Annotated in this window: 51 protein-coding genes; 35 read left to right on the top strand and 16 right to left on the bottom strand. The window is 60.6% G+C overall.

Going from position 1 to position 50,243, the window contains the following annotated elements:
* The 5 genes from AX760_RS28215 to AX760_RS16815 all read left to right on the top strand — a co-directional run.
* The coding region (locus AX760_RS28215; RefSeq protein ID WP_175552080.1) for a transketolase-like TK C-terminal-containing protein at positions 1-142 on the top strand (142 nt) is incomplete at its 5' end.
* A gap of 74 nt (positions 143-216) precedes the next feature.
* A complete protein-coding gene (gene gap, locus AX760_RS16830; protein WP_071834086.1) occupies positions 217-1,227 on the top strand; it encodes a type I glyceraldehyde-3-phosphate dehydrogenase in 1,011 nt (336 codons plus the stop codon).
* Between the two features lie 172 nt (positions 1,228-1,399).
* Positions 1,400-2,599, top strand: coding sequence for a phosphoglycerate kinase (locus AX760_RS16825; protein ID WP_071834085.1), 1,200 nt, complete (start codon positions 1,400-1,402; stop codon positions 2,597-2,599).
* Positions 2,600-2,839: 240 nt separating this feature from the next.
* The gene (locus AX760_RS16820; RefSeq protein WP_071834084.1) at positions 2,840-3,865 is read left to right on the top strand and encodes a class I fructose-bisphosphate aldolase; all 1,026 of its coding nucleotides are present in this window, start codon (positions 2,840-2,842) and stop codon (positions 3,863-3,865) included.
* Positions 3,866-4,006: 141 nt separating this feature from the next.
* Positions 4,007-4,954 (top strand): PhzF family phenazine biosynthesis protein, encoded by a 948-nt coding sequence (locus tag AX760_RS16815; RefSeq protein WP_071834083.1) that lies wholly within the window; start codon positions 4,007-4,009, stop codon positions 4,952-4,954.
* A gap of 2 nt (positions 4,955-4,956) precedes the next feature.
* Here the strand turns inward: AX760_RS16815 and AX760_RS26515 are convergent, their stop codons facing one another.
* Positions 4,957-5,112 (bottom strand): hypothetical protein, encoded by a 156-nt coding sequence (locus AX760_RS26515; RefSeq protein WP_087149282.1) that lies wholly within the window; start codon positions 5,110-5,112, stop codon positions 4,957-4,959.
* Positions 5,113-5,302: 190 nt separating this feature from the next.
* Here AX760_RS26515 and AX760_RS16810 point away from each other — a divergent pair, with 190 nt between their 5' ends.
* From AX760_RS16810 to rcdA, 3 genes are all read left to right on the top strand, one after another.
* The gene (locus AX760_RS16810; protein WP_071834082.1) at positions 5,303-6,586 is read left to right on the top strand and encodes an MFS transporter; all 1,284 of its coding nucleotides are present in this window, start codon (positions 5,303-5,305) and stop codon (positions 6,584-6,586) included.
* Positions 6,583-6,771 (top strand): DUF1192 domain-containing protein, encoded by a 189-nt coding sequence (locus tag AX760_RS16805; RefSeq protein WP_071834081.1) that lies wholly within the window; start codon positions 6,583-6,585, stop codon positions 6,769-6,771. The genes AX760_RS16810 and AX760_RS16805 overlap by 4 nt, the downstream gene beginning before the upstream one ends.
* 349 nt (positions 6,772-7,120) lie before the next feature.
* Positions 7,121-7,639 carry a protease adaptor protein RcdA gene (gene rcdA / locus AX760_RS16800; protein WP_071834080.1) on the top strand — a complete coding sequence of 173 codons (519 nt, stop codon included), beginning with the start codon at positions 7,121-7,123 and terminating at the stop codon, positions 7,637-7,639.
* A gap of 200 nt (positions 7,640-7,839) precedes the next feature.
* Here the strand turns inward: rcdA and rpmE are convergent, their stop codons facing one another.
* On the bottom strand, positions 7,840-8,061 hold the full coding sequence (gene rpmE / locus AX760_RS16795; RefSeq protein WP_071834079.1) for a 50S ribosomal protein L31: 222 nt from the start codon (positions 8,059-8,061) through the stop codon (positions 7,840-7,842).
* A gap of 279 nt (positions 8,062-8,340) precedes the next feature.
* On the opposite strand from rpmE, the gene AX760_RS16790 reads away from it, so the two are divergent.
* Positions 8,341-10,083 (top strand): ABC transporter transmembrane domain-containing protein, encoded by a 1,743-nt coding sequence (locus tag AX760_RS16790; protein ID WP_245295042.1) that lies wholly within the window; start codon positions 8,341-8,343, stop codon positions 10,081-10,083.
* Between the two features lie 169 nt (positions 10,084-10,252).
* Complete coding sequence (locus tag AX760_RS16785) at positions 10,253-11,245, top strand: Bug family tripartite tricarboxylate transporter substrate binding protein (protein WP_071834077.1); 993 nt, start codon at positions 10,253-10,255, stop codon at positions 11,243-11,245.
* Positions 11,246-11,258: 13 nt separating this feature from the next.
* Here the strand turns inward: AX760_RS16785 and AX760_RS16780 are convergent, their stop codons facing one another.
* From AX760_RS16780 to AX760_RS16750, 7 genes are all read right to left on the bottom strand, one after another.
* Positions 11,259-12,896 carry an FAD-binding dehydrogenase gene (locus AX760_RS16780; RefSeq protein ID WP_071834076.1) on the bottom strand — a complete coding sequence of 546 codons (1,638 nt, stop codon included), beginning with the start codon at positions 12,894-12,896 and terminating at the stop codon, positions 11,259-11,261.
* A gap of 105 nt (positions 12,897-13,001) precedes the next feature.
* Positions 13,002-14,033 (bottom strand): peptidoglycan -binding protein, encoded by a 1,032-nt coding sequence (locus AX760_RS16775; RefSeq protein ID WP_071834075.1) that lies wholly within the window; start codon positions 14,031-14,033, stop codon positions 13,002-13,004.
* A 3-nt stretch (positions 14,034-14,036) separates the two neighbouring features.
* Positions 14,037-15,143 (bottom strand): MotA/TolQ/ExbB proton channel family protein, encoded by a 1,107-nt coding sequence (locus AX760_RS16770; protein ID WP_071834074.1) that lies wholly within the window; start codon positions 15,141-15,143, stop codon positions 14,037-14,039.
* Positions 15,144-15,319: 176 nt separating this feature from the next.
* Positions 15,320-16,120, bottom strand: a complete 801-nt coding sequence (locus AX760_RS16765) for an inositol monophosphatase family protein (protein WP_071834073.1) — start codon at positions 16,118-16,120, stop codon at positions 15,320-15,322.
* 68 nt (positions 16,121-16,188) lie between these two features.
* Positions 16,189-16,752: an elongation factor P gene (gene efp / locus AX760_RS16760; protein ID WP_071834072.1), complete on the bottom strand. Its 564-nt coding sequence runs from the start codon at positions 16,750-16,752 to the stop codon at positions 16,189-16,191.
* Positions 16,753-16,872: 120 nt separating this feature from the next.
* The gene (locus tag AX760_RS16755) at positions 16,873-17,952 is read right to left on the bottom strand and encodes a tetratricopeptide repeat protein (RefSeq protein WP_087149286.1); all 1,080 of its coding nucleotides are present in this window, start codon (positions 17,950-17,952) and stop codon (positions 16,873-16,875) included.
* A gap of 87 nt (positions 17,953-18,039) precedes the next feature.
* Complete coding sequence (locus tag AX760_RS16750; protein WP_071834070.1) at positions 18,040-18,693, bottom strand: thiamine phosphate synthase; 654 nt, start codon at positions 18,691-18,693, stop codon at positions 18,040-18,042.
* A 119-nt stretch (positions 18,694-18,812) separates the two neighbouring features.
* On the opposite strand from AX760_RS16750, the gene AX760_RS16745 reads away from it, so the two are divergent.
* Together AX760_RS16745 and AX760_RS16740 are read left to right on the top strand one after the other, a co-directional pair.
* Positions 18,813-19,592, top strand: a complete 780-nt coding sequence (locus AX760_RS16745) for a sulfite exporter TauE/SafE family protein (RefSeq protein WP_071834069.1) — start codon at positions 18,813-18,815, stop codon at positions 19,590-19,592.
* 98 nt (positions 19,593-19,690) lie between these two features.
* Positions 19,691-19,951 (top strand): ArsR/SmtB family transcription factor, encoded by a 261-nt coding sequence (locus tag AX760_RS16740; RefSeq protein ID WP_071834068.1) that lies wholly within the window; start codon positions 19,691-19,693, stop codon positions 19,949-19,951.
* 188 nt (positions 19,952-20,139) lie between these two features.
* Here AX760_RS16740 and AX760_RS16735 read toward each other — a convergent pair whose 3' ends face one another.
* Positions 20,140-20,313: a YdcH family protein gene (locus AX760_RS16735; protein ID WP_071834067.1), complete on the bottom strand. Its 174-nt coding sequence runs from the start codon at positions 20,311-20,313 to the stop codon at positions 20,140-20,142.
* A 213-nt stretch (positions 20,314-20,526) separates the two neighbouring features.
* On the opposite strand from AX760_RS16735, the gene AX760_RS16730 reads away from it, so the two are divergent.
* The 6 genes from AX760_RS16730 (at position 20,527) to AX760_RS16705 (ending at position 24,510) form a co-directional block, all read left to right on the top strand.
* Complete coding sequence (locus tag AX760_RS16730; RefSeq protein ID WP_071834066.1) at positions 20,527-20,730, top strand: YdcH family protein; 204 nt, start codon at positions 20,527-20,529, stop codon at positions 20,728-20,730.
* Positions 20,731-20,779: 49 nt separating this feature from the next.
* Positions 20,780-21,244 carry a 5-(carboxyamino)imidazole ribonucleotide mutase gene (purE, locus tag AX760_RS16725; RefSeq protein ID WP_071834096.1) on the top strand — a complete coding sequence of 155 codons (465 nt, stop codon included), beginning with the start codon at positions 20,780-20,782 and terminating at the stop codon, positions 21,242-21,244.
* Positions 21,241-22,293, top strand: a complete 1,053-nt coding sequence (locus AX760_RS16720) for a 5-(carboxyamino)imidazole ribonucleotide synthase (protein WP_071834065.1) — start codon at positions 21,241-21,243, stop codon at positions 22,291-22,293. Before purE ends, AX760_RS16720 begins: the two co-directional genes overlap by 4 nt.
* Before the next feature lie 192 nt (positions 22,294-22,485).
* The gene (gene ykgO, locus AX760_RS16715; RefSeq protein WP_071834064.1) at positions 22,486-22,611 is read left to right on the top strand and encodes a type B 50S ribosomal protein L36; all 126 of its coding nucleotides are present in this window, start codon (positions 22,486-22,488) and stop codon (positions 22,609-22,611) included.
* A gap of 240 nt (positions 22,612-22,851) precedes the next feature.
* Positions 22,852-23,382 carry a hypothetical protein gene (locus AX760_RS16710; protein ID WP_425348867.1) on the top strand — a complete coding sequence of 177 codons (531 nt, stop codon included), beginning with the start codon at positions 22,852-22,854 and terminating at the stop codon, positions 23,380-23,382.
* A 123-nt stretch (positions 23,383-23,505) separates the two neighbouring features.
* Positions 23,506-24,510: an alpha/beta fold hydrolase gene (locus tag AX760_RS16705; RefSeq protein WP_071834095.1), complete on the top strand. Its 1,005-nt coding sequence runs from the start codon at positions 23,506-23,508 to the stop codon at positions 24,508-24,510.
* A 63-nt stretch (positions 24,511-24,573) separates the two neighbouring features.
* Here AX760_RS16705 and pyk read toward each other — a convergent pair whose 3' ends face one another.
* A complete protein-coding gene (gene pyk / locus AX760_RS16700; RefSeq protein ID WP_071834062.1) occupies positions 24,574-26,013 on the bottom strand; it encodes a pyruvate kinase in 1,440 nt (479 codons plus the stop codon).
* Positions 26,013-26,396: a DUF1036 domain-containing protein gene (locus AX760_RS16695; RefSeq protein ID WP_087149285.1), complete on the bottom strand. Its 384-nt coding sequence runs from the start codon at positions 26,394-26,396 to the stop codon at positions 26,013-26,015. The genes pyk and AX760_RS16695 overlap by 1 nt, the downstream gene beginning before the upstream one ends.
* A 283-nt stretch (positions 26,397-26,679) precedes the next feature.
* Between AX760_RS16695 and AX760_RS16690 the strand changes: the two genes are divergently transcribed.
* The 3 genes from AX760_RS16690 (at position 26,680) to AX760_RS16680 (ending at position 28,171) form a co-directional block, all read left to right on the top strand.
* The gene (locus AX760_RS16690; RefSeq protein WP_071834061.1) at positions 26,680-27,510 is read left to right on the top strand and encodes an N-formylglutamate amidohydrolase; all 831 of its coding nucleotides are present in this window, start codon (positions 26,680-26,682) and stop codon (positions 27,508-27,510) included.
* Positions 27,507-27,812 carry a DUF1244 domain-containing protein gene (locus AX760_RS16685; RefSeq protein ID WP_071834060.1) on the top strand — a complete coding sequence of 102 codons (306 nt, stop codon included), beginning with the start codon at positions 27,507-27,509 and terminating at the stop codon, positions 27,810-27,812. The genes AX760_RS16690 and AX760_RS16685 overlap by 4 nt, the downstream gene beginning before the upstream one ends.
* A 95-nt stretch (positions 27,813-27,907) precedes the next feature.
* Positions 27,908-28,171: a DUF2312 domain-containing protein gene (locus AX760_RS16680; RefSeq protein ID WP_018327905.1), complete on the top strand. Its 264-nt coding sequence runs from the start codon at positions 27,908-27,910 to the stop codon at positions 28,169-28,171.
* An 89-nt stretch (positions 28,172-28,260) separates the two neighbouring features.
* On the opposite strand, the gene AX760_RS16675 is transcribed toward AX760_RS16680, so the two are convergent.
* On the bottom strand, positions 28,261-30,123 hold the full coding sequence (locus AX760_RS16675; RefSeq protein WP_087149280.1) for a peptidoglycan L,D-endopeptidase MepK: 1,863 nt from the start codon (positions 30,121-30,123) through the stop codon (positions 28,261-28,263).
* A gap of 180 nt (positions 30,124-30,303) precedes the next feature.
* Positions 30,304-31,851, bottom strand: a complete 1,548-nt coding sequence (locus AX760_RS16670; RefSeq protein ID WP_071834089.1) for a sigma-54-dependent transcriptional regulator — start codon at positions 31,849-31,851, stop codon at positions 30,304-30,306.
* A 320-nt stretch (positions 31,852-32,171) separates the two neighbouring features.
* On the opposite strand from AX760_RS16670, the gene AX760_RS16665 reads away from it, so the two are divergent.
* The 12 genes from AX760_RS16665 (at position 32,172) to AX760_RS16610 (ending at position 45,940) form a co-directional block, all read left to right on the top strand.
* A complete protein-coding gene (locus tag AX760_RS16665) occupies positions 32,172-34,046 on the top strand; it encodes a M3 family oligoendopeptidase (RefSeq protein ID WP_071834087.1) in 1,875 nt (624 codons plus the stop codon).
* Between the two features lie 224 nt (positions 34,047-34,270).
* Positions 34,271-35,431: an aminodeoxychorismate synthase component I gene (locus AX760_RS16660; RefSeq protein WP_071834059.1), complete on the top strand. Its 1,161-nt coding sequence runs from the start codon at positions 34,271-34,273 to the stop codon at positions 35,429-35,431.
* The gene (locus AX760_RS16655) at positions 35,428-36,066 is read left to right on the top strand and encodes an aminotransferase class IV family protein (protein WP_071834058.1); all 639 of its coding nucleotides are present in this window, start codon (positions 35,428-35,430) and stop codon (positions 36,064-36,066) included. The genes AX760_RS16660 and AX760_RS16655 overlap by 4 nt, the downstream gene beginning before the upstream one ends.
* Before the next feature lie 2 nt (positions 36,067-36,068).
* The gene (locus tag AX760_RS16650) at positions 36,069-36,353 is read left to right on the top strand and encodes a YciI family protein (protein ID WP_071834057.1); all 285 of its coding nucleotides are present in this window, start codon (positions 36,069-36,071) and stop codon (positions 36,351-36,353) included.
* A gap of 11 nt (positions 36,354-36,364) precedes the next feature.
* A complete protein-coding gene (locus AX760_RS16645) occupies positions 36,365-37,270 on the top strand; it encodes a heme-dependent oxidative N-demethylase family protein (RefSeq protein ID WP_071834056.1) in 906 nt (301 codons plus the stop codon).
* 139 nt (positions 37,271-37,409) lie between these two features.
* A complete protein-coding gene (locus AX760_RS16640; RefSeq protein ID WP_071834055.1) occupies positions 37,410-38,861 on the top strand; it encodes a homospermidine synthase in 1,452 nt (483 codons plus the stop codon).
* Positions 38,862-39,034: 173 nt separating this feature from the next.
* Entirely contained in the window at positions 39,035-39,403 is a 369-nt protein-coding gene (gene omp10 / locus AX760_RS16635; protein WP_071834054.1) for an outer membrane lipoprotein Omp10, read from the top strand.
* A gap of 240 nt (positions 39,404-39,643) precedes the next feature.
* Positions 39,644-41,623 (top strand): 5'-nucleotidase C-terminal domain-containing protein, encoded by a 1,980-nt coding sequence (locus AX760_RS16630; protein WP_071834053.1) that lies wholly within the window; start codon positions 39,644-39,646, stop codon positions 41,621-41,623.
* 132 nt (positions 41,624-41,755) lie between these two features.
* Entirely contained in the window at positions 41,756-42,790 is a 1,035-nt protein-coding gene (hemH, locus tag AX760_RS16625; RefSeq protein ID WP_071834052.1) for a ferrochelatase, read from the top strand.
* A gap of 95 nt (positions 42,791-42,885) precedes the next feature.
* Positions 42,886-43,890 (top strand): SPFH domain-containing protein, encoded by a 1,005-nt coding sequence (locus AX760_RS16620; RefSeq protein ID WP_071834051.1) that lies wholly within the window; start codon positions 42,886-42,888, stop codon positions 43,888-43,890.
* Positions 43,891-43,893: 3 nt separating this feature from the next.
* On the top strand, positions 43,894-44,352 hold the full coding sequence (locus tag AX760_RS16615) for an NfeD family protein (RefSeq protein ID WP_071834050.1): 459 nt from the start codon (positions 43,894-43,896) through the stop codon (positions 44,350-44,352).
* 106 nt (positions 44,353-44,458) lie between these two features.
* Positions 44,459-45,940, top strand: a complete 1,482-nt coding sequence (locus AX760_RS16610; protein WP_071834049.1) for an outer membrane beta-barrel protein — start codon at positions 44,459-44,461, stop codon at positions 45,938-45,940.
* Positions 45,941-46,006: 66 nt separating this feature from the next.
* Here AX760_RS16610 and galU read toward each other — a convergent pair whose 3' ends face one another.
* The gene (gene galU, locus AX760_RS16605; protein WP_071834048.1) at positions 46,007-46,894 is read right to left on the bottom strand and encodes a UTP--glucose-1-phosphate uridylyltransferase GalU; all 888 of its coding nucleotides are present in this window, start codon (positions 46,892-46,894) and stop codon (positions 46,007-46,009) included.
* A gap of 353 nt (positions 46,895-47,247) precedes the next feature.
* Here galU and AX760_RS16600 point away from each other — a divergent pair, with 353 nt between their 5' ends.
* Positions 47,248-48,423: a lytic murein transglycosylase gene (locus AX760_RS16600; RefSeq protein WP_425348868.1), complete on the top strand. Its 1,176-nt coding sequence runs from the start codon at positions 47,248-47,250 to the stop codon at positions 48,421-48,423.
* A gap of 73 nt (positions 48,424-48,496) precedes the next feature.
* Positions 48,497-49,732: an SGNH/GDSL hydrolase family protein gene (locus tag AX760_RS16595; RefSeq protein ID WP_071834046.1), complete on the top strand. Its 1,236-nt coding sequence runs from the start codon at positions 48,497-48,499 to the stop codon at positions 49,730-49,732.
* 85 nt (positions 49,733-49,817) lie between these two features.
* Here the strand turns inward: AX760_RS16595 and AX760_RS16590 are convergent.
* Positions 49,818-50,243: FAD-dependent oxidoreductase (locus AX760_RS16590; RefSeq protein WP_342587502.1), on the bottom strand; the 426-nt coding region annotated here is incomplete at its 5' end.

Raw genomic sequence — 50,243 nt, 5'->3', positions numbered from 1 at the left:
CTGGGACTATTTCATCGGCAATGACGGCGACTTCGTCGGCATGCACTCCTTCGGTGCATCCGGTCCCGCCAAGGACCTCTACAAGCACTTCGGCATCACCGTGGAGGCGATTGTCGCTGCCGCTGAAGCCAAACTTTCCTGATCCCATCCGCGGGGCCTTCGTTTCACGAAGGCCCCGCTTTCACATCGTGCTATTCTCACAGGGAGAGACCCGAAATGACTGTTAAAGTTGCCATCAACGGCTTCGGCCGCATCGGCCGCAACGTTCTGCGCGCCATCGTCGAATCCGGCCGCACCGACATCGAAGTCGTGGCCATCAACGACCTCGGCCCGGTCGAAACCAATGCACACCTGCTGCGCTACGATTCGATCCACGGCAAGTTCCCGGCCACTGTGCAGGTCGAAGGCGACACCATCATCGTTGACGGCGGCAAGCCGATCAAGGTCACGGCGATCAAGGACCCGGCAAGCCTGCCGCACGGCGCCATGGGCGTCGACATCGCACTCGAATGCACCGGCATCTTCACCTCGCGCGACAAGGCTGCCCTGCATCTTCAGGCTGGCGCCAAGCGCGTGATCGTTTCGGCGCCTGCAGATGGCGCTGACCTGACGGTCGTCTTCGGCGTCAACCACAACGAACTGACCAAGGACCACCTGGTCATCTCGAACGCCTCCTGCACAACCAATTGCCTGGTGCCTGTTGTCAAGACACTGGACGACGTCGTCGGGATCGATCACGGCTTCATGACCACGATCCACTCCTACACGGGCGACCAGCCGACGCTCGACACGATGCACAAGGATCTGTACCGCGCCCGCGCTGCCGCCCTGTCCATGATCCCGACCTCGACTGGTGCCGCCAAGGCTGTCGGCCTGGTGCTGCCGCACCTCAAGGGCAAGCTCGACGGCACGTCGATCCGCGTTCCGACCCCGAACGTTTCGGTTGTCGACTTCAACTTCGTCGCCAAGCGCGCAACGACGGTCGAGGAAATCAACGCTGCCATCAAGGCAGCGTCCGACGGCGCTCTGAAGGGCATCCTCGGCTACACGGACGAGCCGCTGGTGTCCCGCGACTTCAACCATGACAGCCATTCATCGATCTTCGCCAACGACCAGACCAAGGTTCTCGAAGGCACCTTCGTCCGTGTCCTGTCCTGGTACGACAATGAATGGGGCTTCTCCAACCGCATGGCCGACACGGCCGTTGCCATGGCAAAGCTGATTTAAAGCAAGACAGCCTTTCTCCTTCAAGAGAGGTTTCCGAGGGGGAGCGAAAAGCCCCCCCTCGGATCCGTCGGGCCACTCTCCCCCGCAAGGGGAGCAATATCCGGGACTGCCGCACGCTCTCACATCCTGATCGAGCCCTGTTGCATCCCACGAACATCAGCGGAGAGAACTCATGACCTTCAAAACCCTCGATGACCTGACCGCCATAGCCGGAAAGCGGGTTCTGGTCCGCGTTGACCTCAACGTTCCCGTCAAGGACGGCAAGGTAACCGATGCCACACGCATCGAGCGCGTGGTGCCAACCATACGCGAGCTCTCGGAAAAGGGCGCCAAGGTCATCCTGCTCGCCCATTTCGGCCGCCCGAAGGGTGAGCCGGTTGCCGACATGTCGCTGTCGCTGATTGCGCCTGCTGTCGAGGACATTCTCGACCAACGCGTGCATTTCGCAAGCGACTGCATCGGTGAAAAGGCGGCGACCGCGATTGCCGGCATGAATGACGGCGATATTCTGCTTTTGGAAAACACCCGCTTCCACAAGGGCGAGGAAAAGAACGACGCGGATTTCACCAAGGCGCTGGCTGCCAATGGCGATATCTACGTCAACGACGCCTTCTCCGCAGCCCACCGCGCCCATGCCTCGACCGAGGGTCTGGCCCATCATCTGCCGGCCTATGCCGGACGCACCATGCAGGCAGAACTCGAAGCGCTCGAAAAGGGCCTCGGGCAGCCGGTTCGCCCGGTCGTCGCAATCGTCGGCGGCGCCAAGGTCTCGACCAAGATCGACCTGCTGATGAACCTCGTAAAACAGGTCGACGCGCTGGTCATTGGCGGCGGCATGGCCAATACCTTCCTTGCGGCGCGGGGAACCAATGTCGGCAAGTCGCTCTGCGAGCATGACCTTGCCGATACAGCCAAGCAGATCATGATCGAGGCTGCAGCCGCCGGCTGCGCCATCGTGCTGCCGGTCGACGGTGTCGTTGCCCGCGAGTTCAAGGCCGGCGCCGAAAACGAAGTCGTCGACATCGAAGCGATCCCGGCCGATGCCATGGTGCTTGATGTCGGACCGAAGTCGATTGCGGCCGTCAACGAATGGGTCAGCAAGGCAGCGACTTTGGTCTGGAACGGCCCGCTGGGCGCCTTCGAGATCGCGCCGTTCGACAAGGCGACGGTCGCCGTCGCCCGGCATGCTGCCGGCCGCACCAGAAGCGGCGCGCTGGTTTCGGTGGCTGGCGGTGGCGACACCGTTTCTGCCATGAACCATGCCGGCGTCGTCGATGACCTCACCTATGTCTCGACCGCCGGTGGCGCATTCCTGGAATGGATGGAAGGCAAGCCCCTGCCGGGTGTCGACATCCTGCATCAGAACAAATGATCCCTTGCCCCTGACGGGCAGGGATTGCGGTTTTCAACGCAAGCGCATGGCCACCACCATGCGCTTCTTTCGTTTTAATCGATTGGCCGCTTTCGCCCGGCAGCAGAGCAAAAGCCCTCAAATTAAATGAGTTATTTCAATCGATTAAAATAATTTTAATCGTTTTAAACAATTTAATTGATATTTTCGACCGGCTTTCCTTCTGCTATTTCGGACTCCAAAATATAAAAGGAGATCGAAATGAGCGAGAGACTGGAAGATATCGCAGCGGCTATGATGTCGGCAGGCAAGGGCCTTCTGGCTGCGGACGAATCCACCGCAACGATCGGCAAGCGCTTCGACACGATCGCCCTGACGTCCAGCGAAACATCGCGCCGCGACTACCGCGAGATGCTGTTTCGGGCCGACGAGGCCATGAAGACCTGCATCTCCGGTGTCATTCTTTTTGAGGAAACCCTGTTCCAGAAGGCGGCAGACGGCACGCCATTCGTCGACGTGATCCGCGCCGCCGGCGCCATTCCCGGCATCAAGGTCGATGCCGGCGCAAAGCCCATGCCGCTTTTCCCCGGCGAAACCGTCACCGAGGGCCTCGATGGCCTCGCAGGCCGCCTCAAAACCTATTACGAGGCCGGCGCACGTTTCGCCAAATGGCGCGGCGTCATCGCCGTTTCCGATGTCCTGCCCAGCTTCGGCTCGGTCAAGGCCAATGCCCATGCCCTGGCCCGCTATGCAGCCCTCTGCCAGCAAGCCGGCATCGTGCCGATCGTCGAGCCGGAAGTGCTGATGGACGGCAAGCCGGGCGATCATTCAATCCAGCGCTCCGAAGACGTCACCGAAATGACCCTGCGCATTGTCTTCGAGGAACTTGCCGACGCCAATGTCAGCCTCGAGGGCATCATCCTGAAGCCGAGCATGGTCATCGACGGCAAGAAGGCCCGGAAAGCCAGTGTCGCCGAAGTCGCCGAGCGCACGGTCAGGGTCTTGAAGCGCACCGTTCCATCGGCTGTGCCCGGCATCGCCTTCCTGTCCGGCGGTCAGTCGACGGAAGAGGCAACAGCGCATCTGTCGGCCATGAAGGCCGGCTACGACCTGCCCTGGGGCATGACCTATTCCTACGGCCGCGCGCTGCAGACCGAGGCACTCAACGCCTGGGGCGGCAAGCCGGAAAACGTGGCCGCCGGCCAGCGCGCCTTCACGCATCGCGCCAAGATGTGCAGCCTTGCTGCAACTGGCGGCTGGAAAAAAGACCTCGAAAAGGCCGCCTGATTTTTCGCATCCTGGGGAGGAGAAGAGAGCCCGGTCCGCGCAAGCGGCCGGGCTTTTGATTGTCGCGGTGACAACAGGGCCCTTTCGCAAACACCTGGCTCCACGTATCCGTCAATTCACTGCACAACCGGAACAGCGCTCATGCCAGACATCGCCCCATCAGTCACTTATGTCACCGTGGATGTCTTCACGCACGAACGCTTCTCCGGAAACCAGCTCGCCGTCATCCCGGACGCAAGCGGCCTGACGGACGCGCAGATGCAACAGATTGCAGCCGAGTTTCGCTATTCGGAGGTGACGTTCGTCCTGCCACCGGAGAACCCTGAGAACAGTGCCCGGGTCCGGATCTTCACGCCGACCATGGAAGTGCCTTTTGCCGGCCACCCGAATGTCGGAACTGCCTTCGTTCTTGGCAACCGGCCGGACATTTTCGGCAAGACCGTGGCACATAAGCTACGCTTCGAAGAGACGGCTGGTCTCGTCGAGGCCGAACTTGTCCGGAACGCGGACGGCCGCGTGACCGGCGCCGGCATAAGCGCGCCGCAAGGGCTGACAGTCGGGTCGGAGGTCGCCGCAGAGACCATCGCCGCCTGCGCTGACCTCGAAACGGGCGACATCACCGTCGAAACCCATCACCCGATGATCGTATCCGTCGGCCTGCCCTTTGCGATCGCGCAGGTAAAAAATCTCGATATCCTCGCCCGGGCCTGCCCGAACAAAACAGCCTTTGCTGCCGCGGATCAGACATACACGCCTGCGGAAGAGCAATTCGCACTGTTCCTCTACGTCAGCAATCCGCAAAAGCCCTGGCAGTTCCGCGCCCGGATGTTTGCGCCGCTCGACAATGTCATCGAGGATCCGGCAACCGGGAGCGCATCCGGCGCTCTGGCCGCATATCTGGTTTCACTGGAGCCAGAAAGCGATGGGACCTATGACATTGTCGTTGAACAGGGCGTGGAAATGGGGCGCCGCAGCCTGATCTCTGTCAGGGTCGTCAAGGCGGCCGGGCAGATCGAGACGGTCCGCATCTCCGGCGACTGCGTGGCAGTCATGCAGGGCGTCATCGCCTTGTCGTTTGCAGCATCCTAAATTTAGGGCCGGATCAGCACCGTCAGCATCATGATCGCGATGGCGAAAACCGCGATCTTCCAGAAATCGCGGCGCTGTTTCAGCCCGGGAAAGCCGAGCGGCTTCAGTACCTGGATGACCATCGCCAGCAGAAGAATGATCGTTATGGCCTTCGACATCGTTTTTCCCGTTCCTGCAAAACAGTTAGCCAAGGCCTTCGCCCGTCACACCGACGTCACTTTTGCGCGTCAACAGGGCTAGGCTGACGGCCAAGGTTTTGCAATCACCGTCGAATTTAAATTTTGCGGCTGGCAATTGCCGGCCCATGGCCGTAATTTTCGGACACGGTTTGAAACGAGCGAATATCCCATGAAAAACCTTCTGCCTGTCGCAGCACTTTTGCTCGGCACCCTCTTCCTGTTTCTCGGAAACGGTCTGCACAGCCTGTTGCTGCCCGTACGCGGCACGACGGAAGGTTACTCGACGACCTTGCTCGGCCTGCTCGGAACATCCTGGGCATCCGGCTTCGTGCTCGGCTGCGTGCTTGCGCCAAAGGTGGTCCAACGCATTGGCCATGTCCGGGCCTTTTCCGGCTTCACGGCACTTCTGGCGATCATCGCTCTGCTCACCGGCCTTCTGGTGGATCCCGTCTGGTGGGTGGTGCTGCGTGCCGTGACCGGCTTTTCCACGGCCGGCACCTCGATGATCATCGAGAGCTGGCTCAACGAACGTGCCACGAATGAAAGCCGCGGGGCCATCTTCTCGCTCTATATCGCCATCACGCTGATGGGCGTGGTTGGCGGACAGTTGCTGATCCCGTTCGGCGATACCTCGACGGCCCTGTTCTTCATGATCTGCGGCATCGTCTATTGCCTGGCCATGCTGCCGACGTTGTTATCCACAGCTGCCTCCCCGCAGCCGCTGAAGCAGGTGAGCATGGATCTGCGCGGGCTCTACCGAAACTCGCCGATCTCCTTCCTGGGCATTCTTCTGATCGGCATTTCCAACGGTGCCTATGGAACGCTGGGCGCCGTTTTCGGCCGGCAGGCGGGCCTGACCGACAGCAACGTGGCGCTGATGATGAGTACGACGATCTTTGCCGGTGCCGTGATGCAGTTTCCGGCCGGCCGTCTTTCGGACCGCATCGACCGACGTTACGTGCTGGCAGCGCTGTCCTGCATCGCTGCGGTGGCGGGGCTTTCCATCTTCCTTGTCGAACCCAGCAGCGTGCTCATGCTGATGGTGCTCGTCGGCATCTACGGCGCAACGGCAAACGCGCTCTACCCGATCGCCGTATCGCACGCCAATGACTTCGCAACGCCCGAGGACTTCGTCAAGATTTCCGGCGGCCTGCTTCTGCTCTACGGGATCGGTACGATCATCGGCCCGACGATCGGCGGCCCGATCATGACGGCAACCGGCCCCTATGGCCTGTTCATGATCACCGCCTGCGCCCATGTGCTGATCACCATCTATGCGATCTTCCGCAGCCGCATGCGTGCCGCCGTGCCGGCCAGCGAACGCGACGCCTACTCGGTCGTCAATCCCGGTACCATGGCAACCCCGGAAAGCCTGCAGCTTTCGCCGCGGGCTGCACCCTTCGATGAAGAAGGCGAGCAGGAGCCGGACAAGGACGGAAAGGCCGTGGCATGACCTTGTTCGAAGACGACCGTCCGAAGAAAGCTGTGGCTCACGAGATCGGCTGCGACCTGTCGCTGCTGTCCGCCGAAGATCTATCGACGCGAATCGACCTGATGAAAGCAGAAATCACCCGGCTCGAATCGGAACGCCAGAGCAAGCTGGCCAGCCGATCTGCGGCAGAAAGCATTTTCCGGTAAGTCTTTGGTCTTCACTTCCCCGTGAATCGGGACAGTCTTAACCGGCTGTTAAGCCTGATAGGATATTACTATGTCATCCAGATCGCTCTGGTCTCAGACAATTCCCGACTGGCGAATGGTCTGATTTTTCTCCCTGTTTTACCTTGAGAGCCGCCTTGCGGCTCTTTTTTTTATGTTTTTTTCCAGAGCAGCCAAACACTTGTGGAGATTAACCCTTTCTTAAGAATAGGCTTGCGTGAAATGCGCTATGGCATCATTCTTGGACTACAGGCGACAGGCCAGCGAAACTTTTTGTTAACCCGGCCGTTACCTGACTTAGAACTGATGCGTTTAACCAGGGAATTGACACATGTCCGAACGGGGATTGAATACTGTGAGCTTCGCGGGGCACGCTGCGTCTTCTGCGCAGTTCAAGGCGCTCTATTCCGAAGGCATGGGCCTGGTTGAAGAAACCGCAAGCTATCTGGACGGTCCGGGCCGCGCTGCGTCCAAGGTCATGCCGCGCATGGCGTCAGTGCTTTATGCAGCTGAATCGATGCGCCTCACCACGCGCCTGATGCAGATGGCGTCGTGGCTTCTGCTGCAGCGTGCCGTCAACAATGGCGAGATGAGCCGCGACCAGGTTCTCTCCGAGAAAAACAAGGTTCGCCTCGACAGCTTCAATGTCGACCGCACAGCGCCCGGCTGGAACGACCTGCCGGAAGGCTTCCGCGATCTGATCGACCGCTCGCTTCGCCTGCAGAACCGCGTGGCCATCCTCGACCGCGAGATCTATCGCCCGCAGGACCTTTCGGCTTTCGTTCCGGACAACCAGAATGGTGTCAAGGCACAGCTCAGCCTTCTGCAGACGGCATTCGGCGCGAACTGATCACAGTTACAAATTCCGAAATGAGGAACCCGGCCGAAAGCCGGGTTTTTTGTTGCCCGCGTTTTAGCTGTTCCGGAGAGACATAAAAGAAAGCCGGCGCTTCTCCTCCAAGATCATGCCCAACAGATGTATTCCACGAAAACAAACGCAAAAAAGCCCGGACAAGCCGGGCTTTCAAACTCGATGCAAGCCGAGAAAACTTAGAGGCCGAGGCCTTCGAAGCGCTTCTTGAACTTCGAAACGCGACCACCGCGGTCCAGCATATGCTGGTTGCCGCCGGTCCAGGCCGGGTGCGACGTCGGGTCGATTTCAAGGTTCATGGTCTGACCTTCCGAACCCCAGGTCGAGCGGGTTTCGTATTCGGTGCCATCGGTCATGACAACCTTGATCATGTGGTACGCGGGATGGATATCAGCCTTCATAACAATCTTCCTGCAGGTCCAGGGTCCAATTGTCGCAACTCCCCTTGCGGGCCATTGCGGCATCCAGACCAAACACGTAAATGATGCCGCAGACCGCCTGAATGGCTACGGCTTCCCAATTTGATGCCGTGCCTATACAGGAGGACTATCAGGATAACAAGTACCGCGAAGGGTCAGTTGTGCTAGAAAAGCCGGCTTTCCCGCGCGATTGGGGGTTACGTGTCGAACAGGGTCGCTTCGCCGGCTGAGCGCAAATCCGTCCGGCCACTGGCCAAGCTCATGCCTTACATCACACGCTATCGCCATCTCGTCATCGGTGCCGTTATTTCGCTGACGGTTGCTGCCGGAACAACGCTCACACTGCCCATGGCTGTGCGCCGAATGATCGACCACGGTTTCTCCAAATCGGATTCCGGCTTCATCAACACCTATTTCACGATGCTGATGGCGCTGGCCATCATCCTTGCGCTGGCCAGCGCTGCCCGCTATTATTTCGTCATCACGCTGGGCGAACGCATCGTCTCGGACCTGCGGCGCGAAGTCTTCGATCACGTCACCCGCCTGTCGCCCTCTTTCTTCGACGTCAACCAGTCCGGCGAGATCGTCTCGCGGCTGACAGCCGATACGACGCAGATCAAGTCCGCCGTCGGCGCCACCGCCTCGGTTGCGCTCCGCAACATTATCCTGTGTTTCGGCGCCATCGGCATGATGGTCTACACCAGCCCGAAACTGTCGAGCCTGGTCATTGGGGCAATTCCGGTCATCGTCTTCCCACTTGTCGGCTTCGGACGCTCCGTGCGCCGCCGCTCGCGCGAGGCGCAGGACACGCTGGCGACCGCGTCAGCCTATGCCGGAGAGGCTATTTCGGCCGCCCGCACCGTTCAGGCCTTCAATGGCGAGGCCGCCGCACAGGCCCGCTACGGCGCCGCCGTCGAAAGCGCCTATGCAGCCGCCCGCTCCGCCATCAAGGCGCGATCGGTCCTCACAGCCTTTGCCATCACCATGGTCTTCGGCAGCGTCGTTGCCGTGCTCTGGTTTGGCGCACAGGGTGTCCTCGCAGGCACTTTGTCGCCGGGCACGCTGGGCCAGTTCCTGCTCTATTCCGTTTTTGCCGCGGGTGCGCTTGGCGCATTGTCGGAAGTCTGGGGCGAACTCTCGCAGGCCGCCGGCGCGGCTGAACGGTTGAACGAACTTCTGGCCGAACAGCCGGAGATCGTTGCACCCGAACATCCGGTTTCCCTGCCACAACCGGCCACCGGCGCGGTCCGTTTCGAAGACGTGCATTTCGCCTATCCATCGCGGCCGAACTACAAGAGCGTGCGGGGCCTCTCCTTCGCCATCAGACCCGGCGAAACCGTCGCCATCGTCGGCCCCTCGGGTGCCGGCAAAAGCACCGTTTTTGCGTTGCTCCTGCGGTTCTACGACCCGGTCAGCGGCACGATCACCGTCGATGGCGTCGATGCGCGGGAGGCCGACCCCAAGGCGCTGCGCGAACGCATCGCCATCGTCCCGCAGGATGTGACCATCTTTGCCGCCTCGATCCACGAGAACATTGCCTTCGGCTCGCCGGATGCCAGCCGCACGGCCGTGCAGGCAGCAGCGATCGCTGCCCAGGCGGATGAGTTCATTGCCCGCCTCGACAACGGGTATGACACGCAGGTCGGCGAGCGCGGCATCACGCTTTCGGGCGGGCAACGCCAACGCATCGCCATTGCCCGCGCAATCCTCAAGGACGCCCCGATCCTGCTGCTCGACGAGGCCACCTCGGCACTCGACGCAGAAAGCGAAACGCTGGTGCAGAAAGCGCTCGATGGCCTGATGCAGAACCGCACCACGCTGGTCATCGCCCACCGACTGGCAACCGTGCTCAAGGCCGACCGCATCCTCGTCATGGAACATGGTCGCATCGTCGAGGAAGGCACCCATGCCGCGCTCGTGCGTCAGGGCGGTCTCTACGCCAAGCTCGCACGCCTGCAGTTCGATCAGGGGGCAGAGGGCCTGCTGCTCGCGGCGGGCGGCTGAGCCCTCTTCCAGAAACGATTGCGTCCAGCGGCTCCTACGACCTTAGTCGATAGACCCAGACTTGCCGCTGGCGCTGCCCTTGTCTTTGCCAAACAATGATCAATATGGTTTCCTGGATCCGGATCGATGCCGGACCTTTTTGCCTGTTGATTTCTGGGAGGAGATTGGAATGGCCGTTTTCAAGACAACCCGCCGTGCCGGACTGGCACTGGGCGCTTCGCTTCTGGCAGTTGTGGCATTCGGCATGCCGGCTGCGGCACAGAGTTTTCCGGAGCGACCGGTGACGCTGGTTATTCCCTTCGCGGCAGGCGGCTCGACGGATGTGGTCGGGCGCATCATCGCACAGAAGATGTCGGACGAACTGGGCCAGCAGGTGGTGGTCCAGAATGTCGGCGGCGCCGGCGGTAGCCTTGGAGCCGCCAACGTGGCGCGCGCCGAGCCGGACGGCTACACCATCCTGATGGCGACCGTTGCCACCCATGCGCTGAACCCGCTCATCCTCAAGACCAAGCCCTATGACGCCGAAAAGGATTTCGCGCCGATCTCGCTTCTGGTGCTGGTGCCGAACGTGCTGGTCGTCAATCCCGAACTGCCGGTGAAGACGGTGCAGGAACTGGTCGCCTTGCTAAAGGCGAACCCTGAGCAATACAGCTACGCATCGTCGGGAAACGGCACGCCGCTGCATCTTTCGGGCGAATTGTTCAAGAGCATGGCCGGCGTCAGCCTGCAGCATGTGCCCTACAAGGGCTCAGGGCCGGCACTGAACGATGTTATTGGCAATCAGGTGCCGATCATGTTCGACAACCTGCCCTCGTCCTCTGGCCATATCAAGGCGGGTACGCTGCGCGCCCTGGCTATCACCACGGCCGAACGGGCTCCGTCTTTCCCGGATGTGCCGACCATGGCGGAATCCGGCGTTCCCGGTTATGAAACCTACACCTGGAATGCGCTGTTTGCGCCGGCCGGCACACCACCGGAAATCGTCGCGCGCCTCAATACCGCCGCCAACACGGCCATGAAGGATCCGACCGTCATGGAGCGGATGAAGGAATTCAGCGCCACCATCGTTGGGTCCACGCCCGAAGAACTGGCGACGCATGTGAAGGCGGAGCTTGCCAAATGGACGCCGGTCGTCAAGGACGCCAACGTCTCGATGGACTGACGGGAACTGCCCTTTAAACGCTCCGGCCGGCAATGCGGCCGGAGAAGAGACAGCCCCCCAGAAACGTGCCTTCCAGCGCGTTATAGCCGTGCATGCCGCCGCCACCGAAACCTGCAATTTCCCCGGCCGCGAAGAGCCCTGGAACCGGCTCGCCGGACAACTCCAACACACGCCCGGACAGATCCGTCTGCAGCCCCCCGAGCGTCTTGCGCGTCAGGATATGCAGCCGCACGGCGATCAGCGGGCCGGCCTTCGGATCGAGAATCCGGTGCGGCTTTGCCGTGCGCATCAGCCTGTCGCCGAGATAACGCCGTGCGCCACGAATGGCGGTCACCTGCGCATCCTTGGAGAATTCGTTCGCAACCTCCCTGTCGCGCGCCTCGAGTTGCTGGCGCAGATGCCGAACTGAAAGCCTGTCCTCGCCGGTCACAGCATTCATCCCCTGCACAAGGTCTTCGAGACGATTGCGAACGACGAAATCCTCGCCTCTGTCCATGAAGGCCTGCACGGGTGCCGGCGGGTTCTTGCCCAGCCGTTTCAACAGAAGCCGGATGTCCTTGCCGGTGATATCAGGGTTCTGCTCCGAGCCCGAAAGCGCGAATTCTCGTCTGATGATCGCCTTGGTCAGGATGAACCAGCTGTACTCATTGCCCCCCTGTCGGATCGCCTTCAACGTGCCGAGCGTATCGAAGCCGGGCATGGCAGGCGCTGCAAAGCGGTTGCCATCCGCATCGCACCAGAAGGAAGACGGGCCGGGCAGGATGCGGATGCCGTGGTTCGGCCAGATTGGATCGAAATTTCGGATGCCTTCGGTATAGTGCCACATCCGGTCGGCATTGATGATCGAACCGCGGGCACGTCCGGCAATCTCGAGCATGCGGCCATCGACATGGTGCGGGACGCCGCTCACCATGGACTGCGGCGCTGACCCCAACCGGTCCACCGGCCAGTTGCGCCGCACCAGGTCATGATTGGCACCGATCCCGCCGGCTGTAACGATGACCGCGCCGGCGGCAATTTCGAAGTCACCGACGATCTCGCGATTGCTCCTTTGTCCGCGCAGACAGTCGTCCGGCCGCAACTCCGACCCACGGGCACCAACAACCCGTCCATTGATGGTGATGAGTTCGTCGACCTGATGGCGGAAACGGAAGCGGATCAAGCCTCGGCTTTCCGCCTCGCGCGCCCGGCGGATGAACGGTTCGAGCACCGCCGGCCCGGTTCCCCAGGTCACATGGAAGCGCGGCACCGAATTGCCATGGCCATGGGCCATGCCACCGCCACGCTCGGCCCAGCCGACGACCGGAAACCAGCGCATGCCCTGCGCATGCAGCCAGGAGCGTTTTTCACCGGCAGCAAAATTCAGATAGGCCTCGGCCCAGAGGCGCGGCCAGTGGTCTTCCGGCCGGTCGAAGCCTGCAGAGCCCATCCAGTCCTGAAAGGCAAGGTCATGGCTGTCACGGATGCGCATCCGCCGCTGTTCCGGGCTATCGACAAAGAACAGGCCGCCCAGCGACCAGAAGGCCTGCCCGCCAAGGTTCTGTTCACCCTCCTGGTCGAGAATGATGACCTTGCGGCCCCGATCGGCGGCTTCCGTGGCGGCAACCAGACCGGCCAGCCCAGCGCCAACAACAAGCACATCGCAATTCATCCGGGGGCTCCTCCGCCGTCTCTCTGCCTCAAGTTTACGGGCACGTAAACGTAAGCGCAACACCACTGACCCGAGCGTCCCAAAGGATGCCGCTCCGCAAAGCCGCTATCGCTCCGTGAGCTTCAACTCGATCCGGCGGTTCTGGTCGCGGGCTTCCTTGCTGTCCCCCTCGGCAATCGGCTGGAATTCACCAAAGCCGGCAGCCACCAGGCGAGCGGCCGGAACGCCGCGGGAAATCAGGAATTTGACGACGGAGGTCGCACGCGCCGAGGAAAGCTCCCAATTGTCCACGTATCGACCGGTACCGGACAGCGGCACATTGTCTGTATGGCCATCGACACGCAGAACCCAGTTGATTTCCGCCGGAATTTCCTTGGCAAGATCGAGAAGCGCTGACGCTAGCTTGCCCATTTCCTCCTGGCCCGCCGGATTGAGATCATTGCCGCCGGAGGGAAACAGAACCTCCGACTGAAAAACGAAACGGTCCCCGACGATACGGATGTTTTCCCGATCTGACAGGATCTCCCTCAGCCGTCCGAAGAAATCCGAGCGGTACCGGTTCAGTTCCTGCACACGCTGCGCCAGCGCGACATTCAAGCGCCGGCCGAGATCGGCAATCTTGGTCTGGGACGATTCGTCCTTGGCTTCGGACGCCTGCAGCGCGCCTTCGATGGCGGCGATCTGGCTGCGCAGGGCGGCGATCTGCTGGTTCAGGAGATCGATCTGGCTCATTGCCCTGGTGCTGGCTTCGTTGGCCGATTCGAGCTGCCCGGTCAGGTCGCCGATCCGCTTGGTCGCGACTTCCGAACTGCCGCTGCCCTGGTCGAGCAGCGACTGCAACCGCGAACGTTCGCCTTCCGACGTCGACAGCGACGCCTGGAGATTGGCGAGCGAATCCTCGAGGTCCTGATTGCTGCCCTTTTCCAAAGCCAGCAACTGCGTCAGTTCGTTGATCTGGCTGTTCAGCCGGTTGAGCACATCATCCTTGCCACTGATTTCGCGGCTGAGCAGGAATTGCCCCAGCACGAACACGGTGAGCAGGAACATGATGGAAAGAAGCAGCGTCGACAGAGCATCGACGAAGCCCGGCCAGTAGTCGATGGTTCTCTGGGTGCGACCCCTCCGCGCCAGCGCCATCGGCTATTCCCCTCCGACTTCGTCGGCGCGCGTGTGCTTGGTTTGCTGAGGCTTTTCGGCATGCACGGCGATCTTGTCGGCATGGCCGATCCGGGCGGCGAGCTTGTCCAGCGTCTTGCGCATCGAGCGCGCCTCTTCCTGCTGCGCCTCGATCCAGTCACGCAGCATCTGTTGTTCGCCGCGCATGTTCTTGACGAGGCCCTGAATGCCTTCGGCCAAGCTCGCCATGGCCGCAGTCGTGCGCTGGTTCATGCCGCCATCCTGGTTGAGCCGGGACAACTGTTCGGTGAATTCGCGCAGTTCGCCCATCGGCGGCGCGACACCCTGCGTATCGGACGAGGACCCGAGATCGGAACTGACATCGGTTACGGAAGAGAGCCAGTTTTCCAGCTCGGTATAGAAGCGGTTCTGCGCCCGGCCGGCCTGAAGATCGAGAAAACCAAGGATCAGCGATCCGGACAGACCGAACAGCGACGTCGAAAACGCAGTACCCATGCCGCTCAAAGGTGCGGATAGGCCGCTCTTCAGCGCCGAGAGGACATCTTCCGTTCCGCCCGATCCGGCATCGAGAGACTGGATGACGGTATTGATCGAGCCGATCGTGCCGAGCAGGCCCCAGAAGGTGCCGAGCAGGCCGAGAAAGACGAGCAGGCCGATGAGATAACGCGATGTGTCGCGGGATTCGTCGAGGCGCGTGGCGATCGAATCGAGGATCGAGCGCAGCGCCGTGGTGGAGATCGTCATCGAATGACGCTGGCCGATCAGAGCCCGCATCGGCGCCAGCAGCACCGGGTCTCGGCCAACCTTGTCGGCGCTTCCAGCCGCCCGGAACGAATTGAACCAGCGGACTTCCGGCCGCAGGCTGAGCACATGGCTGAACACCAGCAGGGCACCGATCAGGAGCACACCGGCAATCAGGCCGTTCAGTCCGGGATTGGCAAGAAAGGCTGTCTGGGCCTGGCGAAAGAGGATGGCGCCGACAAAGCCAACGATGATCAGAAAGATGATCATTGTCCAGAAGAAGCTCATCGGGCTGGAGAGCTTGTTGGGATTGTAGCCTTCGCCGGTCTCTCCGGCGGCATCCCATCCCGACAGTTTCAGTTTCGCCATAGGACGTTGCTCTCCCGATTACGGCACGAATGCACATGATGAGAGCGCCCGAGCCGATGACCCTTGCGCACTTGGCGGGAGACTAGATTAACTTTGTGCCGAATTGAAGGGAAAACAACGCAGTCCCGACATTCGGGCAAGCTCGCCCGATGCCGGATTTTTGCGCATCGTTTCCGTTACTTGCCAGGGATTGGACGGCGCACGACGTCCTGCAGGGCCTTGCGGATATATTCGTTGCCGGCGACGATGGTTCCGTCTTCCATCGACTTGTTGCCACCGTCGAGATCGGTGACCCAACCGCCGGCTTCGCGAATCAGCAGCATGCCGGCCGCGATGTCCCAAGCGGACAGGCCACGCTCCCAGTAGCCGTCGACACGACCCGCAGCAACATAGCCGAGGTCAAGCGAGGCTGCGCCAAAGCGGCGGACGCCGGCGACTTCGCCCATCACATGACGCAGTTCGACGAGATAGGTGCCGTGATTGCCATGGCCGAGATGCGGCGTGCCGGTAACGACAACGGCATCCGACAGGCTCTTGCGGGCGGCAACGCGCAGGCGACGATCGTTGAGAAAGGCGCCGCCGCCCCGCTCGGCGGTGTAGAGTTCGTCCGTTGCCGGATTGAGAATGACAGAACAGACGATCTCGCCCTGGCGTTCAAGGGCAATCGAGATCGCGAAATGCGGAATGCCATGCAGGAAGTTCGTGGTGCCGTCGAGCGGATCGACGATCCAGCGATGGGCGCCATCCGTGCCGATGATCTCCTTGCTCTCCTCGCCGAGGAAGCCATAGGTCGGGCGGGCCTTTAGGAGCTCCTCGCGGAGCAGCTTTTCGGCCTTGTGGTCGGCCTGGGAAACATAATCGCCGGGGCCCTTCAGCGAGACCTGCAGATTCTGCACTTCGCCGAAATCGCGCGAGAGAGACTTGCCGGCCTTGAAGGCGGCCTGGACCATGACATTGAGAAGAGCAGAACGTGCCATCTTGGCTTCCTTGGACTATGAACCGACGGCCGGGCAACCGGCCGGATCAATTGAATTGCCGCTGCAGATCAGTCCGCGCGGCGCAGATAGGTGATTTCGTTGGTATCGACGAGAATACGCTCGCCAGCAGCAATGAAGGGTGGAACCATGACGCGAACGCCGTTTTCCAGGATGGCCGGCTTGTAGGACGAGGTTGCCGTCTGGCCCTTGACGACGGGATCGGCCTCCGCAATCGTCAAGACGACCTGATCCGGCAGCGAAATGCCGATCGGCCGTTCATCATAGAGCTTGACCGTCACCATCATGCCATCCTGCAGGAAGGTGGCGCGATCGCCGACAAAATCCTTCTGCAGTTCCAGCTGCTCGTAGCTCTCGATGTTCATGAACACAAGCGCATCGCCCTGCTCGAACAGGAACTGGAAATCCTTCAGCTCGAGGCTGACAAGCTCGACTGTTTCCGACGACCGGAAGCGCTCGTTGAGCTTGGTGCCGTCGATCAGGTTCTTCAACTCGACCTGGTTGAAGGCGCCGCCCTTGCCAGGTTTGACCGTCGTCGACTTCACGGCAGCCCAGAGACCGCCATTGTGTTCGATGACGCTGCCAGGGCGTATTTCATTGCCGTTTATCTTCATGGCCTGTTGATTTTCCCGGGAAGCAATCCCTCAAGACGTCGGACACCGCAGAAACGGGCCATTTTGCGGCCTCAAGACCACAAAAAGCCCTAAAGTTCAAGTCTTGCCGTGAAATGACCGTCAGCTGCTGCGGTATTTGTTGGCCGCACCCAGCGCCGCCTTCTGCTGGTCGTCGTCCAGTCCGAGATAGAAATCCTCGAGCGCCAGATCCTTGAGGCCGGCCCGGCGCGACAGGACGTACCATTTCGCTGCCTCCACCGGGTCAGGGCGCGTGCCGATGGCATTGACATAGAGATGTGCGAGCTTGTTCTGCGCAACCGTATTTCCGGCCTCGGCGGCACGGCGCATCCAGCCAAAACCGTCTTCCAGATTGCGCCCGCCGCCAATGCCCTCGATCAGCCAGATCGCCGCATCGAGCTGGGCGGTATCATAGCCGGCATGGGCGGCACGCAGCAGCCACTCCCGCGCCTTGGCGCGCTTGTTCTCGTCGATGCCGTCGACATTCAGGTAGATCTGCGACAGTGCATACTGGGCATCGGCAATCCCCTGCTCCGCCGATTTTTCGTAATAGGGCAATGCTGCCTTGAGGCCGCGTTCGCCGGGCATGTCGGCCACCAGGAGCTGGCCGTAGTTGAACTGGGCAGACGAATTGCCGAGATCGGCCGCCCGCTTCATCATTTCTTCCGAAGCCTTTTTGTCGCGCGGAACCTCGCGCCCTTCCATCAGGATGAGCGCGTATTTGAACATCGCCGTCGGATCGCCGCTCTTGGCCGCCTGGCCGTACCAGAAGGCGGCCTCCTTCGGCTTTCTGGCAACACCAAGCCCCTGCGACAGGATTTCCGCAACAAGCGTCTGCGCGGCGGCTTCGCCAAGCTGCGCGCGGGGAAGCGCCAGATCCATGGCCGTCAGATAATAGCCGCGCTGGAAGGCGCCATAGGCTTCGTCCAGTTTGCCCGAAAACGGCTTTTCCTGCGGCAGCTCGGGAAGTGGTGCCCCCATGCGCTCCAGCACATTGACACCGCCGGAGGGGGAGTTCCCGTCTTTATCTACCGTGACAGGCGGTTTGATCACGCCCTGCGCGCCTTCGGGAAGGACCGCACCGTTGAACGGTGTGATGCGTCCACGCTTTGCATCGCCCTCCGGCACAACAACACCGGCTTTGTCCGCCTCTGCGTCCTGTGCGTGGGCAAAGGGCGGCATGACAAGCAAGGCGCAAAAGAGGCTCGCCTGAAAAAGACGCGACACGGAGCTGTGCAGGAGGGGACGACGGTTCAACATGCAAATGTCTTAATCTTCAAACCGTGGCGCTTTTTCGTCCAGAAGCGCATTGACGTTGGCAACCACACTTGCCGCCTGCGCAGCATCGCCGAATACACCCAGCCGGAGCGCCACGAATTCCGCGCCGGTCTCGGCAACGGAAAGCACCGATTCCGGATCGGTGCCACCCATGACGATGCAGGGGATCTCGATCATCGAGGCCCACCATTCGGCAAGTGCCAGGTTCTTAGGGTGCGCTTCCGGCTTGATGTCGCCGTCCACCTTGCCGAAGAAGACATAGTCCGGCCGTGCCTCGCCGACTTCCAGCGCATGGTGGCGATCGGCCGCATTTCCGCCGCCGACGATCAGTTTCGGCGAGAATTTCTCCATCGCTTCCGTGAGCGCAGCCGCATTGCCCTGGATATGAATGCCGTCGGCCTTGGCCCGGCCGGCAACCCGGGTATCACCGGCAAGAAGGGCAGCCGCACCGGCATTCTGGATCAGCGGAACGAGCGCCTCGGCATGCTTCTGGAACGTCTGATCATCGAGACCATATTGCGGCACGATCACCGATGCGACGTCCCCGCCCCGCAGCGCATCACCCAGAGCCTTGGTCCGCTCGCCGATATCGGCGATATCGGGAACCACGAGGACGAGGCGGCAACGATTATCGGTCTGGCTCATTGTGTTTGTTCCTGCAAATTTCCGGCCTGCGGGTTTCCGGCATGTCCTGCGGCAACCCCTACTCGATTTCAATGGAGAAAAGCGATAGACCCTGCTGACAAAAGGATCAACCGATACCCATGCTCCCAGACATGCACTTTTACGCCATCGCCATACCGGCGGTTCTCCTCGTCGGCTTGAGCAAGGGCGGCATGGGCGAGGCCCTGTCGCTGATGGGCGTACCGCTTCTGTCGCTGGCTGTCTCGCCCGTCCAGGCCGCGGCCCTGCTTCTGCCGATCCTGATCGCAATGGACATCGTGTCCCTCTGGATCTGGCGCAAGCACGGCGACAGCGCCACCCTGAAGATCATGCTGCCTGGTGCGATCGCCGGCATCGCCATTGGCTGGGCGACCGCAGCCTATGTTCCGCGCGATGCGCTACGGCTGATCATCGGCGGCATCACCGTCCTTTTCGTGCTTCGCTATGTCTATAATCTCTGGCGCGCCCGCCACGGGGTCATCATTCCAGCCAAGGGTCATCGGCCGCTACAGGCGACCTTTTTCGGCGCCTTTGCCGGTTATGGCAGTTTTGTTGCCCATGCCGGCGGCCCGCCATTCCAGATCTATGCCCTGCCGCTGAAACTGCCGCCGCGCGACTATACCGGCACCATCGTCCGCTTTTTTGCCGTCCTGAATGTCGTCAAGCTCCTCCCCTATTTCGCGCTCGGCCAGCTTGATCTGAGCAATCTGAAGACCTCGCTGACGCTCTTTCCGCTGGCGATGGCGGCGACCGCCTGTGGCGCCTGGCTGGTTCGCCGCATGCGCCCGGACGTCTTCTACCCGTTCATGTACACAATGGCACTCTGCGCCGGCTTGAAGCTCATCTGGGACGGGATCGGCGTCGTTCTGGCCGGCTCCTGACCGGGAGCTTTCGACTGCCATTTGCTGCAAGGCAAAATTGCGTTGCGGCGACGCACAATTTGCTTGCCGGACTGGCCAATTTCTCCTAGCTTTTCCAGATGTCCAATACCGACCCTTTCAATGCGATCGCGGATCCAAACCGGCGTTACCTGTTGGAAGAGTTGCGGCGTGCACCGAAGACGGTCAATGAACTGGCCGGCGGACTGCCGATCAGCAGACCGGCCGTATCGCAGCATCTCAAGGCACTTCTGGATTGCAATCTTGTGTCCGTTTCGGCCAGCGGCACGCGTCGGATCTACGCAATCAACAAACCCGGCTTTGACCGGGTCAATCTCTGGCTCGATCAGTTCTGGTCCTAGAGCCTCAACTCTTAAACCAGCCCTCTCAAGCCTACATCGGGAAACCAGTATCCCTGCGGTACGTTGCGGATGTCATATCCACGCTAAACACTGCCGCTCGCCGGCCAATCGAGACTGAAAGCACGTCTCCTGTTTCATTCCGGCGCTGGTTGAAGTCTCCCGATGCAACTTGGAAATGCTGTTTGTGATCAGTGAATCGATGAACGAAGCTTTTCGATTTCGTCCTTCAAACGCAACTTACGGCGCTTGATATCGGCGATTTTCTGATCCTCGGAAGAAGGTTGGATAAGCGCCGAATGGAGCTCCTGTTCAAGAGCACCATGCTTTTTCTCAAGCGTTGCAAGATGAGCCTCAATGGTCATGTGGCAGTCCCTTCCTTTTGCTTGCATCCGGTCCGTAAATGCCGGATGTTCCAGGTCGTTACACAACAAGTGTGCCACGCTATTTTAAATTTGTCGAAGGCGAAATGATGGCAAAGGATAACTTCCCGTTACCAGGCATTCTGTGATAGAGCGGCGCACGAATTGGTCCGGACGGCGGTAAAACCGCACCCGGCAGTGACAGGGACTTGATGGATGCCAGACCAGGATCATGCCGAACTCAGACTGCAGGTCGCGCGTTTGAGGCAGGAACATGAAGATTATGATGTCGCAATCAACGCCATGATCCAGACCGGCTGCGACGCCCTTCGAATCCAGCGCATGAAGAAGAAAAAACTCTCCATCAAGGACCGGATCACCTCGATCGAGGACCAGGTCATACCCGACATCATCGCCTGAAGCGGAACCAGACGTGACGAAACCAGCCACACCGCCCGTTGCCATCATCATGGGAAGCCAGTCCGACTGGGAGACCATGAAAAATGCCGCCGACACGCTCGATGCCCTCGATATTGCCTATGATGCGCGTATCGTTTCGGCACACCGCACGCCGGACAGGCTGGTGGAGTTTGCCAAAGGCGCCCGCAACGAAGGCTTCAAGGTAATCATTGCCGGCGCCGGCGGTGCCGCGCACCTTCCCGGCATGGCGGCATCGATGACGCCGCTTCCGGTGTTCGGCGTACCGGTTCAGTCCAAGGCCCTGTCTGGCCAGGACAGCCTGCTTTCGATTGTCCAGATGCCGGCTGGCATCCCCGTGGGCACGCTGGCCATCGGCCGCGCCGGGGCCGTCAATGCAGCGCTCCTGGCAGCCGCCGTGCTCGCTCTCAGCGATCCGGATCTGGCCGATCGCCTCGATGACTGGCGCGAACGCCAGACGCAGGCTGTGGCCGAATATCCCGTGGACGAGGCATGATGCGGACGATCGGCATTATCGGCGGCGGCCAGCTCGGTCGCATGCTCGCGATGGCGGCTGCCCGGTTGAATTTCCGCACTATCATCCTCGAACCGCAAACCGACTGTCCGGCGGCACAGGTGGCCAACGGCCAGATTGTTGCTGCCTATGATGACGAGGCCGGGCTTTTGGCGCTGGCGCAGGCCTGCGATGTGATCACCTATGAATTCGAGAACGTGCCGGTTTCGGCCGCCGAATTCCTCGCCCTTACCAAACCCGTCTATCCGCCGCCAATGGCGCTTGAGGTTGCGCAGGACCGCGTGACGGAGAAACGCTTCATCCAGGATTGCGGCATCGCAACCGCCCGCTTTCACGCCGTGGATGATCAGGCCGGACTGGAATCGGCACTCGCCGATTTCGGCGGCAAGGGCGTGCTCAAGACCCGCCGGCTGGGATATGACGGCAAGGGACAGAAGGTCTTTCGCGGACCGCAGGATCTGGCCGCCGGCGCCTTCAACGAACTTGGTGGCGTGCCGCTGATTCTCGAAAGCTTCGTCACCTTCGAGCGCGAGGTGTCGATTATCGCGGCGCGGGCGACCGATGGCACCGTGGCCTGCTTCGATCCTGCGGAAAACATCCATCGCGACGGCATCCTGCATACGTCCACCGTTCCTGCTGCTCTGGGCGCGGACACGGCCGAGACGGCGTGCAGCGCAGCCAAGGCGCTCCTTGATGCACTTGGCTATGTCGGCGTCATCGGCGTGGAGTTCTTTGTCCTGCCCGATGGCAGCCTCGTTGCCAACGAGATCGCGCCGCGTGTGCACAATTCGGGGCACTGGACGGAGGCGGCCTGCACCGTTTCCCAGTTCGAACAGCATATCAGGGCAGTCACCGGCCTGCCGCTGTCCGACGGCGCCCGGCATTCGGACTGCGTGATGCAGAATCTGATCGGCGCCGACATCGATGACGTCCCGGCCTGGCTTTCGCGACCGAATACGCTGGTACACCTCTACGGCAAGACGGAAGCCCGTCCCGGCCGCAAGATGGGCCATGTCACCTGGCTCGTTTGACCCCGGGACGCTGTAGAAACCCACAGAAAAGCCCGACACCACACGGAAAACCAGCCTGTTGCGGTTGACAGTTTTACGAGGCCGGGTTATTTGCCTGCCACCCTAAGAGCGCGCTCGGCCTTATCGTTTGCGGTGCGCTTTTGATTGTCAAAGACCGGGCGACTGTGTTCCCCGAAACTGCGGATCAGAAAAATGAAGATCAAAAATTCGCTCAAGTCACTCAAGAACCGTCACCGCGAGAACCGCCTGGTTCGCCGCAAGGGCCGCGTTTATATCATCAACAAGCTGAACCCGCGCTTCAAGGCTCGCCAGGGCTGAGCTGCGCAGGCACGGTCCGGAACAGCATGATTTCGGATCGGCATGCTTGGACCGCCTGACGCGACGCAGATAGTGTTGCAGGATAGGCGGTCTTTTTTGATGATGACGGGACAGATGTCCTAAATTTGATTTGATCTTCGGCCATGGCGGACTACCATATCCGCCATGGCTAGAATCATGTCTAAACTTTTCATTCCTGCAGCGAGCGTGGCTTTTTTGCTCCTTGCTGCGCCGTCGTCCATGTCTGCAGACAGCGCGGCCGAACCGGCCAGCAGCGAAATGACGACCTCCAAGCAGCGTCTTGATTCGCTCTTTACCGAGCTGAAACGGGAAAGTGATCCCGACAAGGCGCGCGACATCGCCGACCGCATCCGGATGGAATGGCAGGATTCGGGCAGTGCCTCCGTTAATCTCCTGATGCAATGGGCAGCCAAGGCCGTGCAGTCCAGCCGACAACCGGCTGCCATGGACGTGTTGGATCAGGCTATCTATCTCGCTCCGCAATATGTCGACGGCTGGAACCAGCGGGCGACGCTGCATTTCCAGATGGGCAATTACCGGAAATCGATGTCGGATATCAATCGCGTGCTGGCGATCGAACCAAGGCATTTCGGGGCGTTGGCAGGTATGGCTGCGATACTGACATCCGCAGGACAGGACGAACTGGCGCTCAGGGCCTGGGAGCAGTTTCTCGCGATCTACCCCGCCGATCGCAATGCGCAATCGCAACTGGGCGAACTTGAAGAAAAACTCGCCGGAAACCGCACATAATCACACCGCAGCGAAACCGCCTCGCCTGCATTCCCGTATAAGCCTCATCACAGTAATGGGTGCCGATGATCCCGCGCGGCATTCGTCGGAGTGCGTTTGATGCGGCCCGTCTTCAGGACAATCATGCTTTACCTTTCTTCCCTGTTCGCAACCGTCCTGATTACGGCCTTCGCTTTCAGCTCCTATCAGGCATCCGCCTTTGAAAAGGAAGCCGGCAATCGCGGCGAACTGATCGATGTCGGCGGCTACAGGATGAACAGCGTCTATATTCCGGCTGCTGATTCTGCTGACCTTCCCACATTGGTCTTCATCCATGGCGCAAGCGCCAATCTGCGCGATCCCATGGGTGCCTTCCGGGACAAGCTCGAAGGCCGCGCCGCCATGCTTTTTCTCGATCGTCCGGGCCTCGGCTTTTCCGAACGCGGCGGGCCGCAGAACGGCTATCCCGACGGCCAAGCGGATGCGATTGCCGCACTGATGGAAAAACGCGGCATCCGCAAGGCGATCATTGTCAGCCATTCCTTCGGTGGCGCCATCGCCGCTACCTTTGCCCTGAACCACAAGGACAAGGTCGAGGGGCTCGTTTTCCTTTCACCGGCCACGCATCCCTGGCCCGGCGGCATAGAATGGTACTACAAGGTGACGAAGGCCCCCGTCCTCGGCTGGCTGTTTGCCACGCTTGTGGCACCGCCTGCCGGCCTGGCACTGATCGACAAGGCAACCAAGGCAGTCTTTGCCCCCAACCGCAGGCCGGACGACTACATCGAGCGCACGGGCGCCTATCTCGCCCTGCGTCCACGCGCCTTCCGCAGCAACGCGATCGATATCGCCAATCTTCTGGACTATGTCCGGAAAATCGCCCCCCGCTACAGTGAAATCAAGGTCCCGACCGTTATCATCACCGGCGACAGGGACAGCGTTGTCCTGCCCGAGATCCATTCGAAAGGGCTGCATGAAGCGATCGCCGGTTCCCGGCTGATCAGCATCCACAATCTCGGCCACAAGCCCGACTACGTCGTCACCGATCTCGCCATCGCCGCGATCGAGACGGTTGCCGGTAAAAAGCGCGATCTCGTCCGATTGGCGCGCGAAGCGGAAGCCCGGATCGCACAGGACAATTTCGACTGAACAAGAACAAAAAAGCCGCACACCCTCTCGGATGCGCGGCTTGGCTTGATCGGCGGGATATTATCAGATGCCGCTGAGGCCGTCGGAACCGATATAGGCAATGCGCAGCATATTGGTGGCGCCGGGTGTTCCGAGCGGGACACCGGCCGAAATGATCACCCGATCACCGGGCTTGCCGAAGCCTTCGTCAACAACGATACGGCAGGCACGATTGACCATGTCATCAAGATCAGTCGCGTCGCGGGTGACGACGCAGTGCAGGCCCCAGACGACAGCCAGACGACGGGCTGTCTGGATGACCGGCGACAGCGCCAGGATCGGCACCTGCGGCCGCTCACGGGCAGCGCGCAGACCAGTCGTACCGGACGAGGTATAACAGACGATCGCCGACAGCTTCAGGGTCTCGGCAATCTGGTGGGCCGCCAGCGAGATCGCATCGGCGCCCGTCGCCTCCGGCGGTGTGCGCTGGGCGTAGATGATGCCCGGATAATGCAGGTCGGTCTCGATCTTGCTGGCGATGGAGGCCATGGTCGCGACCGATTCCACCGGGTAGTCGCCGGAGGCCGATTCGGCAGACAGCATGATCGCGTCGGCACCTTCAAACACGGCGGTGGCAACGTCGGAGACTTCGGCACGGGTCGGAACGGGCGCCGAAATCATCGATTCCAGCATCTGGGTCGCAACAACAACCGGCTTGCCGGCGCGGCGGCAGGCGCGGATCAATTGCTTCTGCAGACCGGGCACCGCTTCCAGCGGCATTTCGACACCGAGGTCGCCGCGGGCAACCATGAGGGCATCGGACAATTCGATGATCTCGTCGATCCGCTCGATGGCCTGCGGCTTCTCGATCTTCGACATCAGACCGACGCGACCGCGCGAAACCTTGCGGACTTCCGAGAGATCTTCCGGGCGCTGGATGAAGGAGAGTGCAACCCAGTCGACATCGTCGGTCTCGAGCACGGCGTCAAGATCGGCGCGGTCCTTCTCCGTCAGTGCGCCGACGCCAAGCAAGGTGTCAGGCAGGCTGACGCCCTTGCGGTCGGAGATTTTTGTGCCCGAAACGACGGTGCAGACGATGCTCTTGCCGTCACATTTTTCCGCCCGCAAGTGCAGCTTGCCATCGTCGATCAGAAGCCGGTGACCGGATTTAACGGCCTCCAGGATTTCCGGATGCGGCAGGAACACGCGCTTATTGTCACCGGGCGCATCATTGCTGTCGAGCGTAAAGGTCTGTCCGGCCACCAGATCGGCCTTGCCGTCGGCGAACTTTCCGACGCGCAGCTTCGGTCCCTGGAGATCGGCGAGGATGCCGATCGGTCGGCCACAGCGAGCTTCGACATTGCGGATCCGCTTGATCAGCGTGCGCATCATGTCATGGCTGGCATGGCTCATATTGATCCGGAAGAGGTCGGCGCCCGCCTCGTGCAGCTTCTGAATCATCGCTTCTTCACTGGACGCCGGACCCAGCGTCGCGAGGATCTTAACTTTTCTGTTCCGCTTCATCAGTTCTGACTTTCTTGAGTCCCTGGCGCATCGGACAACTGAACCATCCAGCTCCCCTGACGCCCCGTGTCGTATTCCTTGAATCCCATGCGCTGGAAGCCACGTGCAAAACAATCTTGCACACCGGTAATCTTGAACTCGTTCTCGGCGACGCACATGTTCACATCGCCTGTCCAGCGACCGCCACGGGCGGCATCTTCCGCGTAGAGATAATAATAGCGCGACTGCAACTCGCCCTCGATCAATGTCGCGCAGGTGGTTGCCGGAACCTGCCACCAGCCCTCGGTCATCCAGCCGTCCTTGGCGCGATAGCCAATGGCCACGCCAACCAGGTTCTGCGTTCCGTTGCAGACCCTGAAATCGGCACGCGCCTCACTCGCCATCGTCAACGGCAGGAGGGTCGCCAGAACAAACAGGGCAGCGCCGCCAGAAGGCAGGAGCCGGTTCAAACTGGGAAAAGCATGTCTGGACACGGTTTCCAATGGGTCTCCACTGCGATTTGTCGTGGCACTTTCTTGCGACGGTGCGCCGGGAATGTCAACGCAAGTCTAATCGATTACATCCGGCTTTTTGTTGGCCGAAATCAGACAAATGCCTGTCTGCCTTGTGATTGCCCGGACTGCATGCCATCAAATCATGACAGGTAAAAAACAACGGCAGACACCGATGCAGGACAATATCGCCCAAGGGCAGGCTTTCGAAATTCTTCCCGGCGATGCGCGAAGCGGCCTCGTGCTTCTGGCAGATCATGCCATGAACCGGCTTCCTGTGGAATATGGCAGGCTGGGTCTGCCGGAAGCAGCCTTTGCCCGGCATATCGCCTATGACATCGGCGTCGAACCGCTGGTCCGGCGCCTGTCGGCGCGGTTGGATGCACCCGCGGTGCTTGGCTGTTTCTCGCGCCTGCTGATTGATCCAAACCGCGGCGAGGATGATCCGACGCTGATCATGAAGATATCCGATGGCGCGATCATTCCCGGAAACCATCCAATCACCGCCGAGGAAGTGGAGAACCGCCTGAACCAGTTCCACCGGCCCTATCATCGCGCCGTGTCAGCGACCATCGACGCCGTTACCGCAGCCAGTGGTGCTGCCCCGCTGGTCATCTCGGTGCATTCCTACACGCCCGCCTGGAAAGGCGTGCCCCGCCCCTGGCAGACGGCAATCCTGTGGGACAACGATCCCCGCGCCGTGCGCCCGCTGATTGCCGCGCTGGAAGCCGAAGGCGATCTTCGGGTTGGCGACAACGAGCCCTATGACGGCGCCTTGCGGGGCGATACCATGTACCGGCATTGCATGGCGACCGGCATCCCGCACGCGCTGATCGAGGTACGCCAGGACCTGATCTCTGATGAGGCCGGCGTGATGGAATGGGAACACCGGCTGGCACCGATCTTCTCCGCCCTCAATGAACGGCCCGACCTGCACGTGCTGGACCGCCATCCGTCCCGCACCGGACCCTATACCGCACCTCTAAGACAGGAACTGGAACGATGACCGAGATGACCCCGACGCAGCGCACCGAATTCGAAGCCGCCGCCTTCAGAAGCCTGCTGCAACACCTCAGCGAACGCAGCGATGTGCAGAATATCGACCTGATGAACCTTGCTGGCTTCTGCCGCAACTGCCTGTCCAACTGGTATAGGGACGCCGCCACTGAAGCAGGGATATCTCTCAGCAAAGAGGAATCGCGCGAGATCGTCTACGGTATGCCCTATGACGTCTGGCAGTCCCTGCACCAGACCGAAGCCTCGGATGGCAAGAAAGCCGCCTTCGAGCTCAACCGGCCGAAGGAATAGATCGAAATTCCCGTGCTGTTGCGCAATGGGCCTTGACCTTGCCTGGCGTTCGCGGCACGTCACCACCACAAATTCAGTCCCAAAAGGAGAACACCATGTCGGATGCCCACGGCGTCGCACGCGACCAGCTTCGGTCGTTCATCGAGCGCATCGAGCGCCTGGAAGAGGAAAAGAAGACCATCGCCGACGACATCAAGGATGTCTACGGAGAAGCCAAGGGCACCGGCTTCGACACCAAGATCCTGAAAAAGGTCATCGCCATCCGCAAGCAGGACAAGGATGAGCGCATGGAACAGGAAGCGATCCTCGATACCTATCTCGCGGCACTCGGCATGATCGATGCGCCGGAAGCCGAATAGGCTTCACCCAGCCGAACACAAAAAACCGCCGGTTTTGTGCCGGCGGTTTTTTTATGTCTTGCTTCCAGTCCGGCTCTCGCCGGTAGATGTCAATTCGTGCTGAACTTCTTCACTTCGAGGAAGTTGACCGCCGTGCCGGTGAAGCGGGCCGTATCGGCAGAGCCAGCCGGACTCGAGAAACCCGCCGAATAGACCGTCGTCGGCGCCGCCCGCAGCGACTTGCTGACGAAACGGGGCGCTTTCACAGGCTTCGACAGCGTCGCCATGCGGCCGGTCGTCAATGCCCATTCCGAAATGATCTGCCGCGTCAGTTTCGGCTCCGTGCGGATCGATTTGGTGCTCGCCGCATCGGCTTCCTGCTTTTTCGGACGCTTGCCCTTCAGCGGGACCTCCGTTGCCGTATCGAACACGGTGCCGAACAGATCCGCACGCGCCTGGTCTCCCGACTGCGGAACGAACGCCGCCATCTCGAACGGCTGCGAATCAGGCTGAGCCAGCGGCTCGTCGATAGTGGCCGTCGGCGCCGCCAGAGCAACCCTGGCATCGGCCGCAGCCGCAACGTCGACGGGTTGTTCGGCACTGGCCACGGCCGTTGTCAGCGGACGGTCGGCAAGCGCCGGCACAGCGACATTGGCCTCGGCAACAGCCGTAAGAACATCCTCCCCGGCCGGGCGCAATGCCGGGACCGGAACGAAGGCAAGGGTTTCGCCGTCTTCGCCGATTGCATCGACGAGGTCGGCATTCGCTGTCGCCGTCAGGAGTTCGCCGACAGCATCGCCATTCGCGCCGCGCTTGCCGAGCATTTCCGGCACTGGAATCTTGTAGCTGCTCAGATCGGCATATTCGCTTTCAGCAACCGGTGTTACCGGAAGCGCGGCAGCAAGCGCCTCCTGAGCTGCATTCTTTGTCGGCGCCACAAGCGCGACTTCCATGCCGCCATCGACCGGCGTGTCACGGAAGGCCGGACGAATGGCAGGTACAGGCGCCTTGACGTTGTCTTCCTGGGCAGCAACCAGAACAGGTTGCTCCTCGACAACAGGCCTGGATCGTGCAGCCGGCGCCTCGTCTACGCCCTCGGCATCCGCGCCGCTGGCAATCGCATTTGGTTCTTCATCCTCGTCGCCACCGCCACCGAAGAGCACAGCAAACAGATTGCCCTTGCGCTTCTTTTCGACGTCGCCAGCACCTTTCGCGCCGCCGCCGGCAACTTCCATCACGCTCGCGCCGACGCGGCGCTTGTAGTCAGCCATGGCTGTCTGGTAACCGGGCAGCGGTTTGCCATCGGACGGCAGATGGATGGTCTTCCCATCAGGGAAAAGGCGCGCAAGCTCATTGCGGCTCATGCGCGGCCAGGCGCGAACCCCACCGACGTCCATGTGCACGAATGGCGACCCCGATGAGGGGTAATAGCCAACACCACCGACCTGGAATTTCATGCCGATTTCACGCAGCGCCTTCAGCTTCACATCCGGAATGTAGAAGTCCATGGCCTTGCCGAGCATATGCTGGCTCTTCTTGGCCACGCCCTTTGAGCGCGAACGCAGCATGCCGTTGGTTGCCGGCGAGCGATAGGCAGACACGACGTGGATATAATCGCGCGATCCGCTCTTCTGGTACACTTCCCAGACGAGGTCGAGCAAGCGCGGATCCATGTTGGTCGGTTCGTTGCGACGCCAGTCCCGCAGCATTCGGTTGACCTGCTGCAAGCCCTTCTTGTCGTAGCGACCGTTGCGCTTGTAGGTGATCGAGGCCTTTTCCTTGGTATGGATGAAATAGATCTTGAGCGTACGCGTCTGGCCCGCCGCTTCCACCGGAGGCGCCATGCCGGGCGATACCAGGGAGCAGGCGATCAGAATCGATGCAAGAACGCGCGGCATCCTTCTTGCGACACCGGCGCATAGATTACGCGCCGAGGCTATACCAGGCATCTTCAATCCGAAAATTTTCCGCAAACCAAATCCCCGTCCGGCGAACACTGTCCCAGCTGCCCAAATGACTGTCAATTACGGTAACAGCATGGCAATTATGCCACAGTCGTTACCTTTCCTTATAATATAGTGAAGGGATCACTAACAAGGTCTAAACAGCCGGGACGAAATGAGGGGGGCTTTAGCCGGGGATTTCCACCGTTTTCAAGCAGCATCCCGGAACGGATTGTCGGGATCGATGCCATAATCCTTGAGTTTGCGATAGAGCGTCGAGCGCCCGATACCCAGCTTGCGAGCCACCTGGCTCATCTGGCCGCGGTAGAATTTAAGCGCAAACCGAATCAGCTCCTCCTCGACATCGGCGAGCTTGCGGACATCTCCGCCCTCGTCGACGCTGGCAATCGCCGCCTCCGATTGCGGTTCGGCATGCACCGTGCGGACCTCGGCGCGTTTGGGCTTTCCGAACTGCGGATAAACCGGCGGTAGTTGATCGGTCTCCACCACGGAGGTGCGTGAAGGCCCTGCCTCCTCCCAGGAAAAGCCGGCGCCGCCGGAGACGACATAGCCCGGTATCTGCGTGGCGATCTGCGGGAAGTCCTTGACCGTCAGTTCCGGACCGTCAGCCAGGACGACCGCCCGGAAAATCGCATTCTCGAGCTGGCGGATATTGCCTGGCCAGTCGAACGCGGTCAGAAGCGCCATGGCGCCACTCGAGACATTGAGCGGGGTCGACAAGCGCTGCTCGCCGGCAAACCGCTCGACGAAAGCCCGCACCAGAACCGGAATATCCTCCTTGCGCTTGCGCAAGGCCGGGATCGCGATCGGGAAGACATTCAGGCGGTAATACAGGTCCTCGCGGAAACGGCCTTCCTTGACCTCGTTGATCAGGTCTTTGTTCGTCGCCGAGATCAGGCGGACATTGACCTTCTGGGGGTGGCGGGCGCCGATCGTCTCGATCTCGCCCTGCTGCACGGCGCGCAAAAGCTTGACCTGCACTTCGAGCGGCAGGTCGCCGATCTCGTCAAGGAACAGCGTACCGGTATCGGCATCGGCAAATTTGCCCGCATGCTTTTCGGTCGCGCCCGTGAACGCGCCCTTCTCGTGGCCGAACAGGATGCTTTCGACGAGGTTGTGGGGGATGGCCCCGCAATTGACCGTCACGAAAGGCTTGTGCGACCGCTCGCTGGTCGACTGGATGGCCCGCGCCACCATTTCCTTGCCGACCCCGGATTCGCCCTCAAGAACGATCGGGATGTTGGATTGCGCGGCGCGGCGCGCCAGATCGAGAACACGGATCATCGCCGGGCTTGCGGAAACGATATCGTCAAACCCGATGCCGCTGCTGCGTGGTCGCTTGGTGGTCCGGGCGCGACCGTCGCGATGCTCCATCTTCAGCGCGTTGGCGATGGCGACGGACAGGCGTTCGGGTGACACCGGCTTCACGACAAAATCAAACGCACCGGCCTGCATAGCGAGAACGACGGTCTCGATACCGCCCTGCCCCGTCTGCACGATGACCGGAATGTCGGTTCCGCGCTCGGCGATTGCCTCGAGGAAGCCGTGACCGTTCATCTCGGGCATCATCAGGTCGAGCAGGATGACATTGATCAGGCCGCCCTTGCGATCAAGGATCTCGAGGCCACTGCGCCCGTTGTCGGCGAGATGTGCAACATGCCCCAGCCGCTCGATCATATTCGTCAGCAGACGGCGCTGAATCGGGTCGTCATCGATGACAAGAACATGGGATGTCACGGAGGCCTCCTGCTTTCGAAAAATGCGCGCCAGACACCTCATGTGCCAAAGCGTATCGACATTCCTCCCACAAAGGCCTGAAAATCCTCTTTTGAGAAATGGTCGCATTTTACCCATTGCCGGAGAACACAGGGGGACCGCTTCAAAACAGGCGATAAGGGTCTGCGGCCACGGAAGCCGCTTCCAAAGCAGCCCCTGAAAATGCCGCATGGTGCCCGCCTTAATTCGGTTCCGATTTGCGGAATTATGCAGTAGCAAGGAAGACCGCAGGAGACGCCTGCGCCCTCTCTGATGACCGCTTGCAAGAAGAGAAGATGCCGATGACCCGCCGTTTCACAGACACCTCGCCCATCCTGTCCGCCAATCTGGTCCTGCGTTCCCACGCCCCCGGCGCTGCGGCATCGGCCGGTCTTGGCGATCTGCCGTCCTGGAAACTCAGCGATCTCTATCCTTCGGCAGCGTCGGACGAATTCAAGAACGCCCTGGCAAAAGCCGACGTCGATTCGAAAGCCTTCGAAGCCAGGTGGAAGGGCAAGCTCGAACTGGCTGCCGGCAAGACCGGCGATCAGGGCCTCGGCGCAGCCGTGCGCGAATTCGAGGCGCTGGAAGACCTGATGGGGCGCATTGCCTCGTTTGCCGGGCTGACCTATTTCTCGGACACATCCGATCCGGCCAACGGCAAACTTTACGGCGATGTTCAGTCGAAGCTGACGGATATGGCGAGCCACCTCCTGTTCTTCTCTTTGGAAATGAACAGGATCGATGATGCCGTGATCGATGCGGCGCTTCAAAACGATACACTCGCCGCGCACTACAAGCCCTGGATCATCGATCTTCGGCTCGACAAGCCCTACCAGCTCGATGACAGGATCGAGCAGCTGTTCCTGGAAAAGTCGATGACCGGTGCCGGTGCCTTCAACCGGCTGTTCGACGAGACCATGGCCGCGCTGAAATTTACCATCGATGGGGAGGACCTGCCACTCGAAGTGACGCTGAGCATGCTGCAGGACGCCGATCCCGACACCCGCCGCAAGGCCGCCGAAGCTTTGACGGCAACCTTCAAGGCCAATCTGCGCACCTTCACGCTAATCACCAACACGCTGGCGAAGGACAAGGAAATCTCCGATCGCTGGCGCGGCTTTGAAGACATCGCCGACAGCCGTCATCTCGCCAACCGCGTCGAGCGCGAAGTCGTCGATGCGCTGGCCGCTGCCGTCACGGAAGCGTATCCGCGCCTGTCGCATCGCTATTACGCGATGAAGGCGAAATGGCTCGGCATGGAGCAGATGAACTTCTGGGACCGCAACGCGCCGCTGCCGGAAACGCCGAATGCTCTCATCCCCTGGGACGAAGCCAAGGAAACGGTGCTTTCCGCCTATGGCGCCTTCGATTCCGGCATGGCCGAAATCGCCCGCAAATTCTTCGACGGTGGCTGGATCGACGCGCCGGTTCGCCCCGGCAAGGCACCCGGCGCCTTTGCCCACCCGACCGTGCCGTCAGCTCATCCGTACGTGCTCGTCAACTACATGGGCAAGCCGCGCGACGTGATGACCCTTGCCCATGAACTCGGCCATGGCGTGCATCAGGTGCTGGCCGGCGAACAGGGTGCGCTGATGGCCTCGACGCCGCTGACGCTTGCCGAAACCGCCTCCGTCTTTGGCGAGATGCTGACCTTCCGCGCCCTTCTCGACAAGACCCGGGACAAGCGCGAGCGCAAAGCGATGCTCGCCCAGAAGGTCGAGGACATGATCAACACGGTCGTGCGACAGATCGCCTTTTATGAATTCGAGCGCAAGATCCACACGGCCCGCAAGGACGGTGAACTGACCGCGGACGCCATCGGCGAACTCTGGCTGTCGGTGCAGGCCGAGAGCCTCGGGCCGGCGATCAAGATCTCCGAGGGTTATGAAACCTACTGGACCTACATCCCGCACTTCATCCACTCACCATTCTATGTCTACGCCTATGCCTTTGGCGATTGCCTGGTGAACTCGCTCTATGCCGTCTACCAGAATGCCGAAACGGGCTTTCAGGAAAAGTATTTCGCGCTGCTGAAGGCCGGCGGCACCAAACATCATTCCGAACTGCTCGCGCCTTTCGGCCTCGATGCCACCGATCCGTCGTTCTGGGCACAGGGCCTGTCGATGCTGGAAGGGCTGATCGATGAACTCGAGGCGCTAGATAACCAGGCGTGATTACCGGGGTGGATGGCAATGACCAGGAGTGCTTCGTTGAATGTGATGGATCCCCGGATCACGCCCGTTCCTCGGATAAAGCCAGAGGATGACGCCCTTAAAGTTTGGCTGTCTCCATCATCAGTAGGGCTGGTTGGAACCTCACCTCTGGAACTCCACAGCCATCCCCACCCTTGGTCATCCTCGGGCTTGTCCCGAGGATCCACACACAAGCGCGCAATCGAATGAACGTCACTCAAGACCCCTATGTCCTGTTCCGCGACGACAGCGAAAACCGCACGACGGTCTTTGCTGCGCCGTCACGCGTCATCACAGCGCATACGGCTGCTGAATTTCGCTCTGGCCTGATCGAACTCGAACGCGCCCAGGCGGACGGAAAATGGCTTGCAGGCTTCATGAGCTACGAGGCCGGTTATCTGTTCGAAGACAAGCTCGCCGACTTTGCCGAGGACAACCGCCGCACGCCGTTGATGTCCTTCGGCGTCTTTGACGGGCCCGCCGACGGGCATGTGCTGGGCGAACCGCAGCGTCGAACCGAAAACGAGCCCTTCATCACTGAACCGCATGCGGCCTGGGATTTCGATGCCTACCGCCAGCGCTTCGACCGGCTGCTAGACCATCTGAAGATGGGCAATTGTTACCAGGCAAACCTGACTATGCAGGTCGCCGCCCGCTGGAAGGGTGATCCGGTTGCCGCCTTCTGGTCGCTGATCGAGCGCCAGCCAGTAAAATATGGCGCGCTCGTTTTGCTCGACGGCCCGATCCTCCTGTCGCGCTCACCCGAACTGTTCTTCCGGATTGACAAGGACGGCTGGATCGAGACGCATCCGATGAAGGGCACGGCACCGCGCGGCGCAACGCCCGGCGAGGATGCGGCCCTGATCCGGGAGATGCGCGAGGATCCGAAAAGCCAGGCCGAAAACCGGATGATCGTCGACCTGCTCCGCAACGACATCTCGCGGATCACCCAGGTCGGCACGCTGGACGTGCCCCGGCTGTTCGATATCGAGACCTATCCGACCGTGCATCAGATGGTTAGCCACGTCCGGGCGAAACTGCTGCCGGATATCGGCATAACCGAGATCTTTGCAGCACTCTTCCCCTGCGGCTCCGTGACAGGCGCACCAAAAATGCGGGCGATGGAGATCCTGCACGATCTCGAGGATGGCCCGCGGGACGCCTATTGCGGCGCCATCGGCTTCATCGCGCCGGATGGGACCATGCGGTTCAACGTTGCCATCCGCACGCTGTCCCTGTTTCCGGATGGCGAGGCGATTTTCAATGTTGGCGGCGGCATCGTCTTCGATTCGAGAGCAGAGGCGGAATATGAGGAATGCCTTCTCAAGGCCCGCTTCGCTATCGGCGATACCAGGATCACGCGATGAGTTCTTTCTCGCTGATCGAAACCATGCGCTGGGAGCCGGCGGTCGGCATCGTTCGGCTCAGGCTGCATCTGGCACGGCTAAAAAGATCAGCGGCAAGGCTGGGATTTCCCGGGGCCGGGCAGGCGGAGCAAAGGCTGGCCGCGGCGTTTGTCGACACATCCCCCCTGTCCGCGCTTCGCGTTCGTCTCGCGCTTGACAGCACAGGCCGCATCGACATTGCCACCACACCCTTCACGCCATTGCCTGCCGATCCTCTTTGGACAGTCCGGATCGCAACCACGCGCCTGTCGTCAGGTGATAATCTGCTGCGCTACAAGACCAGCCGGCGCGCGGTCTACGAGGCGGCACGCGCGGAATACGGGCCGGACGAGGCCGACGAGGTTCTGTTGTTGAACGAGCGGGATGAACCCTGCGAAGGAACGATCACCTCGCTTTTTGTCGACGATGGCTCCGGCATGCTGAAGACGCAACCGATTTCCTGTGGTCTGCTGGCCGGCGTGCTGCGCACCGAGATGATCTGCCAGCGCAAGGCGCGTGTGCAACGCCTGACGCTCGATGACCTCAAGAGCCGGCCCGTTTTCATCGGAAACTCGCTGCGCGGCCTGATCCGGGCCAATATCCTCTGGAGAGACTGACGATGTTCATCCTGTCGCTGACCTACAAGACTGATCTCTCCGACGCGGATCGCCACATGGAAACCCACATGGCCTGGGTCAAGTCCGGTTATGACAAGGGGCTGTTTCTGGCTTCCGGACGCAAGAACCCACGCACGGGCGGCGTCATTCTCGCCCGGGGCGGGCGCCCTGAAATCGAAACGATGGTCGCCGCCGACCCGTTCACCATCCATGGCATCGCCGATTACGAAATCACCGAATTCATCGCCACGACCACCGTGCCCGGCCTTGAAGACCTCAAACTCTGACGGATTAAACCATGCCGCAAGGGATCGCGAACACGCCGGCCTACACGCCCTATGACGGCTCGTCCAAGCCGTTCACGATCGGTCTTGCACAACTCGAACCGGCCCGCTGGATCCTGCCCGATGCCCAGCTGGGCGCCTATCTCAACGAAAAAAAGCGGTTGCTGGAGACCTATCCGGATGTGGTGTTCGTCGCGGAACTCGCAACGCAAGACGCGCAACGCGAAGTGCTGGATATGCTCGTCGCATTTCTGCCGGCGCAATATCCCGATCTCTACAGGTGTGACGGCCAGACGATGGAAATCGGCAAACGCACCGTCGACCTTGCCGCCGACCCGGCGCTGGTCACGGCCGGGTTTCTGGTCAAGGATGATCTGGTGATCATGCGGCGCAAGGAAACAGGGTGGCATCTCGTGGCCGCCTTCGTCGCTTTTCCCTCGTCCTGGTCGCTGCCGGAGAAATTCGGCCGCAGCATGGACCAGATCCACGGACCGGTGCCTGGCTTTGAAGGCGGAACGCGCAATGCCGACCTGATCAACCGCATGTTCGACAACCTTCCACCCGGGCGCATCGTCGAGCGCTTCAACTGGACGGTGAACACCGATGGCGGCCTGTTCCTGCCGAAATCCAACACCGAGAGCCTCGGTGCGGCATCCGTGGCGCTCGAGGCGGAAAACACCTTCGTGCGGATCGAACGCCAGACCTTGCGCAAGCTGCCGAAGAGCGGCGACATCGTCTTTACTATCGGCATTCATTCCGACCCTGTCGCCGTTCTCGACGGCCATCCGGACGCAGCCCGCCTTGCGCTCTCCTTTGCCGCGCAACTGGAGGAACTCACCCTGGAACAGGCCGCCTACAAGGGGCTTGCCAGCAAACGCGACAGCCTGATCGCCGCACTGCGAGGTCTTGCCGGCGGTTAAGCAATCTCGCCGACATTAACGGGTCCGCTCTTTATTGTGACAGGAATCTGTGCTCTAGGGCCTTTCAAAGTGCCGGAATGCCGCTAGATTGGCGCCGCCGTGCAGTGAGAAGAACCAAATCTCAGGAGAAGAGACCAAAATGGCAGACACCACCTATCCGGTTCATGGCGAAATCACCGGCCCGATCGTGATGATCGGCTTCGGTTCTATTGGCCGCGGCACGCTGCCGCTGATCGAGCGCCATTTCAAGTTCGACAAGAGCCGGATGGTCGTCATCGATCCGCGCGAAGATGCAGGCGACATGGAAATCCTGGCCAAGCACGGCGTCAGGCACATCAAGGCCCACGTCACCAAGGACAACTACAAGGACCTGCTGAAGCCGCTCCTGACGGAAGGCGAAGGCCAGGGCTTTTGCGTCAACCTGTCGGTCGACACCGGATCGCTCGACCTGATCAAGCTGTGCCGCAAGCTCGACGTTCTCTACATCGACACGGTCATCGAGCCCTGGCTCGGCTTCTATTTCGACAAGAACATGAAGAATTCCGACCGCACCAACTACGCGCTGCGCGAAACCCTACGCCATGAGAAGAAGAAGAGCCCGGGCGGCTCGACCGCCGTTTCCACCTGCGGCGCAAACCCCGGCATGGTCTCCTGGTTCGTCAAGCAGGCGCTGGTCAATCTCGCCAACGATCTCGACGTCAAGTTCGACGAGCCGGATCAGCATGACCGCGAAGGCTGGGCCAAGCTGATGAAGAAGGTCGGCGTCAAGGGCATCCACATCGCCGAACGCGACACGCAGCTGACCAAGAATCCAAAGCCGCTGAACGTCTTCTGGAACACCTGGTCGGTCGAAGGCTTCATCTCGGAGGGCCTGCAGCCGGCTGAACTCGGCTGGGGCACGCACGAAAACTGGATGCCGAAGAACGCCAAGAAGCACAAGAAGGGCTGCCAGGCAGCCATCTATCTCGAGCAGCCGGGCGCCAATACGCGCGTGCGCACCTGGTGCCCGACACCCGGCCCGCAATACGGCTTCCTGGTCACGCACAATGAATCGATCTCGATCGCTGACTATTTCACGGTGAAGGACAAGGACGGCGACGTCACCTTCCGTCCGACCTGCCACTACGCCTACCATCCGGCCAATGATGCTGTGCTGTCGCTGCACGAAATGTTCGGCAATGGCGGGACGGCGCAGCCGGTCCTGCATGTTCTCGACGAGAACGAACTGGTCGAGGGTCTCGACGAACTCGGCGTGCTGCTCTACGGCCACGACAAGAACGCCTACTGGTATGGTTCGCGCCTGTCGCTCGAAGAAACCCGCCGCATCGCGCCGTATCAGAATGCGACCGGCCTGCAGGTGACCTCGGCCGTTCTCGCCGGCATGGTCTGGGCTCTTGAAAATCCGACAGCCGGCATCGTCGAAGCCGACGAGGTCGACTACAAGCGCTGCCTCGAAGTGCAGTCGCCCTATCTCGGCCCGGTCGAAGGTCATTACACTGACTGGACCCCGCTCGATGGCCGCCCGGGCCTGTTCCCGGAAGACCTCGACACGAAGGATCCGTGGCAGTTCAAGAACATCCTCGTTCGCTAAACGGCGGCAGGACACAGATGATGAAAGCGCCCGCGGCTGATCGCTGCGGGCGCTTTTTCATGTCCGGCACAAAAATTCCGGCATTCCTGCCCCACTCTTGCTTTCAATTGCCGTTCACGGCATTGTTTTTTCAACTGAAAGCTATAATTCCGGCCTTGAAACGGGAGACATCCATGAAGCGCATCGCCATTCTGTCGGTCCTGGCTGCAACCGCAGCCCTGTCCGCCTGCCAGTCCGGACGGGAAATCCGCCAGGTCCAGCAGCCCATCCGCATGGCCCCGACCGTGGACGGAACCTGGGCCGATCCGAATGGGATCATCTCGACCTTCTCGGCGGGCACCTTCACCACCCGGACAACCGATACGAACCAGCTTTTGGCCTCCGGCAACTACGTCAATGTTTCGCCGACGCTGGTCGAAATCAACATGACCTCAATGGTCCGCAACACCCAGTCGAAGGTCAATTGCGCCATGGTTGGCGTAACACAGCTGAACTGCACGACGGATTCAGGCGCGCAGTTCTCGCTCAGTCGCCGCGGCTGACCCGCGAAGCGACGATCCATCACCCTTTGCGAGAAGCCTCCACACGGGGGCTTTTTGCATTTTGGCCGACAGCTTTAACCTTGCAGGAATGTGGATGACGGTTAGACAGTTTTAGGCCTTGAACTCCGCTTGTTCTGGTGAAACCATCCGAATAGGCCCTACCGCCACAGTTCAATCGCAACCGCCCCCTACACAGGCGCATGGTTGAACGGAAACCAACTGGGAAAACAGGAGACAATCATGATCAGACACTTGCGCACCGGGCTGCTGACGGCCTCGATCCTTGTGCTTTCTGCAGGCGCCGCCTTCGCGGATTATGAACTGAACATCCTGCATATCAACGACCTGCATTCCCGCATCGAAGCGATCAACAAGTATGATTCGACCTGCTCGGCGGAAGAGAATGGCAAGAACGAATGCTTCGGCGGCATCGCCCGCGTCAAATCGGCGATCGACGCGGCCCGCAAGCAGATTGCCGACGCCGGCGGAAATGTCATTGTGCTCGATGCTGGCGACCAGTTCCAGGGCTCGCTGTTCTACACACAGTACAAGAGCGCACCGGTGGCTGAATTCATGAACGGCATCGGCTTCGATGCCATGGCGATCGGCAACCACGAATTCGACAATGGGCCGGAAGAACTGGCAAAGTTCATCGATGCGCTGAAGTTCCCGCTGATTTCGGGAAACACGGTGGCCGCGCTCAACACGCCGGTGGCCAACAAGTTCAAGGGTTATGTCGTCAAGGACCTCGGTGGCCAAAAGGTAGCCATCGTCTCCGTTCTGGCAACGGATACGGACGAAACCTCCTCGCCGGGACCGAACATCTTTTTCGATGACGAGATTGCCTACCTGAAAACCGCGGTGAAGGAGATCACCGATCAGGGCGTCAACAAGATCGTGCTGCTTTCGCATGTCGGTTACGAACGCGACAAACAGATCGCCGCAGCCGTTGATGGGATCGACGTCATTGTCGGCGGCCACAGCCACACGCTGCTGTCCAATACGGATGACAAGGCTGCAGGCCCCTATCCGACCATGATCAAGGACCCGGCGGGCGTCGATGTCCCGGTTGTGACCGCCTATGCCTATTCCAAGTATCTCGGCGAGTTGAAGCTCGTCTTCGACGATGCCGGCAAAGTCAAATCGGCAGCGGGCGCGCCCAAGCTGCTCGATGCCTCGATCACGCCGGATGCCGGCATGGAGGCACGCGTCAAGGAACTTGCGGCCCCACTCGAGGCTGTGCGGGCCAAGGAAATCTCCGAAACCACAGAAGTCATCGACGGTTCGCGCGAGGTTTGCCGTGCGGCGGAATGCTCGATGGGCAATCTTGTGGCCGATGCAATGCTTGATCACGTCAAGGATCAGGGCATCACCATCGCCATCCAGAACGGTGGCGGCCTGCGCGCCTCGATCGATCAGGGCGTGGTGACAATGGGAGAGGTTCTGACCGTCCTGCCGTTCCAGAACAGCGTCGCGACATTCCAGCTCAAGGGCGCCGATATCGTCACGGCACTGGAAAACGGTCTGAGTGAAATCGAGGAAGCAGCTGGCCGCTTCCCCCAGGTTTCCGGCCTGAAATACACGTTCGACAAGTCAAAGCCCGCCGGCAGCCGGGTCGTATCCGTCGAGACCAAAGAGGGCGAAACCTTCGTACCGCTCGACCCTGAAAAGCTCTACGGCGTGGTTACCAACAACTACATGCGCGGCGGCGGTGACGGTTATTCGATTTTCGCAACGGCCGGACAGAACGCCTATGACTTCGGACCAAGCCTTGAGGACACGGTCGCGCAATACCTGACCGAGAATCGGCCCTACAAGCCGGTGACAGAGGGACGCATCACCGAAATTGCTGCTGCCACCGCAAGCGCGCCTTCGACGCAGACCAGCACCGATACGGCTGAAAAAAGCGTGACCCCGGATGCGAAGCCGGCCGAGGGCGCAGACACATCCGCGGCTGCAACCACGACCCAGCAGACCACGACCCAGGAGACCACCACCCCGCAGACCACTACCACACAGACACCGGTCGCGGAAACGACCCCGGCCGCTGAAATGCCCTCCACCGCAAAACATGTGGTCGTGCGCGGCGATACGCTCTGGGATCTGGCGAAGTCTGTCTATGGCGATGGCGACCTCTGGGGTCGCATTGCGCAAGCCAGCGGCAATCCCGTGCCGGAAAAACTCGAAATCGGCACCGAGTTGACGATTCCGGCCAAGTAAGACGATTTGTCTCTGATGTGCGAACCGGTCCGGGCTTCCCCGGGCCGGTTTTTCTTTTTAGAACGACATAAACCAATAGGTCGAGCCGTCGTATAGATGACGAAATCCCGAAAGTTTTTAGGAAGTAGAACCATGAACCCGAATGCCGAGATGATTGCCGTCAACCACCCGCCCGTCCAGTTCGGCAAGGTCGGCGTTCTCCTGGTCAACCTGGGCACGCCTGACGGCACCGACTACAAATCGATGCGCCGCTATCTGCAGGAATTTCTAACAGACCGGCGCGTCATCGAGTGGTCGCGCTTCCTCTGGTATCCGATACTTTACGGCATCGTCCTGAATACCCGGCCTGGAAAAGTCGGCAAGGCCTACGCATCGATCTGGAACAACGACCTCGATGAGAGCTACCTGCGCACCTATACCCGAAACCAGGCCGAGCAGATGGCCAAGAGCTTCGCCGACCTGCCGAATGTCCGCGTCGACTGGGCCATGCGCTACGGACAGCCATCGATCAAATCGAAGATGGACGAATTGCAGAAGGACGGGTGCGAGAAAATCCTGCTGTTCCCGCTCTATCCGCAATATGCCGCCGCGACCACGGCAACCGTCAACGACGAAGCCTTCAAGGCGCTGCTGAAAATGCGCTGGCAGCCGGCGCTGCGCACCGTGCCGCGTTATCATGACGACCCGGTCTATATCGAGGCCCTGGCCAATTCGATCACTGGCCATCTGGCAACGCTCGACTGGGAACCGGAAGTGATTCTGACCTCCTTCCACGGCATTCCGAAGTCCTATTTCATGAAGGGCGATCCCTATCACTGCCAGTGTTACAAGACAGGGCGTCTGGTGCGGGAGAAACTCGGCTGGTCGAAGGAAAAACTACAGGTGACCTTCCAGTCCCGTTTCGGGCCGGAGGAATGGCTGCAGCCCTATACCGACAAGACCGTCGAGAAACTGGCACAGGAAGGCGTGAAGCGCATCGCCGTGATCAATCCCGGTTTCGTCTCGGATTGCCTTGAGACGCTCGAGGAAATTGCCGTGGAAGCGGCCGAAAGCTTCCACGAACACGGCGGCGAAAAATTCACCCATATCCCCTGCCTCAACGACACGCCGGGCGGCATGGCGGTGCTGGAGCATGTGGTGCGCCGGGAATTGATGGGCTGGGTCTGATTATTTCGGCGGCAACGTGCAAATAAACTGACCAGGCGTCGCGTCTGGTCTACAGTATCGTTTAATTTCCGAACTGAATTTGAGAGGGGTTTTCCATGCCGCTGGCCGGACTCGATATCGTCGTCATTGCCTTTGTCGTCCTCGTCATCCTGGTGCTCTTTTCGGGCATCAAGACCGTTCCGCAGGGCTACCGCTACACTGTCGAGCGATTTGGCCGCTACACCAGGACCATGGAGCCCGGTCTAAACCTGATCATTCCGTTCATTGACCGTGTCGGCGCGAAGATGAATGTCATGGAACAGGTGCTCGACGTCCCGACGCAGGAAGTTATCACCCGAGACAATGCCAGCTGCTCGGCCGATGCCGTTGCCTTCTATCAGATCCTCAATGCGGCCGAGGCTGCCTATCAGGTCTCCGACCTGCAGAGCGCCATCCTCAACCTGACGATGACCAACATCCGCTCGGTCATGGGTTCGATGGATCTCGACGAACTTCTGTCGAACCGCGACGCGATCAACGACAAGCTGCTGCGTGTCGTCGACGAAGCCGTCGGGCCCTGGGGCATCAAGGTGACGCGCGTCGAGATCAAGGACATCCAGCCGCCGAAGGACCTGGTCGACGCCATGGCGCGGCAGATGAAGGCGGAGCGCGAGAAGCGTGCCCAGGTTCTGGAGGCCGAGGGCGCCCGCAACGCGCAGATCCTGCGCGCCGAAGGTGCCAAGCAATCGGCGATCCTGCAGGCCGAAGGCCAGCGCGAAGCCGCCTTCCGCGACGCCGAGGCGCGCGAGCGTCTGGCCGAAGCCGAGGCGAAGGCAACGAAGATGGTCTCGGAAGCCATTGCCGCCGGCGACGTGCAGGCGATCAACTACTTCGTCGCACAGAAATACACGGAAGCCATGGCGGCGATCGGCACCGCGCCGAACTCCAAGATCGTACTGATGCCGATGGAAGCCTCCTCGCTGATCGGCTCGCTTGGCGGCATCGGCGCCATCGCTCGCGAAGTCTTTGGTGACGCACCGGCGCCGGCCCGCAGCCGCCCCGCAACACCGACGACGACACCTGTCCGCAATCCGTTTGATACGACACCGCGGGGGAGCTGAACCATGATCGCTCGCATCGTTCTGGAACTTGGTCCCTGGACATGGTGGGTGATCGGGCTTGTGCTTCTGGCTGCCGAAGTCCTGGTGCCCGGCGTCTTCCTGGTCTGGATCGGCATCGCCGCCATCCTCACGGGCCTCGTCTCGCTGGCGCTTTGGGAAACCGGTTTCTGGATCTGGGAAGTCCAGCTCGTCTTCTTTGCCCTGCTTTCGGTGGCAGCGGCTTTGGCGGGGCGAAAAATTGTCTCCCGCGCCGGCAACACCTCGGATGAACCGTTGCTCAACCAGCGCGGCGCCAGCCTTGTCGGACGCACCGCTTTGCTGGAGGAGCCGATCGCAGAAGGCCGAGGCCGCGTGCGGCTGGATGATACGACATGGATTGTCGATGGCCCGGACCTGCCTGTTGGCGCACGGGTTCGGATCATTGCCTGTTCGGGGCGCCAGCTCACCGTCGAAAGCGCCTGAAAGCACAACAGAAAAGCCCCTGTCCGCCTGCGTGGAAACGAATGGTTAACCACATCGGTTTACGATTGCGCAACACTTGTAAACAGGCTTTCCGGGCATAGGGCACATGGCGCCATTCTATTCACGCAAGACCAGGACCCGTGTCCAGCGCCCGATGCCGGCGCTGTGGCTCTTGGCCAGTTGCGCCTTCCTTATCCCCCTTCCCGCTGTCGCCCAGTCCTTTTCGCCGGTTGCCGCAGACGATGCCGACACGACGCTTGCCACGACAGGGGGTGCAATGACGGGCGCAGCAACGACCGGCACGGCGGCGACAGGCACACAAACAACCGATCCAACGACGACAGCTTCCCTCATTGACGACGGTCCCGATGCCGGACCGGCAGTGGACGACGATTTAGGCCGGGTGAACACCCGCGAAGGCACGGTCGATGGCCTGCGTTCGACGCTTGATCCCGACCGTAACGACGCGCCCGGCATCGCCCTTGGCACCTTCACGCTGAAGCCGTCGCTCAGCCAGACCATCAATCACGAAACAACAAAGAACGGCAGTTCCAAGGAAAGCCGAAGCTATCTCCAGACCGGGCTGAAGGGCACTTTGACCTCCGACTGGTCGCGTCACCAGTTGACGGTCACCGGCGAAGGCACCTGGCAGCGCAATATCGGCGGCGAAGGCGCGACCGAGCCGGTGGCCAATCTGGATGCGGAACTGCGCCTCGACATCAGCAACGAGACCACCGGAACGCTCAGAGCCGGCTACCGCTTCGAGCGCGAGGATTCGACCGATCCCAACGCCATCTCGGGTGCCTCCGTGCAATCGGGCATCGACCGCTACAGTCTCGGCGCCGGCGTCCAGCGGGATTTCGGCATCCTGCGCGGTTCGGCCAAGGTGGATTTCGAGCGTTATGTCTATGGCAGCGCCGAACTGAGCGATGGTACCGACCTGTCGCTGAGTGACCGCGACCGCAATGCCGGGACCGTTACCGCCCGCATCGGCTATGAACTATCCCCAGCCTTGATCCCCTTCCTCGAAGCCTCGGTCGGCAGGTCGGTCTATGACCTGCGCCGCGACACGCTTGGCTTCGAACGCTCCTACGACAATTATGCCGGACGCGCCGGTCTCCAGGTTGATCTCGGCGAGAAGATGAACGGCGAAATCGCGCTCGGCTACGAAACCTACCGCTTCAAGGACAGCCGTCTCGACGATCTGAGCGGCCTGACGGTGGACAGCACGTTCAACTGGTCGCCACAGCGCGGGACAATTGTCACCTACGGCGTTTCGACCGGCATCGAGCCATCGACAACGGCCGGCGAAAGCGGTGCGCTGGTCTATGCGTTGAACAGCGGCCTGACGCATGAATTGCGCTCGTCGCTGGTGGCCCGCCTGAGCAACAGCCTGACCTTCCGCAACTATCCATCGGGCAGTTCTTCGGAAGACCAGAAAGTCTGGCTCGCCGGCGCCGGTCTCAGCTGGGACATGACGCGCTCCCTCGCACTGACAGGCGACGTCAGCTATGAGCGCACGATGCAAACGACCGGCCCGTCAACCAATGTCGCCAAGATCGGCGTCGGGCTGACGCTGAAGCGCTGAGCATGGAAAAGCCGCGCAGACGAGTGGTCGGCGCGGCTTTGATCGTCTTGCAATCTGCTCGGTGGTCTATTTCAGCGCAGCCACCAGTGCCTTCAACTGCTCTTCGACGCCCGGGCGGATATCGCCACGCGAAAGGGCGAAGGCGACGTTGGCCAGGATGAAGCCTTCCTTCATGCCGCAGTCATAGGTATCGCCGCGGAAGTGATAGCCGGAAAACGGCTGCTGCTTGGCAAGCTTGAGCATGCCGTCGGTCAGCTGGATTTCGTTTCCAGCGCCCCGCTCCTGCGTTTCCAGAATGTCGAAGATCTCAGGCTGCAGGATATAGCGACCGTTGATGAAGAAGTTCGACGGAGCCGTGCCGACAGGCGGCTTTTCCACCATGGCGGTGATTGCGAAGCCGTCACCGATCGCATCGCCGACACCGACGATACCGTATTTGTGGGATTGCTCCGGTGCGCATTCCTCAACCGCCAGCACATTGCCGCCGCTCTGATTGTAGAGTTCGACCATGCCCTTCAGGCAGCCTTTTTCCGATCGCATGATCATGTCAGGCAGAAGCACCGCGAAAGGCTCGTCGCCGACGATGTCGCGCGCGCACCAGACCGCATGGCCAAGACCGAGCGGCGCCTGCTGGCGCGTGAAGCTCGTTGTGCCGGCCCTTGGCAGGATATCAGCAAGAAGCGTCAATTCGGCGTTCTTGTTGCGCTCCTTGAGGGTCTGCTCCAGCTCTGTCTGGATATCGAAATAATCCTCTATGACCGCCTTGTTGCGGCCCGTGACGAAGATCAGATGTTCGATACCGGCATCAAGCGCCTCATCGACCACATATTGAATGACCGGCTTGTCGACCACGGTCAGCATTTCTTTCGGAACGGCCTTGGTTGCCGGTAGAAAACGGGTGCCGAGGCCCGCAACAGGAAATACGGCCTTACGGACTTTACGCTTGTCAGTCATTGACGTCTCCAGATCACGATCATGTGATTTAAAACAGAACACTTGGGTATCAACAGGGCATTATCGAAAAATTGCTATTTTTCTACGAATGAAGACGGCACCGATCGTTCATGGTAAAGAATTTGTTGACTTCGTTTTTGTAGAGTTTCGGTACCGTCGAGCAGAAGCCCGACATCTCTATCGGAAAAGCGTCATGCAAGGATACGCGTGAGGCGGGCTCCATGACTGTAAATTTGCGTATTCCCCCGGTTCTGCGGTCAATTCTGCGCCTTCGGGGGGTCGCCGAAAAACGGAAACGACAGCTGATGATCAAGACGTACACGACATTTTTTCGCCGCGCATCCACCGCGCTCATGATCTCCGCAACCGTCCTGCTGGCCGCACCATCGGCTCGCGCCGATGCCGGCTTCCAGACATGGATCAACAGTTTTTACGCCACGGCTGCCAAGAGCGGCATTACCAAGGCAACCTATCAGAAAGCCTTCTCTGGCGTGAAGACGCCTGATTCGACCGTGCTCGAAAAAGCCAACTACCAGCCCGAGTTCAAGCACAAGATCTGGGAATATATCGATTCGCGCGTCAATCCCTACACGCGGCGGATCGGTCAGGAAATGTCCGCCAAACACGATCGCACACTGACAGCACTGGAGCGTCACTTCGGCGTCGACAGGACCATTCTGCTGGCCATCTGGTCGATGGAATCCAACTATGGTGCCGTTCTCGAAAAGGACGACCGGCTGCACTACGTGCCACGCGCGCTGGCAACGCTTGCCTATGCCGACCCGAAACGGGCGAAATTCGCAAAGACCCAATTGATCGCAGCGCTGAAGATCCTGCAGAGCGGTGACATCACGCCGCGAGAACTGAACGGCTCGTGGGCCGGCGCCATGGGGCATACACAATTCATCCCGACGAGCTATCTGCTCTATGCGATCGACGCCGATGGCAATGGCAACCGCGACATCTGGAACTCGATACCCGATGCACTGGCAACAGCCGCCAATCTCCTGAAGAAAAACGGCTGGCAGTCCGGCCAGACCTGGGGCTACGAGGTCACGCCACCGAAGGGCGCCAACCAGTATGCCGGGCAAACGAAGACACTCGCCCAGTGGCAGGCCCTCGGTTTTGCTCGCCCCAACGGCAAGGGTTTCCGCAATACCGGCCAGCGCGCCGAACTGAAGTTGCCAGGCGGCGCCGGAAGCCCGGGGTTCCTGATGACCAAGAATTTCTTCGTCCTCAAGCGCTACAATGCCTCCGATTCCTACGCGCTCGGGGTCGGCCTTTTGGCGGATGAAATCGCCGGCTATGGCGGCATGCATCAGCCCTGGAGCCGCCCGGACGGCTCGCTCGACATCAAGCAGAAATTCGAACTGCAGAGCCGGCTCAAGGAAATGGGCTATTATGACGGCGAAGTGGACGGCAATTTCGGCTCCGGCTCGAAGGCTGCAATCCAGGCATTCCAGAACAGAAACGGCTTGACGCCGGATGGCCAGCCGACACAACATCTGCTGAAAGCCTTGCAGAACTGAGCCCGTCGGCGCTTCGCAGGAAGCGCCGACCCGCCGGTCGTGCAGGATCATTTGGAGCAGGCAGGACAGGACGATGACATCCGCAACGACGAACCATCGGCGTTTTCCATGGCTGCTGCGTGGCCTGCTGACAGTTTGTCTGGCGGCATCGGTCATTGCAGTGCAGCCAGTGACATCGGTGCAGGCGCAGGAACGCGTCGAGCGGCGCACCATCATGCAGATGCTGTTCGGGCGGGCACCCCGCCAGGAGCGGCGCGACTTCCGGATCTACGACGAAGAGCCGGTCATCCGCAGGCAACAACAGCAGCAACGACAACAGCCACAAAAGACACGACAGAAAGCCAAGCCGCAACCGGCAGTCGCAGCACCTTTGGTTGTCGAAAAGCTTCCGGAAGCCAAAACGGTTCTGGTCGTTGGCGATTTCATCGCCGGCAGTCTCGGCGACGGGCTGAAGACCGCGTTTGAAGCCACGCCCGGCATTGTCATCGAGACCCGTGCAAACGGCTCCTCCGGCATGGTTCGCGACGACTATTTCAACTGGCCCGCCATTCTTCCAGGTTATGAAGCCGAACTGAAACCCTCGCTGATCATCGTCAGCCTCGGCGCAAACGATCGCCAGCAGATATCGATCGGCAGGCAAAAGGAGAAATTCCGCACCGAGGAATGGCTGGCAGAATATACCCGTCGCGTATCCGCCTTCGCAACGCTCGCCCGCACCGGCAATGTGCCCATGCTCTGGGTGGGCATGCCGCCGTTCCAGTCAGGATCGATGACCGCCGACATGGTCACCCTGAACGGTATCTTCCGCGTCGAGGCCGAAAAGGCCGGCGGCGAGTTCATCGATATCTGGGATGGTTTCGTCGACGAGAGCGGCAAGTTCGTGCTGACCGGATCCGACATCAACGGCCAGCAGGTGCGTCTTCGTGGTTCCGATGGCATAAACCTGACCAAGGCCGGCAAGCGCAAGCTGGCCTTCTATGTCGAAAAGGATATCCGGCGACTGCTGGGCGATGCCGCGGCGTCCGGCAGCGATGTTCTCGGCGCTGGCGACCTCAAGGATCTCGTCGTGACCGCCCCGGTCGAGGATCAACTGATCGTCAAGACGCAACCCATCAGCCTCGCCGATCCGGCGCTCGACGGCGGCAGCGCCCTGATGGGAGGACCGATCCTGAGCAAAACCGCCGGAAAGAGCCCACGCGATCTGCTCGTCGAAAAGGGCGAACTGGCAGAAGCCCCCACCGGCCGCATCGATGATTTCCGGCTGGCAAAACCCGAAACCGTGATCAGCAATCCGGTGATCCGGAACTGACAGTATCCGGCTCCAAAATGAAAAGCTGTGCGAAAAATCCAACATGATTTTCGCACAGCTTTGAATTTACGGAAGCGTTTCGTCCTTACCGCGGCAAGAGGGTCGAACCCATCAAGGCTTCGTCGATGGCGCGGGCGGCCTGGCGGCCTTCGCGGATCGCCCAGACGACCAGCGACTGGCCACGACGCACGTCGCCGGCAGCCCAGAAGCCTTCGACCGAGGTCTTGTAGTCCTTGTCGTTGGCCGTGACGAAGGTTCCGCCACGACGGTCCTTGCCAACAACCAGCTGTTCACCGAGATCCTTCAGCACGCATTCCTCGCCGGGGCCGCTGAAGCCGATGGCGATGAAAGCGAGATCGGCCTTGATGACGAATTCCGTGCCGGCGATCGGCTTGCGGCGCTCATCCACCTGGCAGCACTTGACGCCGGTCAGAACACCGTCTTCGCTGACAAATTCCAGCGTCGCCACCTGGAACTCGCGCACGGCGCCTTCGGCCTGGCTCGAGGATGT

Source organism: Pararhizobium antarcticum (genome assembly GCF_001885585.1).
Classification (GTDB): Bacteria; Pseudomonadota; Alphaproteobacteria; order Rhizobiales; family Rhizobiaceae; genus Pararhizobium; species Pararhizobium antarcticum.
Note: the sequence above shows the minus strand (reverse complement) of the source record. Positions and strands in the feature narration are given on the sequence as shown.

Excerpts from the sequence above, each read along its gene's own strand:
- AX760_RS16745 (WP_071834069.1), top strand. The coding sequence starts at position 18,813 with ATGCTCCCAGACATGCACTTTTACGCCATCGCCATACCGGCGGTTCTC.
- pyk (WP_071834062.1), bottom strand. The coding sequence starts at position 26,013 with ATGAAGCGGAACAGAAAAGTTAAGATCCTCGCGACGCTGGGTCCGGCG.
- gap (WP_071834086.1), top strand. The coding sequence starts at position 217 with ATGACTGTTAAAGTTGCCATCAACGGCTTCGGCCGCATCGGCCGCAAC.
- AX760_RS16695 (WP_087149285.1), bottom strand. The coding sequence starts at position 26,396 with ATGGCGAGTGAGGCGCGTGCCGATTTCAGGGTCTGCAACGGAACGCAG.
- AX760_RS26515 (WP_087149282.1), bottom strand. The coding sequence starts at position 5,112 with ATGTCGAAGGCCATAACGATCATTCTTCTGCTGGCGATGGTCATCCAG.
- efp (WP_071834072.1), bottom strand. The coding sequence starts at position 16,752 with ATGAAGATAAACGGCAATGAAATACGCCCTGGCAGCGTCATCGAACAC.
- AX760_RS16600 (WP_425348868.1), top strand. The coding sequence starts at position 47,248 with ATGATCTCCGCAACCGTCCTGCTGGCCGCACCATCGGCTCGCGCCGAT.
- AX760_RS16785 (WP_071834077.1), top strand. The coding sequence starts at position 10,253 with ATGGCCGTTTTCAAGACAACCCGCCGTGCCGGACTGGCACTGGGCGCT.
- AX760_RS16825 (WP_071834085.1), top strand. The coding sequence starts at position 1,400 with ATGACCTTCAAAACCCTCGATGACCTGACCGCCATAGCCGGAAAGCGG.
- AX760_RS16680 (WP_018327905.1), top strand. The coding sequence starts at position 27,908 with ATGTCGGATGCCCACGGCGTCGCACGCGACCAGCTTCGGTCGTTCATC.
- AX760_RS16810 (WP_071834082.1), top strand. The coding sequence starts at position 5,303 with ATGAAAAACCTTCTGCCTGTCGCAGCACTTTTGCTCGGCACCCTCTTC.
- AX760_RS16595 (WP_071834046.1), top strand. The coding sequence starts at position 48,497 with ATGACATCCGCAACGACGAACCATCGGCGTTTTCCATGGCTGCTGCGT.
- AX760_RS16770 (WP_071834074.1), bottom strand. The coding sequence starts at position 15,143 with ATGGCGAAACTGAAACTGTCGGGATGGGATGCCGCCGGAGAGACCGGC.
- AX760_RS16665 (WP_071834087.1), top strand. The coding sequence starts at position 32,172 with ATGACCCGCCGTTTCACAGACACCTCGCCCATCCTGTCCGCCAATCTG.
- AX760_RS16645 (WP_071834056.1), top strand. The coding sequence starts at position 36,365 with ATGCCGCAAGGGATCGCGAACACGCCGGCCTACACGCCCTATGACGGC.
- AX760_RS16610 (WP_071834049.1), top strand. The coding sequence starts at position 44,459 with ATGGCGCCATTCTATTCACGCAAGACCAGGACCCGTGTCCAGCGCCCG.
- AX760_RS16775 (WP_071834075.1), bottom strand. The coding sequence starts at position 14,033 with ATGGCGCTGGCGCGGAGGGGTCGCACCCAGAGAACCATCGACTACTGG.
- ykgO (WP_071834064.1), top strand. The coding sequence starts at position 22,486 with ATGAAGATCAAAAATTCGCTCAAGTCACTCAAGAACCGTCACCGCGAG.
- galU (WP_071834048.1), bottom strand. The coding sequence starts at position 46,894 with ATGACTGACAAGCGTAAAGTCCGTAAGGCCGTATTTCCTGTTGCGGGC.
- AX760_RS16820 (WP_071834084.1), top strand. The coding sequence starts at position 2,840 with ATGAGCGAGAGACTGGAAGATATCGCAGCGGCTATGATGTCGGCAGGC.
- AX760_RS16750 (WP_071834070.1), bottom strand. The coding sequence starts at position 18,693 with ATGAGCCAGACCGATAATCGTTGCCGCCTCGTCCTCGTGGTTCCCGAT.
- AX760_RS16730 (WP_071834066.1), top strand. The coding sequence starts at position 20,527 with ATGCCAGACCAGGATCATGCCGAACTCAGACTGCAGGTCGCGCGTTTG.
- AX760_RS16690 (WP_071834061.1), top strand. The coding sequence starts at position 26,680 with ATGCAGGACAATATCGCCCAAGGGCAGGCTTTCGAAATTCTTCCCGGC.
- AX760_RS16710 (WP_425348867.1), top strand. The coding sequence starts at position 22,852 with ATGTCTGCAGACAGCGCGGCCGAACCGGCCAGCAGCGAAATGACGACC.
- AX760_RS16630 (WP_071834053.1), top strand. The coding sequence starts at position 39,644 with ATGATCAGACACTTGCGCACCGGGCTGCTGACGGCCTCGATCCTTGTG.
- AX760_RS16655 (WP_071834058.1), top strand. The coding sequence starts at position 35,428 with ATGAGTTCTTTCTCGCTGATCGAAACCATGCGCTGGGAGCCGGCGGTC.
- AX760_RS16720 (WP_071834065.1), top strand. The coding sequence starts at position 21,241 with ATGATGCGGACGATCGGCATTATCGGCGGCGGCCAGCTCGGTCGCATG.
- AX760_RS16615 (WP_071834050.1), top strand. The coding sequence starts at position 43,894 with ATGATCGCTCGCATCGTTCTGGAACTTGGTCCCTGGACATGGTGGGTG.
- AX760_RS16660 (WP_071834059.1), top strand. The coding sequence starts at position 34,271 with ATGAACGTCACTCAAGACCCCTATGTCCTGTTCCGCGACGACAGCGAA.
- AX760_RS16765 (WP_071834073.1), bottom strand. The coding sequence starts at position 16,120 with ATGGCACGTTCTGCTCTTCTCAATGTCATGGTCCAGGCCGCCTTCAAG.
- omp10 (WP_071834054.1), top strand. The coding sequence starts at position 39,035 with ATGAAGCGCATCGCCATTCTGTCGGTCCTGGCTGCAACCGCAGCCCTG.
- AX760_RS16640 (WP_071834055.1), top strand. The coding sequence starts at position 37,410 with ATGGCAGACACCACCTATCCGGTTCATGGCGAAATCACCGGCCCGATC.
- rcdA (WP_071834080.1), top strand. The coding sequence starts at position 7,121 with ATGTCCGAACGGGGATTGAATACTGTGAGCTTCGCGGGGCACGCTGCG.
- rpmE (WP_071834079.1), bottom strand. The coding sequence starts at position 8,061 with ATGAAGGCTGATATCCATCCCGCGTACCACATGATCAAGGTTGTCATG.
- AX760_RS16740 (WP_071834068.1), top strand. The coding sequence starts at position 19,691 with ATGTCCAATACCGACCCTTTCAATGCGATCGCGGATCCAAACCGGCGT.
- AX760_RS16685 (WP_071834060.1), top strand. The coding sequence starts at position 27,507 with ATGACCGAGATGACCCCGACGCAGCGCACCGAATTCGAAGCCGCCGCC.
- AX760_RS16780 (WP_071834076.1), bottom strand. The coding sequence starts at position 12,896 with ATGAATTGCGATGTGCTTGTTGTTGGCGCTGGGCTGGCCGGTCTGGTT.
- AX760_RS16705 (WP_071834095.1), top strand. The coding sequence starts at position 23,506 with ATGCTTTACCTTTCTTCCCTGTTCGCAACCGTCCTGATTACGGCCTTC.
- AX760_RS16620 (WP_071834051.1), top strand. The coding sequence starts at position 42,886 with ATGCCGCTGGCCGGACTCGATATCGTCGTCATTGCCTTTGTCGTCCTC.
- AX760_RS16735 (WP_071834067.1), bottom strand. The coding sequence starts at position 20,313 with ATGACCATTGAGGCTCATCTTGCAACGCTTGAGAAAAAGCATGGTGCT.
- AX760_RS16755 (WP_087149286.1), bottom strand. The coding sequence starts at position 17,952 with ATGCCGCCCTTTGCCCACGCACAGGACGCAGAGGCGGACAAAGCCGGT.
- AX760_RS16650 (WP_071834057.1), top strand. The coding sequence starts at position 36,069 with ATGTTCATCCTGTCGCTGACCTACAAGACTGATCTCTCCGACGCGGAT.
- AX760_RS16805 (WP_071834081.1), top strand. The coding sequence starts at position 6,583 with ATGACCTTGTTCGAAGACGACCGTCCGAAGAAAGCTGTGGCTCACGAG.
- hemH (WP_071834052.1), top strand. The coding sequence starts at position 41,756 with ATGAACCCGAATGCCGAGATGATTGCCGTCAACCACCCGCCCGTCCAG.
- purE (WP_071834096.1), top strand. The coding sequence starts at position 20,780 with ATGGGAAGCCAGTCCGACTGGGAGACCATGAAAAATGCCGCCGACACG.
- AX760_RS16790 (WP_245295042.1), top strand. The coding sequence starts at position 8,341 with ATGCCTTACATCACACGCTATCGCCATCTCGTCATCGGTGCCGTTATT.
- AX760_RS16815 (WP_071834083.1), top strand. The coding sequence starts at position 4,007 with ATGCCAGACATCGCCCCATCAGTCACTTATGTCACCGTGGATGTCTTC.